This window comes from Vibrio sp. 1249-1, assembly GCF_033340495.1.
In genome coordinates this window covers 1-57671 of record NZ_JAWOWJ010000019.1, presented here as the reverse complement: position 1 = coordinate 57671, position 57671 = coordinate 1, and the positions used below count along the sequence as shown (strand labels likewise).

The window sequence follows — 57671 nt, the reverse complement described above, 5'->3', positions numbered from 1 at the left end:
CAAAAAACCGCCATGAGTGATGGCGGTTTTTAAAGTGCTTTTAAAACAGTTGGTTGAATTTATGCCAATTCTGCTTTCTCTGCGATAAGTTTATCTACAACGCTCGGATCGGCAAGCGTTGATGTGTCTCCGAGGTTGCTGGTATCACCCGTTGCAATTTTACGCAGGATTCGACGCATGATCTTACCAGAACGAGTCTTCGGTAAGGAATCCGTCCAGTGCAGTACATCTGGTGTTGCAATTGGACCAATCTCTTTACGCACCCAATCTTTCACTTCTTTGTGTAGCTCTGCTGACGGGAATTCACCATCGTTCAAGGTAATGTAAGCGTAGATAGCTTGGCCTTTGATATCATGCGGAATGCCCACAATAGCGGCCTCAGCAATTTTATGATGTGCGACAAGAGCCGATTCTATTTCAGCGGTACCCATGCGGTGACCCGACACGTTTAGTACGTCATCAACACGGCCCGTGATCCAGTAGTAACCGTCTTCGTCACGACGAGCCCCATCACTAGTAAAGTACATTCCCTTGAAGGTTGAGAAGTAGGTCTGTTCAAAGCGTTCGTGGTCGCCATAAACAGTACGCATCTGACCTGGCCATGAATCAAGGATCACCAAGTTACCTTCTGCTGCGGTTTCTTCAATGATGTTGCCCATGTTATCAACCAGTGCAGGTTGGACTCCGAAGAATGGTCGAGTTGCTGAGCCTGGTTTTAAGTCTGTTGCGCCTGGTAGTGGTGCAATTAAGATACCGCCGGTCTCTGTTTGCCACCAAGTATCAACGATAGGCGAGCTCTCGTTACCAATCGTTTTGTAGTACCACTCCCACGCTTCAGGGTTGATAGGCTCACCTACTGAACCCATCACACGTAAGCTTGAACGAGATGTCCCTGCTACCGCTTCGTTACCTTTTGCCATTAGTGCACGAATAGCGGTTGGCGCAGTGTAGAGAATGTTCACTTGGTGCTTATCAACCACTTCACTCATACGAGCCGTGCTTGGGTAGTTTGGAACACCTTCAAACAGAATGGTTTTGGCCCCGTTCGCTAGTGGACCATAAATTAGGTAAGTATGGCCTGTAATCCAGCCCACATCCGCGGTACACCAGAAGGTTTCACCTGGTTGATAATCGAAGACATATTTAAAGGTCATTGCCGCGTAGACGAGGTAACCGCCTGTAGTATGTAGTACGCCTTTAGGTTTACCTGTCGAGCCAGATGTGTAGAGGATGAACAGCGGGTCTTCGGCTTTCATCTCTTCTGGTGGGCAAACGTCAGAAACGTTGGCTGTTGCTTCGTGCCACCAAACATCACGGTGTTCATGCCATTCAACATCACCACCTGTACGTTTAAGCACGACGACTTTATTGATGGTTTTTACGTCTGGGTTGGTTAGTGCTTCATCCACGTTCTTTTTCAGTGGAACAGCGCGTCCGCCACGTACGCCTTCGTCTGCGGTTATCACGACTTTAGCGTCAGAGTCGATGATACGGCCGGATAGCGCTTCTGGTGAGAAACCGCCAAATACTACGGTGTGAACCGCACCAATACGGGTACAAGCGAGCATAGCCACAGCGGCTTCTGGCACCATTGGCATGTATAGACACACCACGTCGCCCTTGCGTACGCCTTGCTCTTTCAATGCGTTGGAGAATTTACACACTTCTTTGTGCAGTTCGTTGAAAGTGAGTGTTTTGTCGTCGGCTGGATCATCGCCTTCCCAAATGATGGCGACGTCATCCCCGTGTTCTGCAAGATGACGGTCAATACAGTTAGCCGAGACGTTCAGTGTGCCATCTTCAAACCAGCGAATATCAACATGGCCAGTGTCGAAAGAAGTGCTTTTTACTTTGGTGAAAGGTTTGATCCAATCAACGATTTTGCCGTGTTCGTTCCAGAAGCCCTCTGGATCGGTTACCGACTGCTGATACATGGCTAAGTAAGTATCATTATCCGCGTGTGTATGAGTTTTAATATTTTCTTTTACCGGATAAACGTGGGCTTCGCTCATGGCTTCTCTCCTTGTGCCTTATTTCTCGGCCTTACACCAATCTAGATAAGATTTTGAATATATTTTTGTAGGGCTGTTTTTTGGTTCTAAATAACTTGGTCGTGGTAATGACGACGTTGTGCTTATAACTGTCAGTCACCGCGCGCATTTCCACAATTAGACTTTAGGATGAGAGTGATGGAAGCGCCGGGAAATCGCTGAAACAAAAGCATTTCTGGGAGCTAGGTCAACTGATTTTTATGTATACGGCGCGGTTAGGTTGGGTAAATCGCCTTTCGTTAAGCGGACAAAGACCAAAGCGGCAGAAATCGCGTCTTGCAAGGCGTCGTGTTTGTCTTGGATAGGAAGTTCGAGGTGTTTACAAATGGCATCCAGACTTAAGTCGAAATAGGCATTCGGCAAATGTCGTTCCAACTTATCGTGGTAAATCTGACTGACTTCGATCAGTGGGTTAGGAAGTGGGAAGCCAAGTTGCCGCAGACAAGCAAGGTCTAAGATCTTTTTATCGTAACGAATGTGATAGCCCACAAGTGGTCGGTTGCCGATAAAGTCGAGCAGCTCGAGCAGCGCCTCTTTTTCACTGATGCCATCGACTAAGTCTTGGTGGCGAATTCGATGGATCTTGACCGAGCCTGAGTCGAGCGATTGCGGCGCGCGTAAGCGGACTTCAAATGGTTGACTGGTGATGATGCGGTTGTCGATGATCTTGGTGGCTGCAATAGTCACCAGCTCGGCGCGATTTGGGTCAAGGCTGGTGGTTTCGCAGTCAAGAGAGACGTATTCTGTTTTATCTGGCGTGCAAAACAGCGACTGATAAGGCGAACCTTTCAGTTTGTAGTGCCAGTATTTGCGTTGTAACCAGTTCATTGCCTACGCCTCTGTGATTTATGAAAATCAGGGTTAATCACGAATTTGATAATGGAAGCCTAAAAATTGCTTAAATTTCTTCACCACATGTAAGCTGTGGCGAAGCAAATCACGCTCAGTTCTATCCAGTTGTTTAATATCAATGTTATTCAACGCTTCTTGCTTTTTGAGTTGCTGGTTAAGGCGAAGTTTAAAGAACAATTTTAGTGCTTCGTTGAGATTATCTGCTGTTTCGGGTTCTAAGATGCGCTTATTTCTCAGAGCTTCAATGCGCTCAAACGTGTTCTTCTCCTCAATGGCATATTCCAAAGACAAGGTGCGAATGCCGTGTACAATTGGGAAAATACCGCCGCGTTTAATGTCCAATCCGTCTTTAGCACTTTTTACGTTGCCAAATAGAGTTAGGGGCACCGAAAACTGCAAGGCAGGGCGAGTAAAGTCAGACAATATCAACATGCGATCTTTCATTGTGTCACGAAGATGCGCCGCAATTGGAGCCAGCAGCTCGCAATTCCCAGCAACAGCATGGGCGTCACTGAAAATGGCTAAGTCCATGATTTGTTGTGGTTCAGCTTTAGCTATCCAGTGGTTTAGGGTGCTTATCCATTCTTGCTGTGTTTTGACCCATTTCGGGTTGTTAACCATCACTTTACCAGGGCAAAGTGGATAACCGAGCTGTTGTAGTGTGTGTGTGAAGGATTGCATCACTTGTTCGCAATGAGGCCATTCCAGACCATCTTGAATAATCAGGGCATTGTCTTGATCGGTTTTGAGAATTTGCTCTCCTCGGCCTTCAGAGCCGAGTACGATCAAGCAACAATGGTCGTGCAAGGCTGGTGGTATTACTAACTCGAACGCTTTCTCGATAATTTGCTCGTTTACGGCTGAGATCAGCTCCATGATGAAGCGAGTGCGGATGCCGTTTTTCAATAAGCTCTCGACCAATTGACGTTGGCGGTTTGAGGCCAAAGCGAGCTCTACCACGCTGCTTGCTCGAGCAATACTGAGCGTTAACACGTGAGAGTGGGTTGAGAACGCGCTAAGAATTTGGGTCATATCCAGCATGCCAACGGCTCTGTTACCTTCACATACCATGAGGCGTTTCATTCTGTTTCTGGTCATTGTGATCATGGCGTTGAATAGAAAGTCACCATCATCAACGTGATAAACAGGAAAGCTCGCGATCTCACCCACTGGTGTGTCGAGCGCGCAACCATCCAACATCACAGAATGCAGCATATTAGTACGAGTCACTATTGCGTACGGGTGGGCTGATGGCCATTTTTCCAATCGTGGATCATCGCCATGGAGTTGAACCAATGCAGCGTCAATCCCATTTTCTTTTAAGGAACGTGTTACCTCGTTAATTGGTGTATTTGGTTCGAGGATCATCGGTGGGTGATAAATGCTGCGGTCAACTTTAGTGAGAATAAACTCCGCTAAGTTTTGCTGTTGATGGGCCGCTTCGATGAGCTCTTGCCGTTTCGATAAATTGTTATCGAAATAGGCTGCAAACTGGCCATTTTCGTTGTAAAGGGCAAGGAAAATTTCTTTCGGCAGTAGGTAAGAGAGCGTGTCCTCAAGCGCGATGTAGTGATGACGTACCTTGTCTTCAAGTAACGAGCGTACATCGAACATATCGTCGTTGGCATAATGTGCGAACACTTCCTGTTGATCGTTGGAGCGCTCTTCTACCGCGCCTTTGATCAGAATATGTAAGTGGGGGTTCTTCTGTCCGCAGGATAAAATAACATCTCGAGCTCGATAGTAGGCGACGTCCAGAGACGATCGCAGTCGCGTTTGTTGTGCTTCAGTTAAGCGATCGAACGGTGGAGATTGCATGTTAAATTTGTCAGGCATGAGAACACCCAATAATGATGGAAGGAACACTCTCTAAGTCTGACAAATTTCTTACCGGAAGCCAGACGACTTTGGTCTAAATTACGATGTTTTTGCTTGAAGATGCCAAATGTCGCAAAGTTAGTATTCCATCGAGGAAACGATAAGTTTCTTATTCTTCCCTTTTTATAATACGCATGGCGATCCATAATTCCCGGCTCGAACGTTGGTGTTCCCGTTTTAGGATATTAGTAATGTTGAAACCTTCTCCGTATGGCTGGATTTCCCAGTACTTTCTCGGATTCTTCTTTGCGTATGGCGTGTATCTGCCATTTTGGTCACTTTGGTTTAAGGATCAGGGCGTATCTTCGACAGATATCGGTTTGCTGGTCGGGTTAGGCCTTGCGACACGTTGTGTTGCCAATATCGTGATCACCCCACGAGTACACAAAGTCGAACATCTTATGCCTGCTTTACGTTGGTTGAGTTTCGCTGCCCTCCTTTTTGTTGGATTTCACTTTTTTACGGGTGGTAGCTTTTGGTTAATGGCACTAGCGACAGTGTTGTTCAATCTTTGTTGTGGACCGATTATTCCGTTGTCGGACGCGATGGCAAATTACTACGCTCGCCTGAAAATGCTCGATTATGGCCGCACGCGGCTATGGGGTTCGATCGCCTTTATCGCAGGCTCGACGGCAGTGGGCTACCTGGTGGCTGAATTTGGCTCCGATATGATCTTGTACACTGCGATGTTCGGCGTGTTTATCTCGTTGCTGTTTGCTATGCGACCGACTAACCCAATGCCTGTAACGCATGGTGGGCAAAGCGCAGAACGTCCAAAGCTGACCGCTCTTTTGACTGACAAACCGATACTAAAATTCTTAGTGTTGGTGTCACTAATTCAGGGCAGTCATGCGGCTTACTACGGCTTTAGTGCGATTCACTGGAAGGCCGCTGGTCACTCGGAAGATGTCATTGGCTACTTGTGGAGCTTAGGAGTGGCCGCAGAAGTGGCAGTGTTTGCACTGAGTAAGCGCTTATTCGTAGGTTGGTCAATACGCGCGCTGTTTATTGCTGCTGCCGTTGGTGTAATGATGCGTTGGGGTATTACGGCGTCGACAACATCGATTATTGCTTTGGTGATTGTTCAACTACTACATGGTGTGACTTTCGCTACCGCACACATTGCCGCGATCCAATATATCCAAAACTCCGAAGAAAATAAGATCGTAGCGTTGCAAGCGTTGTATAACGCGATTCCGTTGGGCGCATTTATCGCGTTAATGACCGTATTGAGTGGTTGGGGTTATGAGCACTGGGGACCGCTTGTGTTCTGGGGCATGGCCGCGATGGGGTTATTGGCTCTGTTCATCAAGCTTGATTCGCAAGACCCACATCAGGTGGTTGATGTATCAGACAAGCCACTTGAAACTCAGAATTAGACTTATGTAACAAAGGTTAAAAACTAAGCTTTGTCTCCTTTATCAAAGCAGTGTTAAATAAACCTCTCCCTCATGGAGAGGTTTTTTATTCTCTTGCTTTAAAAGTAGCAAGAAAGGCAAGAAAGGATATCGGATGCAAGGATGGCTGGTGGTTCCCGTTTCTTTAGCGTATTTGGGAGCTTTATTTATCATCGCGTGGTACGGCGACATTCAGAAAAGGTGGCTAGCGCGCTGGCGGCCTTGGATTTATAGCCTTTCCATTGCGGTGTACTGTACATCGTGGACCTTCTACGGCACGGTCGGGCAGGCCAGCAGTAATCCTTGGTCTTTCTTGCCCATCTATATTGCTCCCATTTTAGTGTTTACCATCGGATGGCGCGTTTTAGCTCGGCTTATTTTGATTGCTAAACGGGAACACATCACGTCGATTGCTGACTTTATCGGAGCACGCTACGGTAAATCCCAAGGTTTGGCCGTGGTTGTTACGCTCATAGCGGTTGCGGGAATTTTGCCGTACATCGCTTTACAGCTGCGTGGTATCACTATGGGGCTTGAAATCATTGCTCCGGAGCTGGCTACTGATTTTGGTTATCAAAACGATAGCGTGTCGTGGTTTGTTGTGGTCGCATTGGCGATTTTTACGATGCTATTCGGTACCCGCCACATTGATAACACGGAACACCATCGTGGGATGATGATGGCAATTGCCTTCGAATCCATTATCAAACTGCTGGCTTTTTTAGTGGTTGGTGTCTTCATTGTTTGGTTGGCGATGAACTCCGAGAATTTGAGCTTAATTGATGTTGCCGCACAGACGTATCAGTCACCAAATATCCCGACTATATTGATTCATACTGTACTGACCATGCTGGCGATAGTTTGCCTTCCGCGACAATTCCATACGATGGTGGTGGAAAATGAACGTGCTCAAGATTTGCACGTGGCTCGTTGGTTGTTCCCCATTTATCTGATCTTAATGGGGATTTTTGTTTTACCTATTGCGTGGGTAGGGCAAGGTCTCTTGAGTGGCGCTTCGCCTGATACTTATGTCATCAGTGTGCCGATGTCGGTAGGGGCGAGTGAAATCGCCTTACTTGCGTTTCTAGGCGGTACTTCAGCGGCAAGTGGCATGGTTATCGTATCGACGATTGCCTTAGCGATCATGGTCTCGAATGACTTGGTTATGCCATTGCTATTGCGTCGCATGCGACTGACGCAGCGTAACCATCACCATTTTTCTGAATTATTACTGCGGATCCGCCGTGGTTTGATTTTAGTTTTGTTGATTGGCGCGTGGTGTTTCTATCAAGCGTTGGACACCATTCATTCACTGTCTGCTATCGGCTTTCTCTCGTTCGCGGCTATCACGCAATTCGCTCCTGCGCTGGTTGGCGGTATGTATTGGCGTCAAGGGAATAAGAAAGGCGTGTATGTTGGCCTCGCGGTGGGTTTTGCTACCTGGTTGATTACGTTAATGAGCCAAACAGACATGCTTGCCGGAGACGCCAGCAATAACTTCCTGATCTGGTTGATTACGCCACCAGAGGTATTGGCTAGTTTTGATATCGCGATTTCAGATTGGGGGATGATCCTCAGTGTGGTCGCTAATGCAGTGTGTTTTGTTGTGGTTTCTATGGCTACCCGACCAAGCCTAAGTGAGCGCTTACAATCGGCATCATTCGTTGGTACACCGCTGCCTGAAAGCGAAAATATGAGTCTGTACCAGAGCCGCGTTACGGTTGCAGAACTGGAAATGCTAGCGTCTAGATTTGTAGGACGAACGCGAGTTAAAGCGGCGTTTCAAGCCTACTGGAGCCAGCAACGAGAAGAGTTGATGCCGAATCAACAAGCGCCATCTTCTCTGATTCGGCATACGGAGCGTGTGCTAGCAGGGGTATTTGGAGCATCTTCTGCTAAGTTAGTACTTACTTCCGCTCTGCAAGGAAGAAACATGCAGCTTGAAGAGGTGGCGACTATCGTCGATGAAGCCTCTGAACTGTACGATTTTAGTCGGGGTTTACTCCAAGGCGCGATTGAGCATATTGGACAAGGTATTGCGGTCGTCGATAAGCAACTACGCTTGGTTGCGTGGAACCAACGCTATTTAGAACTCTTTGAATTTCCGCCAGGCCTGATTCAAGTAGGTCGACCGATTGCGGATGTGATTCGGCACAATGCAGAGCAGGGGTTGTGTGGCCCTGGTGACCCTGATGACCACGTCCGTCGCCGTGTTTATCACCTTGAGCAAGGGACTCGGCACACCTCTTCTCGGGTTCGTCCCGATGGTCGCGTGATAGAGGTGCAAGGTAACCCAATGCCAGGTGGTGGCTTTGTGATGAGCTTTACCGACATCACCGTATTCCGTGATGCAGAGCAAGCACTGAAAGACGCCAACGAGACATTGGAAGAAAGGGTACGTCTGCGGACTCGAGAATTAGAACAACTTAACAAGCAGCTGGTGGAAGCGACGCAGCGCTCGGATTTGGAATCGAAGTCCAAATCACGGTTCTTGGCGGCAGTAAGCCATGACTTGATGCAACCGCTCAACGCGGCGCGTCTATTCGCGTCTTCACTATCGGAAGTCGCCAAAGACAGCGAAGCCAAAAAGCTGTCAGCACACATTGAAAGTGCTTTAGAGGCTGCCGAAGACTTAATTGGAGATTTGCTGGATATCTCGCGTTTGGAATCGGGCAAGTTGGAAGTCAACGTGCACGGCTTTGCGTTAAATGATGTGTTGTCGAATTTGAATGCTGAGTTTAGTGCGTTAGCCAAACAGCAAGGCATAGAGTTCACCATGATTCCGTCCTCACTCATGGTTAAGTCGGATCCCAAACTGCTGCGCCGTGTGGTGCAAAACTTCCTGACCAATGCGTTTCGTTATAACCCGAATGGCAAAGTCGCACTCGGTGTTCGCCGCGTGAAAGGGCGAGTGCGTATTGATGTATGGGATAATGGAGTGGGGATTGAAGAAGAGAAGCAGCAAGAGATTTTTGAAGAGTTTAATCGCGGAACTCAAGTTCGTTCCGACCAAGGTCTCGGACTTGGTTTGGCGATTTCGAAAGGAATTGCTCAGGTACTTGGGCATGAAATTTCGATGCGCTCTTGGGTTGGAAAAGGCAGTGTTTTTTCCATCACCCTAGATAAAGCTGATCATGTTCAGCTTCATCCAGTTCACGTGGCAATGAGTAAGCAATCTGAACTTGGTCATCTGAGAATCCTTTGTGTCGATAATGAGCCTGACATTCTAGTCGGCATGGAAAACTTACTTTCCCGATGGGGTTGCGATACACGAGTTGCGATTGATTTAGTTGAAAGTCTACAAGCGCTTGAGGATGGTTGGATTCCGGATGTAATTTTCTCCGATTACCGACTTGATGATGGTCGTACTGGTTTAGAAGTGCTACAGCAATGCCGCCTGAGATTAGGCCACAGCTTTGAAGGCGTCATCATCAGTGCAGATCGTACCGATGATATGCTTGATGGCATCAAAGCAAATGGGTTCAGCTTTATTGCTAAGCCAGTTAAGCCGCTTAAGCTGCGTTCGGTGCTCAATCGAGTCGCTTAGGATTGGAGTGTTTGAAAAATAGCTATAAAAAGAGACCTCCGAATGAAGGTCTCGATGTTTGTAATCTTAGTTGATAGGCTGAGTTTGCCGTTTATTCTGCGACGCCGCCTTGGGTCAGTTTGGCTGGATTAAGCAATCGCTCTAGTGTGGCTCTATCCAAATCAGTTTCTTCTTCCGCGACATCAATAATCGCGCGTCCCTGTTTGTAGGCTTTTTTCGCGACTTCTGCCGCTTTTAGGTAACCAATGACCGGGTTGAGAGCCGTGACCAAAATTGGGTTTTTGGCGAGTGCAACATCCAAGTTATCTTGGCGAACTTCAAACGTCGCAATGGCTTTGTCAGCTAAAGCGGTTGCGCTGTTAGAGAGTAACTCGATGCTCTCCAATACGTTATGAGCAATAACTGGCAGCATGACGTTAAGCTGGAAGTTGCCCGCTTGGCCTGCGACGGTTATGGTGGTGTCATTACCAATGACTTGCGCTGATGCCATAGCTGCGGCTTCTGGGATCACAGGATTTACTTTGCCAGGCATGATGGAAGAACCCGGTTGCAAGCCTTGTAATTCAATCTCACCTAAACCAGCCAATGGGCCTGAATTCATCCAACGAAGATCATTTGCGATCTTCATGATCGCAACTGCTGCTGTTTTGAGCTGTCCCGACAGAGCGACGATCGCATCTTGACTGCTTAAATTGAAAAAGAAGTTATCACTGGCCGTGAACTGAATACGAGTTGACTGGGTTAGGTTGCTAGCGAATAAGTCTGCAAAGCGTGGATCGGCATTGATCCCCGTTCCAACCGCCGTACCACCTTGGGCTAAGGCTTTTACAGCAGGAAGAACTTGTTCAATCGCTTGTTTTGCATGCTCGATTTGGAACTGCCAACCGCCAAGTTCTTGAGCAAAGGTAATTGGCATCGCGTCCATTAAGTGGGTGCGACCGGTTTTTACAACATCTTTCAATGCTTGCTGTTTAGACTCTAGTGTTTGGCTGAGGTGTGACAGGGCCGGGAAGAGCTGTTTTTCGATGGCTAATGCTGCGCTAACTTGAATGGCCGTTGGTACCACATCGTTGCTGCTTTGCCCCATGTTGACGTGATCATTAGGGCTGACAGTGCCGCCTAGATGCTGGGAGGCCAGTGTTGCAATTACTTCATTCGCATTCATATTTGAGCTAGTGCCTGATCCCGTTTGGAACACGTCAATTGGGAATTGCTCAATATGATTGCCTTCGATAATTGCTTGAGCTGCGTCAGCAATCGCGTTGGCAATATCTCCCTCAAGCAGCCCTAGCTGTGCGTTGGTGAGTGCCGCAGTCTGCTTGATGTGTGCTAACGCTTTGATAAAACCAGATGGCATTTTATGTTGACTGAATGAGAAGTTATCGACGGCGCGTTGAGTCTGGGCTTGGTAGAGAGCATCTGCAGGGACCGTTACTTCGCCCATACTGTCAGTTTCTATGCGGAATTCGGTGCTCATGGTAGGGATCCTTTTGGTTAATCGAGTGAGATTTGAATCAGGCGTAATTGTTGTTGTAGTGCGAGAAATTTCACGTCGCCTTGTTCAAACTGGTAGTAATAGCGTTTGAGGCAAAATAATGGTGTATGGATAGAATCGAGACAGACACGACGGAAGATACGACTGCGAGTTGAGTCTTGAATTGCGTCTAGTAAATGGAAATAAACCTGACGTAAAAACAGCTCACACAACAATAGATTTTCTTCATCGGCATCGTGTTCATAACAGGAAGACAACACCATTCCCCAATGAATATAGTCATGAATCACGTCTGGCTCAAAGCCATGTGGTGCGGCGAGAAGGAATCTATCTTGGGCTTTAAAAAATGCGTTAAAGATGTCCCGTTTGTTGTCCATAACCACCTCTCATTAAATGTAATGATAATTATTATCAATTAACTTGTGAGTTGGCAACCCTTTTTAGAGTAAGAGGTTGTTGAAGAAAGACTTACGGAAACAAAAGCCGACGCAAAGGCGTCGGCTGAGTAGGAATTCATTTATGCTGAGTGAAACTAAGTCACTGTCGTTTGAATACCGGTGAATTAGCTTGTCGCCGTTATTCAGTAAATAAGGTTTCGTACTTCACAAATGCGGTTTGTGTTTCACCATAATATAGTGTGCCGCCTGATTGAATGACGACTCTTAACCAGCTTTCTGCAGATGCAGGCTTTGGTAAGGTGATGTACCAGCTTTGGCCTGCTTGATCGGCGGGCTTCATATCAATCGGTTGAGCGTTTTTCTCTTTGTCACTCACAATAGAAACTTTAACCCCTTCAAGTGGGTAAGCGGCTTTGAGTGACAATTCTAAGTTATTTTTAGTGAGTTTTTCAGAGCGAAATTTCACTTTAAAATCGCCATTTTCCATATCACACAGACCGCTGGTGTAACGACAATTAGACTTACTCGCGAGTTTGTAAGTTTCCCCTTCTTGCGCCGCGTGGGGCTTCTCGCTGAGGGCCATATCGGTACCGAAGTAAGCGATCAAAGAGAGAACTGGCGCAATCAGTAGAGCGAGAATAAAGTGCTTGTTTTTGAACATCTTGGCTTCCTTGCAACGACATACTGCGAATATGGTAACTGAAAAGTGAGAATAAAAAAGCCCCGGACGGCTGGTTCCAAACGGGGCTTTTGTGGTTTTGATTAGTTTTTAGTGATCCACTGCACTACCAGCACCTACTGGTACGCGAACGTGTTCGACTAGGTCTTTTACTTCTTGTGGCGTTTCTGCAGTTACTTTGGATACAGCGAATGCAACAATGAAGTTAAATAGTGCGCCGATAGCACCAAACGCGTTTGGCTCAATACCCAGGAACCAGTTTGTTCCCCAGCTTTCTAGATATTTCCAATCAGCGACGAAAAGAATGCCTTTGTGTTGGAATACGTAGAACAGCGTAATACTGATACCCGCAATCATACCGGCGATTGCGCCTTCTTTGTTGATGCTCTTGCTGAAGATGCCCATCATCAATGCAGGGAAGATGGATGAAGCGGCAAGACCAAAGGCGAGTGCTACCGTACCTGCGGCAAATCCAGGCGGATTTAAACCGAGATAGCCTGCGGCTGCTATCGCTACTGCCATTGATATTCGACTAGCAAGTAGCTCTTTTTTCTCGGATATGTTCGGATTGATAACCCCTTTGATTAAGTCATGGGAAATAGCTGAAGAAATGGCGAGTAGTAAACCTGCTGCGGTAGATAGTGCAGCTGCAAGACCACCTGCTGCCACAAGTGCAATCACCCAGTTTGGTAGTTTAGCGATCTCTGGGTTAGCCAATACCATGATGTCGTTATCAACGCGCAGTTCGTTGGTGGACGCATCTGAAGTGTATTGGATATTGCCATCGCCATTTTTATCGTCAAAACCGAGTAGTCCAGTTGTTTCCCAGTTTTTGAACCACGCAGGACGCTCGTCATACGCTAGGTGCTGACCCGGAGCTGGATTTACCGTATTCATTAGGTTGAGGCGAGCCATCGCTGATACCGCTGGTGCAGTAGTGTAAAGGATTGCGATGAAGATCAGAGCCCAGCCTGCTGATGTACGTGCGTCGCGAACCTTCGGCACGGTAAAGAAACGGATAATTACGTGTGGTAGACCGGCAGTACCAATCATCAGTGACATGGTGTAGACAAACATATTAAGTGTGTCGCCACGTACTTGGGTCGTGTATTCACTGAATCCGAGTTCGGTCACCACTTGGTCAAGCCGATCGAGTAGATAGACATCGGTACCAGCCATGGTACTCCCCAGACCAATTTGTGGGATTGGGTTACCAGTGAGTTGCAGAGAGATAAAGATTGCAGGGATAGTGTAAGCAAGAATGAGTACGCAATATTGAGCAATCTGCGTGTAAGTGATGCCTTTCATGCCGCCAAGAACCGCGTACATGAAAACGATACACATACCAATTAATAGGCCGGTGGAGTAATCCACTTCTAAGAAGCGACCAAACGCAACGCCCACGCCTTTCATCTGACCGATAACATAAGTCACTGATGCGATGATAAGACAAACAACCGCTACGATACGTGCTGTGTTGGAGTAAAAGCGTTCACCAACAAACTCTGGCACCGTAAACTTACCAAATTTGCGTAGGTAAGGTGCTAGCAACAGCGCAAGCAGAACGTAGCCACCAGTCCAACCCATTAGAAATACTGAGCCGCCATAGCCCATGAAGGCAATTAAGCCTGCCATTGAGATAAACGACGCTGCGGACATCCAATCGGCTGCGGTTGCCATACCGTTTGCAATCGGGTTTACACCGCCACCAGCAACATAAAACTCTTTGGTTGATCCGGCGCGAGCCCAAATAGCAATCCCGATGTACAGGATGAACGTGGCGCCAACGACCAGGTAGGTAATAGTTTTCAAATCCATCTGAGTGACTCCTTATTCGTCCACGCCGAATTCACGGTCAATTTGGCGCATCTTCCATGCGTAATAGAAAATAATTCCTAGGAAGGCATAGATGGAGCCTTGTTGAGCAAACCAGAAACCGAGTTTGTAACCGCCTAGTTGAAATTGATTTAGTACGTCGACAAATAAAATGCCGCAGCCGAAAGACACGACGAACCAGATGACCATTAGGCCGATCATGAGCTTCACGTTTTTGTCCCAATAGGCTTTGGCTCTTTCTTCGCTTTCAAATGCCATTGCCGTCTCCTTACGATTGGTATTGTTGTTAATGAAATGTTTCAATATGTACATTAGCAAGGTGTTGGCAATAACTCTTTTCAACTTTAGTCGGGGTGTTAAAAATGAAGAACCCCCATATTATGGGCTTTTGCAGCGAACAAAGGGGTAAAACGTTATGTTAATAAACTGTTAAGTTAGCCAAAGGTCTAAAGGTTGATTGGATAAACAGGCATGATTAAGACGGGCCATTAATCTTTTCTTCATTGAACTTGGAGATGCTGTGTAAGTATTGGTGGTGATCTTGTGGCTCTTAAAGAGAGAAGGCGTAGATAAGAAAGCTCACAAGTAATTTATTTACATAAAGTTTTCGCATCAAATCACCGTTTTAACGCACAATAAAGTAATATAACTGAGTCATTCTCGTACAACCTCGCATTTTGAGACGGTGTAAAGGGGAGGCAGATTAGGGCATTACCTCATTAACGAAGTAGCCTGCTCATCACAATTATTATCGTTTTTCATTAAGGGAGGGTGAGAATGGACGCAGACACCATTAACAGTTTTTTTCTAATAGGTGCGTTGTTAATCGCACTTAGCGTTCTTTTAAGCCCAGTGTCTTCTAAGTTGGGAATCCCAATTCTTTTGGTATTTTTAGCCGTTGGAATGCTAGCGGGGGAAGACGGCTTAGGCGGCATTTTATTCGATAACTTTTCGATCGCTTATTTGGTTAGTAACCTCGCATTAGCCATCATTTTGCTTGATGGTGGGATGAGAACGCGGGTCGCCAGCTTTAGGGTTGCGTTATGGCCCTCGGTCTCTTTGGCGACATTTGGCGTTGCGATCACCACCATTTTAACCGGGCTGATGGCAACGTGGTTATTCGACTTAGATTTATTGCAAGGCATATTGGTTGGTGCGATTGTTGGTTCCACCGATGCTGCCGCGGTCTTCTCTCTACTCAAAGGTCGTAGCCTGAACGAACGTGTTGGTTCAACGCTGGAAATTGAATCCGGCACCAATGACCCAATGGCGGTGTTTCTGACCGTAACTCTGATTGCTATTTTAGCGAACCCTGGCGCAGATTTAAGTGCGGGCTTTTTGGCGTTCAGTTTTCTTAAGCAGTTTGGTATTGGCGCGTTACTTGGCTTCGCTGGTGGCTGGCTCTTATGGAAAGTTATCAATCGCAATCAATTACCAGATGGGCTGTATTCTATTTTAACGGTCAGTGGTGGCTTGCTTATTTTCGCTTTATCTAACACTTTGGGTGGCAGTGGTATTTTGTCGATTTACCTTGTTGGTCTTTTATTAGGTAACCGTCCAACACGCAGCCGCCACTCTATTCTTCATGTTTTAGATGGTATGACGTGGCTAGCTCAAATTGGTATGTTCTTGGTGCTTGGTTTGTTGGTTACGCCATCCAATTTACTCTCTATTGCGTTGCCAGGTCTTGCGCTTGCTTTCGGGATGATTTTGTTTGCCCGACCAATCTCAGTTTGGATTGGTTTACTGCCATTCAAGAGTTTCACGCCACGTGAAAAGTGGTTTGTCTCTTGGGTAGGATTGCGTGGCGCTGTACCTATCATCCTCGCGGTATTTCCGATGATGGCAGGGTTGCCAGATGCTCAACTGTACTTCAATTTGGCATTCTTTGTAGTAATGGTGTCTTTGATAGTACAAGGGGGCACGTTGACTAAGGCGATGTCTCTTGCAAAGGTCGAGCTACCTTCTAAGCCTGAGCCAATTTCGCGTACGGGTGTAGAGATTTACCCGACCAGTGAGTGGGAGCTGTTTATCTATAGACTTAAAGCAGATAAATGGTGCATTGGTGAGCCATTACGTAGTCTTTCGATGCCGGAAGGAACGCGTATCGCCGCTGTATTTCGCAGTAAAGAGCTATTGCACCCATCCGGCAGTACGCGTCTTGAGGAAGATGATACCTTGTGTGTATTAGCACAAGAAAAGGATTTAGATGCACTGAGCTTACTGTTTAGTGAAGCCCCAGAGAAAGCGTCGCTAGCGCGATTCTTCGGTGACTTCTTCCTCGATATTGAAGTGAAGCTTGCCGATATTGCCGTGATGTATGGTTTGAATCTGGGGGATGAACCGCTGGATAAAAGTTTGAGAAACCTTGTCGAAGAGCAATTAGGTAGCACGCCAGTATTGGGAGACCATTTCGAGTGGCAAGGTTTGCATTGGATCGTCGCTGATGTTGTTGATCAGCAGGTCACTAAAGTCGGTATCCGATTGCCAAACGAAAAAAGTAAGTCTGACGATAAGACGTCAATCTAGTCGCTCATTTCCGTCAGCATAATCACGGCTTGCGTGCGGTTCTTTACACCGAGCTTACGGAAAATCGCTGTCATGTGCGCTTTTATGGTGGCTTCTGAAACATTCAATTCGTAAGCGATTTGCTTGTTCAGCAAGCCATCGGACAACATTCCCAACACTTTATATTGCTGCGGTGTTAGCGCAGCAATCTTTTCCGCTAAGTCATTACATGCCGCGTTATTGGTGATCAACCCTTCAGGGAAGTATGGGTCGCCATTCAGCACTTGATTGAGCGCGTTCACTAATTCGCGCATGTCGCTGGACTTGGGAATAAAACCAAATGCACCATGGCTTTTCACTTGCGTCACGATCGCCGGCTCTTCACTCGCTGAAACGACGACGATAGGTAAATCTGGATGCTCTGCTCGCAAATGAATCAAGCCAGACATACCATTTGCTCCTGGCATTTTGAGATCCAATAGCACTAAATCTGGCTCTTCCTCTCGCTCCAACAAAGCCAGAAGTGCGTCGAGTGAGTCCGCTTCCAGCAAATTTGCACCACTAATAGCCATGTGGATAGATTGAAACAAGGCATTCCGGAAGAGTGGGTGATCATCTGCAATAATGATGGTGTAGGTCGAATCCATGACGTTAAACACTTTTGACTATTTCGTTAAATTTATTATTGTCCAGCTTTGAGAGAGTGGACAATATTTATTCGCTAAAAGTCTGAACCAAATCGACTTTTATTAGGAAAATTGCATATAAACGCAATGTTCTTATTCAAATCTGAGCAATAAAAAACGCCAGTGGACATCACTGGCGTTTGAATATCTGGTTATCAGAACTGCTTGATATGCTCTAAGAAAGGCTCGGCTTGCATAAAGCCCGTCAAACGAGCGTTTGAAACGTGTTCGCCACTGGCATCCCAAAACTCAATTGTTGGTAAACCAAGTACATTCATGTGCTTCAGTAGTTCGATGTCTTGCACTTGGTTTTTGGTCACGTCCGCTTGCAGAAGAACGAAGTCTTGCAGTTTTGCTTCGACGCTTGGGTCATGGAAGGTGTACTTTTCAAACTCTTTACATGCTACACACCAATCGGCGTAGAAATCGAGCATGACGGGTTTACCTGCCGCTTTCGCAAGTGCCAGTTGTTCTTCAAGCTCCGCCACGTTAGCAATGCGAGTAAAGCTAACAGTGGCTTGCTGAGTTTGTGTTGTGTTGTTGCCAAACCAGTAATTTAAGATAGGTTGTGCTGAGGCTAGCAAACCTAAGACGGCGATTATGCCCACGGCACTTTGTTTCCAGCCACCAAACTCTAGACTGTTTTTGATGTGGTATAGCCAACCAAAAGCAGCAATACCCAGTGCTGACCACAGAATCGTTGACCACATTTCTGGCATGATGCGTTCTAGTAAGAAGATAGGTGCGGCAAGCAGAATAAAGCCGAAGAGTGTTTTCACACGGTCCATCCAACCACCTGCTTTTGGTAGCAGTTTGTTGCCGAAGACTGCAACAAGAATAAGCGGAATACCCATGCCCATCGCCAGCGCGTATAACGCGATACCACCCGTCAGCAAATCGCCGCTTTGTGCCACGTAAAGTAGCGCACCAGACAGAGGTGCCGTGGTACAAGGAGAACAAACCAGTCCAGAAATCGCCCCCATGGCGAATACGCCTGCACTGCTGCCACCCTGTTGCTTATTACTTAAGTTATTCAACCATGTTTGAACGCTGCTTGGTAGCTGTAATGAGTACAGACCAAACATAGACAAAGCGAGTGCGATGAACAGTACGCTCAAGCCAATCAGCACATAAGGGTGTTGCATTGCCGCTTGGAACTGCATACCTGCAGATGCCACCACAAGGCCGAGTAGGGTGTAAGTCAGCGCCATGCCTTGCACGTAGACGAATGACAAGCCTAGCGCACGGCGTTGGCTTAGTTTGCCACTGCCAAGCACTATGCTGGTCAGAATTGGGTACATCGGCAGCACACAAGGTGTAAACGCCAAGCCCACACCAAGCGCTAAGAACAGAAGTGGTGTCCACCAGTTATCAGCAAGGTTGGCTGCAAGGCTATCTTGCTGTGTTACTGGCGCCGATGATGTGTCACCAGACGTAGATGATTGCGCCGCTGGTGGCGTTGCTGTTGGTGCCTGTTCTGCTTTTGATGCAGTTGTCGCCGTTGTTGAATCTGAGTTCGACGAAGTAAACGCGCTGATAGGAATCACGCGAGTTTCTGGCGGGTAACAGAAGCCTGCTTTCGCACAACCTTGGTATTGCACCACCACGCGCGCACCGTCTTGCCAATCATGCATTGGTACATTAACGAAGAGAGGTTGAGTATAGATATGCACGTCACCAAAGAATTCATCTTTATGCGGTGTGCCGTCTTCCATTTGCAGTTCGCCTAGCGATACTTTCTCACCAGCTACAGACAAGCGCTCTTGATATAGGTAGTACCCGTCACGTACCTGCCAATCGAGCATCAATTTGTCATCTTGCTGGTAGAAGTTAAATGGAAACGCCTGATCAACCGGAACAAAGCTGTCGCTGCTGCTACCAAAACTGTTGTTCTGGCTATTGTTAAACTGGTCTTTGCCAAATAAAGCTAAAGACGGAGTGGAAAAGGTAATGAGCCCTAAGAGTAAAACGGAAAGTAATGCGCGCATAAAAGAGTCAATTCATCTTAGATAATTGCCGTTAGTGTAACTCAATCAGACCCGGAGGCGAGTCAATAAGTTTCATGAAAATGAAGATTTATTGAGCATAAATCAAGACAACAGGCAATAAAAAAGGGAGCCGAAGCTCCCCGAGTAAGACTCTGTTTCTACTAGATCAGTAGACCACCGAATGCGAAGCCAAGTGCTACCGCAGAAGCGATGGTTACCACACCAGGTACAAAGAATGGGTGGTTGAATACGTACTTACCGATACGAGTTGAACCCGTGTCGTCCATCTCAACCGCTGCTAGAAGCGTTGGGTAAGTTGGCAGCACGAATAGCGCACTTACTGCTGCGAAAGATGCAACTGCGGTAAGTGGTGCGACACCGATTGCTAGTGCTGCTGGCATCAGCGCAACAGTGGTTGCACCTTGTGAGTAAAGCAGCATTGAAGCGAAGAATAGAACGAGTGCTAGCATCCATGGGTAGTCTGCTAGTAGCGCACCAGCCACTTCTTTGATGCCGTCAACGTGCGCGTTAACGAACGTAGAACCTAGCCATGCCACACCAAGAACACACACACACGCTGTCATACCAGAGCGGAATGTTGCTGCTGCTGGGATTTTGCCAGCATCGATTTTACAGCTCATTACGATAGCTGCCGCAGCTGCTAGCATTACCGTCATGATAGCTTCGTTACGACCTAGAGCAGGGTTCTCGATAAGGCCAACAGAGCCAGAAATTGCTGCTGCGTAACACACGACAAATGCGATTGCGCCTAGGAAGATGAATGTTGCTTTCTTCGCTGTTGGTAGGATTTCGCGTTTTGCTTCTGTATTTAGCTTGATTAAGCCTTTTTCTAGACGCTCTTGGTATTCAGCATCGTCTTTTAGCTCACAGCCCATGAAGTTCGCCACGAACGCACCGATCATGCACGCGATGAACGTCGTTGGGATACAGATTGCTAGTAGTGTTAGGTAGTCAACGCCAAATGGGTGCAGCATTGCCGCGAACGCTACAACAGCCGCTGAGATTGGTGATGCGGTGATAGCGATTTGCGATGCTACGACCGCGATAGACAGTGGACGAGAAGGGCGCACGCCTTGGCCTTTCGCTACTTCTGCAATCACTGGCAAAGTAGAGAATGCCGTGTGGCCAGTACCCGCCATTAATGTCATTAGGTAAGTTACGATAGGCGCATAAAAGGTGATGCGCTCAGGATGCTTGAGCAAAAAGTTTTCAGCAACTTGCACCATCCAGTCTAAACCACCCGCTACCTGCATTGCTGCGATAGCGGTGATTACAGACATGATGATCAAAATTACGTCAACGGGAATGTAAGCTTGGCTTGTTGGTACGCCCAAGATCAAAGACAACGCAATGACCCCAGCACCACCGGCAAAACCAATGCCGATACCACCGATTCTTGCCCCCAAATAGATGAAGAGCAGAACCACGAAGAGTTCGACCATGACCATATTGATACCTCTTTAGTTTTTTATTTGATTCTGATTTTTTGAACACTCAGGAACAGGAGTAAATGCTCAGAGAATGAGAACCTAGTGGTTTAGCGGCAATAAAAGCATATAAAAAATGTGGTTAACCGTATGAGAGCCTAAAAAAGGGGCCTGAGTGGCCCCCTTCGGATTCGTTATTACTCGTAACGTTTTGCTTTGTAAGTAGGATGCATGAAGTTTTCTACTGACAAGATTTCATCAAGCTCCTCTGCTGTAAGCAGACCGCGCTCTAGCACGACTTCACGAACACTCTTACCAGTTTCTGCACAAATCTTACCTACGATGTCACCTTCGTGGTGGCCGATGTATGGGTTTAGGTAAGTGACGATACCGATAGAGTTGTAAACGTAGTTTTCGCAAACTTCTTTGTTCACAGTGATGCCGTCGATACATTTATCACGTAGGTTCACACACGCGTTGTGTAGTAGAGAGATAGACTCAAACACACTTTGTGCGATCACAGGTTCCATAACGTTTAGCTGTAGCTGACCGCCTTCTGCTGCGAAAGAAACCGTGTTGTCGTTACCGAGAACTTTGAAGCAAACTTGGTTTACTACTTCTGGGATAACTGGGTTTACTTTAGCTGGCATGATTGAAGAGCCTGCTTGCATTTCAGGTAGGTTCAATTCATTTAGACCCGCACGAGGACCAGAAGAAAGTAGACGAAGGTCGTTACAGATCTTCGATAGTTTCACTGCTAGGCGTTTTAGCGCGCCGTGAGTCATTACGTATGCACCACAGTCAGACGTTGCTTCGATAAGGTCTTCTGCTGCAACAACGTCAAGGCCTGTTACTTCCGCTAGGTGTTTTACTGCAAGCGCTTGGTAGCCAGTTGGTGTATTTAGACCAGTACCGATTGCGGTTGCGCCTAGGTTGATTTCTAGGAGGAGTTTAGATGTGTAATCTAGAGCACGAATCTCTTCGTTTAGTGTTACCGCCCACGCATGGAACTCTTGACCGACTGTCATTGGTACTGCGTCTTGAAGCTGAGTACGGCCCATTTTCAGTACATCTTTAAACTCAACGGCTTTAAGTTCGAATGCGCCTTTTAGGTACTCAATTGCTTCCATTAGCTTGTGTACGCTGTTGTATACCGCAATACGGAAACCTGTTGGGTACGCACAGTTGGTTGATTGGCTCTTGTTTACATGGTCATTTGGGTTAACAAATTCGTATTGGCCTTTCTCTTTACCCATCAACTCAAGCGCAACGTTTGCGATCACTTCGTTCGTGTTCATGTTAACTGAAGTGCCTGCACCGCCTTGGAATACGTCTGATGGGAACTGATCCATACACTTGCCAGTTTCTAGGATCAAATCACACGCTTCGATGATGTAGTTTGCAACGTCTTTTGGAATAGCGCCAAGTTCTTTGTTTGCTAACGCTGCTGCTTTTTTGGTCATTACCATGCCGCGTACAAATTCTGGTACGTCAGAGATGGTCATATTAGAGATGTTGAAGTTCTCGATCGCACGTAGCGTATGAATACCGTAGTACGCATCTGCAGGGACATGACGTTGACCTAATAGATCTTCTTCAATACGAGTGGCTGGGTTTGCTGTTTTTGGAGCATCAGATAGGGTAGCCATAGCAGGATCCTTAGATGATAATTCTGATAATAAAGTTATTTATTAGCCATTTCTGCAATCTAGAATCCATTCATCAGAATTTTTGGCTGGAAAATCCGTCCTGACTTATGTGGCACATGATACTGCACCTAGCGCATAAAAATAGTAACTAGATCACCTTTTTCGTTTTTCATGAGTCAATAATTTGCAAAGTATGAACGGGTTATTAATAACCCTTTATGGGTACTCGATTTTCCTCGACAAACATGAGTTTTTAGAGTTCGAAATTAGCACTTTAAAAGCACGAAAAAATCGGTATGCAATTGAATGAAACGCGCTCCCGCTACTTTGTCTAAAAGAGAAGGAGACCAGTATGAACACGCTTTTTTACAACGATTCGTTTGAGCTTAGTCTGCTTTTACCATTACACTGAATTAAACAAAGGAGGGCGTGTGTTTCCTATCTTATTATTAGCGTTTATTTTTGTTCCGATCATTGAAATCGGCTTATTTATTCAGGTGGGCGGCTTTTTAGGTTTATGGCCGACCATTGCACTAGTCTTAATCACGGCATTTGTTGGTGCATCGTTGGTTCGTAGCCAAGGTATACAAACACTGATGTCAGTACAGGGGCGTCTTGAACAAGGTGAAATTCCAGCCCAGCAAATTTTTGAAGGCGTAATGCTCGCGGTGGCTGGCGTGCTACTGTTAACCCCGGGCTTTATGACCGATGCCCTTGGTATGTTGGTGTTGCTTCCTGCGCCACGCGCCGCGATAGCTAAATACTTGATGAGCAAAATGGTGGTGAAAACCATGCATGGCGGTGGCTTCCAAGGTGGTTTCTCTAACCAGGGGCCATTTGAGCAAGACCCGTTCCGTCGTGACCCATTTGATTCCCAGTCAGATAATGGCAATACCTTCGAAGGGGAATACGAGCGTAAAGACGATGATGATCGCAACAAGCTCAACTGATTGAGTTAGACAGTAAAGAAAATAAAAGGGCGCACCAATCGCCCTTTTCTGTATTTGGAATTCGTGCTGCTTACAATGCGCCTTCAAAGCCCATTTGACGCCATGCTTCAAAAGCAATGATCGCAACGGCATTCGAAAGGTTTAGGCTGCGCGCATCTGGCATCATTGGAATGCGAATACGCTGCTCCATTGGCAAGCTATCGATGATTTCAGCAGGCAAACCACGAGTTTCTGGACCAAACATCAAAACATCACCCGTTTGGTATTGTGCATCAACGTGGTGACCTGTGGTTTTGGTGGTGCAGGCAAACAATCGGTAGTTACCTTGCTTCTCTTTCTCTAAATATTCTAAGAACGCTTGATAGTTTTTATGACGCGTTACGCGAGCTAAATCATGGTAATCCAAACCAGCGCGGCGGACTTTTTTCTCTTCAAGATCGAAACCCAGAGGTTCAATTAAGTGAAGGTTTGCACCGCAGTTGGCGCATAGTCGAATGATGTTGCCGGTGTTCGGCGCGATTTCTGGTTCGTATAAAGCGATATCAAACATGGTATTGAAATAGAGTTGGTCAAAGAGAGGGGCAGTATATACCCAAGTCACCGAAATATGCGAGATTCAGCAAGATTGACCTGGGTATGAAAGCAGGCATTAGCGCGGATGTTAATACCGTAAGTAGCGATGCTCTTTATAAGAGAGCGTGAGCATAGTTTTCTTCAACTGCTCGCCAGTTGACGACGTTCCACCACGCATCAATATATTCTGGGCGACGGTTTTGGTAGCTGATGTAATACGCGTGCTCCCACACGTCTAATGCGAGGATTGGTTCACCGCGCACATCCACTACATCCATCAGAGGGTTGTCTTGATTACTGGTGGACGTAATGTGAATCTCACCATCTTTTACGATCAGCCATGCAAAGCCAGACCCAAAGGTATTGATGGCAGCTTGGGCAAACGCCTCTTTAAATTGCGCAAAGCTACCAAATTTATCGTTAATTGCTTGAGCAAGCGCGCCTTGAGGCTCTCCGCCACCGTTTGGTGACATGCAATTCCAATAAATGATGTGGTTGTAATAGCCGCCACCATTATTACGTACTGCTGGACTGAGCTTAGAGATATTGTCAAAGATCTCGTCTAATGACTGAGTTTCGAGCTCGCTCCCTTCAACGGCATTTACAAACTTATCAAAGTACGTCTTGTGGTGTTTGCTGTAATGCACTTCCATGGTTTTCGCGTCGATGTACGGTTCTAGTGAATCGTACGGGTAAGGCAGAGCGGGAAATGTATGTGACATAGTAAATCCTCCTTAATTGGAAAATTCACTTTAATGCTAACGATAATTATTATCAACTTTGATCTTTGTAAGGGTATTCTAAGAAGCCTCACCAATTTCTAAAGTGAGGGTGGGGCTGTGAATCACTCACTCTAGAAATATGGTGCGAATTATTGTTAGTTCATCAAATTGAGACTAACAATTGATCGGTAAGGTGATACTCATACGCAATCCGCCTAACGGACTTCGGCTGGCTGCGATCGTGCCACTGTGCTGGCGAATGGCACTTTCGGTAATGGTTAGGCCGAGACCTGTGCCGCCAGAGTGGCGATCGCGTGCCGTGGAAACGCGATAGAACGGGCGAAAAATCGCGGCCAGTTCCTCTTCTGGTACACCTTCTCCATTATCGTCAACCGTGATACGAAGCGTATCGTCATCGGCTTTGATGTCGATTTGTACCTCGTCTTTTCCGTAGTAAATGGCGTTACGAACGATATTTCCCACCGCACTCATCAGCAGTTTAGGGTTACCGGAAATATTGCGCTTAGGTAATTCTGAATAGTGTAGCTGTTTGCCCATTTGCTCTGCTTCAAACTGCGCATCTTTAATGATCTCTTCCCATAAACTTTCTAATGGCTGTGTTTCGCGAGTCATATGACTGTTCGCCTGCATGCGAGAAAGCTCTAATAGTTCGCTGATCATCTGTTCCAAGCGCTGCGCTTCTGTATCGATACGAGTCAATTCTGGGCTTTCTCCTTGTTTACGCGTCGCTAATGCGCTTGCCATGCGTAGACGAGTTAAAGGTGAGCGCAGCTCGTGAGAGATATCGGATAGCAAACGTTGTTGTCCTGAAATCATTTGATTAACCGCTTCGACCATCTGGTTGAAGCTGCTGCCTGCTTGACGAAATTCCGCCGTGCCTTTTTCTAAATTTGGGTCTGTGACAAATTCACCTTTCGCTACACGTTGAGCAGCGGCTTCAAGACGACGTGCAGGCTGACTCAAAGCCCAAGCAAGCCATAACAGCAATGGTGTACTAACCAACATGACCGCAAGCAAGAGCTGGAATGGGTGATCAAACAGACGCAGGAGTAGAGGTGGTGGCTCATTCCACTTGAAGCCCACGTACATCAAGATATCGGAATCTGCCAAAGTGATAGGAATTGGGCCCGCAATCATGTATCGACCATACAGCTTCTGCTTTGGATTATTGTAATCTTCGATACTGGTGACAAAGTTTTGCATGGCACGCAATTGAAAATTGCTGCGTTTTTCTGTCGTAAGAACATTACCGCTGTAGTCAGAAAAAAACACTCGTGGGCGAGGGTCGTGCTTGCCGTGGCGGTTGCCCTCGATACGAAAAAGTATGCGGCCTAAATCAGTTTGCTGGCTGTATTTTTGTTGGATTGAGTCACGCGTTTCTACCATACGTTTGTAGTGTTCTTCTGGAATATCGCGAGCTTTGCGTGGGTCCAAATGTGGCAGTGATAGCACGGCTATCAATACTAATAACATGGTGAACCAAAAAATGGCAAAGATGCGTCCATACAGGCTATTGATGTTTGGCAGTTTGATGCGTGATAGGCGCATTAATCCTCCTCAAGCAGCATGTAGCCACGACCACGCAGGGTTTTAATTCGCGGCTTGCCATTGCTTTGATCTGGTAATTTTTTACGTAAGTTCGAGACATGCATATCGATAGCGCGATCAAAAGCAGCGAGTCGTTTACCAAGCACATCTAAGCTCAGTGTCTCTTTGGTCAGCACTTGTCCTGGGTTTTGTACGAAGTGGGTGAGTAGCGCAAACTCGGTTGCCGTGAGATCGAGTAGCTGTTGCTCACAGTACGCTTCTTGCTTACCGGGATAGAGGCGGATTTCTTGATACTCAATGCAATCGCTGTTTTTGGTATTTTTTTGTGTGCTGCTAGTGCGGCGTAAAATCGCGCGGATACGCGCTAACAGCTCTCGGTCACTAAAAGGTTTTGGTAAATAATCATCCGCGCCCAGTTCCAAGCCGATCACGCGATCAATTTCTTCCCCTTTAGCGGTCAGCATCAAGACGGGAGTTTCCCAATTTTCACGTAAGCGTTTCAGCGTTTCCATGCCATTGAGTTTTGGCATCATGACATCCAACAAAATCAAATCAATCTTATCATTGATCGCGGCTAAGCCGGCTTCACCGTCATTTGCTTCGCTGACGTCAAACCCTTCGAAACTGAGTACTTCTTTTAATAAGCTGGTTAGCTCGATATCGTCATCGATTAAAAGAATGTTTGCCATGGGGGCACCTATAGTAAGTTACCGATAGCCTAATATTACATTGGAATGATGCGCAACGAAGAGGAGAAAAATCACTCTTTACGATTCTTTACGCTCCCTATACGTCGCTTTACCTAGCGGGTCGTATTCTATACTCAAGCGCTGTGAGAACAGCTCAGAAGAACCACTCACCTGTGTAAGGAATCGTATTATGAAGTCTGCAAAAAAACTTGTGTTAGCTGCTGTTGTTCTACCTCTTACTCTTGGCGCCGCAAGCGCATTCGCTTACGGTGGTAAAAACCATCATAAAGGTCCTCGTGACGAATGCGGCATGGGTATGGACCGAGGTGTCATGCGTCAACTAGACCTGACTGATGCACAAAAAGATCAGCTAAAAAAAATGCGTGAAGCAAACAAAGCAGAAATGAAAGCAAAATTCGCTGATGGCAAAGAAGCACGTATGGCTGAGCGTCAAGCGCATCACGCAAAAGTACAATCGCTTTTGCTGGCGGATAATTTTGATGAAGCTCAAGCTACCGAGTTAGCAAAAGAGATGGTTGAGCGCCAAATGGAACGTCGCGTGCAAATGCTAGAAAGAAAGCACCAAATGCTTAGCGTATTAACACCTGAGCAGAAAGCGAAATTTGTTGAGCTACAAAATGAACGTATGCAAGAGTGTGGCGACAGAATGCACAAGCGCATGGAAAAGTCGCGCAATAATTAAGTCATGAATTGATGTTATATAAAGAGGCAGCCATTGGTTGCCTCTTTTTGATCTGGTTATTTCATGGTCATTCAATATACTCAACGTATGGTTTTAGTTAACTCTTTGATTATGAAACAGCAATACGCACGTTTAGTTACGACCGCCGCTTGGACTGCAACCATTGTGGCGACGCTTCTTCTGATAGTAAAAGTCATCACGTGGTGGGTAACCGGCTCAGTGAGCTTATTGGCGTCATTGATTGACTCCATGTTAGATATCGCGGCTTCAGTTGTGAATCTTGTGGTGGTTCGTTACGCCTTACAACCGGCAGACCGCGAACATACTTTTGGGCATGGTAAAGCTGAGTCCTTAGCGGCCCTAGCCCAAGCAATGTTTATTTCGGGCTCGGCAGTATTTTTGATTCTTAACGGGATTGACCGATTTTTCCGCCCGCATGCTTTACACGCACCGGAGTTAGGTGTGTATGTATCGCTGTTTGCGATTGTGGTCACACTTGGCTTGGTGATGTTCCAAAAACATGTGGTTCGCGTGACGGGGAGCCAAGCAATAGCGGCGGATTCTCTGCATTATCAGACTGACTTGTATATGAATGCTGCGATCATGGTGGCTCTGGGGCTCAGTTATTTTGGAGTGACTCAAGCGGATGCTGTGTTTGCGATTGGTATTGGTGTCTTCATTCTTTATAGCGCTTTCAAAATGGTCAGCGAAGCGATTCAAACCTTACTTGATAGAAAGTTGCCCGATGAAGAACTTGAGCAAATTAACCAAGCTTGTTTGAGCGTAAAAGGGGTATTGGGTGTGCATCAGTTACGCACACGAATGTCAGGACCGACGCGCTTTATACAGTTGCATTTAGAGCTAGACGATAACTTACGATTAATTGAGGCGCATTACATCGCTGATAAAGTGGAAGATAATTTATTGGCTCTGTTTCCTGATGCGGATGTATTGATCCATCAAGATCCATTGTCTGTCGTTTTCGGACCTGAGAAAGAGCAGAAAGCGCAAGATTGGTAGGCTTGAAAAATCCATCAGTGCCCGACGACAAACAGGTACTTATTGACTATCTTTCCATCAATACTTATTAAGATTCGTGATCCTGATATGAATCAACAAAGTTTCATAGAGAAACTGTAATACTCTTACATAAGTAGAAAAGTTACATAAAAAAGTGCGTTTTCATTGGTAATCCTGTAGAGGAAATGTAACATAACGCACAGTTCTGGATTATGCAGGTTGCTTGGTAACAAGGGGCCTAAAAGAAAATTAAATAATTGATTGCCAAAGATCGAGGGTGAGCATGATTAAGAAGATCGGTGTTTTAACAAGTGGCGGTGACGCACCTGGTATGAACGCTGCGATACGCGGCGTAGTACGTACAGCACTATCCGAAGGATTGGAAGTATTCGGTGTGTACGACGGCTACCTAGGCCTATACGAAGGCCGCATCGAGAAGCTAGATCGTTCTAGCGTTTCAGATGTGATCAACAAAGGTGGTACGTTCCTAGGTTCTGCACGTTTCCCTGAATTTAAACAAGTGGAAGTTCGTGAAAAAGCGATTGAGAACCTGAAAAAACATGGTATCGATGCACTAGTGGTAATCGGTGGTGATGGTTCGTACATGGGTGCGAAGAAACTGACTGAAATGGGTTACCCATGTATCGGTCTTCCGGGCACAATCGACAACGATATCGCAGGTACGGATTACACTGTGGGCTACCTAAGTGCACTAAACACCGTTATCGATGCAATCGACCGTCTACGTGATACTTCTTCATCTCACCAACGCATTTCAATTGTAGAAATCATGGGCCGTCACTGTGGTGATTTGACTCTGATGTCTGCAATTGCGGGCGGTTGTGAATACATCATCACTCCGGAAACTGGTCTAGACAAAGACAAGCTGATCAGCAACATCCAAGATGGTATCGCTAAAGGTAAGAAACACGCGATCATCGCGCTTACTGAGCTAATGATGGATGCTAATGAACTAGCACGTGACATCGAAGCCGCGACAGGTCGTGAAACTCGTGCAACAGTACTTGGTCACATCCAACGTGGTGGTCGTCCAACTGCATTTGACCGCGTACTAGCATCTCGTATGGGTAACTACGCTGTTCACCTATTGATCGAAGGTCATGGTGGTCGTTGTGTAGGTATCGTGAAAGAGCAACTTGTTCACCACGATATCATCGACGCAATCGAAAACATGAAGCGTCCAGTACGCAACGATCTATACAAAGTTGCTGAAGAGTTGTTCTAAGCAAGCTTGAAATAGATAAACAAAACCGCGGCTTTCCGCGGTTTTTTTGTATTTGAGAATCAACAAAAAGAAACTAGCGATAGACGAGTGTTAAGACACGCTGCTCTGCTCTATGAGCGTTAATTTTCGCTCGCGCAGCGCAAACAAGTAGCCCAGTAGCCCACCCAACGTATTCCCAACCGCGATACCGATAAACAAGCCTTCAATACTGTAGATTTGGCTCCCGATCCACGCCGATGGCAAGGTAAAAATGAACAGCCGCATAAAGCTCCACTGGAATGCACGCAATGGCTTGTGCATCGCATTCAAACCACTGACTAACATCATCACGATGCCTTGGAAGCCATAACTAAATGGCACCACCAGTAAATAATGCCAAAGCAGGTTTTTCACCGCATCTTCCTGAGAAAACAGCGCAGCCAGAGGAATGCTCAGTGGCACCATCATCAAGAAGATAAACCCTTGGAATACCACTGCAAAACGCATGCTAATAAATAAACCGGAAAAGGCTCGTTGCGGTTGTTTGGCTCCTAAATTTTGTGCCATAAACGGTGTGAGGGCAGAGGTCAGCGACATCAATACTAAAATCAATATAGACTCAATACGCTGCGCTGCGCCGTAAGCAGCAACCGCCGCTGTACCGTGGTTGGATAACAGCATCATCAGAATGGCACCGGACAACGGATTCATCGCGTTTGATAGCGCTGCAGGGGTACCAATTTTTAGTGTCTGTTGCCAGTCTTGTTTCAGCAAAGCCCATTGGGGTTGAGCAAGCAATTTTTCCCGTTTAATTAGCACATAGAATGAGCCACACAAAGCACCTAACCAGCTAAAGGCACTTGCTATGGCTGCGCCTTGAATGCCAAGTTCCGGAAAAGGGCCATAACCGAAAATCAACAATGGATCGAGCATGCCATTAATCAAACCAGCCAACATCATGACTTTTGCTGGTGTCTTTGTGTCGCCAGTAGCTCGGATAGCACTGTTGCCCGCCATTGGGATCACTAGCAGAGGAATGGTGAGATACCAGACCTGCATATACTGCTCAATAAGAGGGATGAGATCATCAGACGCGCCAAGAAAACGAAACAATGGCGCAATGGTGGTAAAGCCAATAGAAGACGCGATAGCCACAAGTAACACGGCTAACAACAAACCGTGGGTGGTGAACCGAGCAGCTTGTGGTGCATGACCTTGCCCAAGCAAGCGACCAATATTGGTCGATAGTCCCATCCCAATCCCCATCGTAATGCAGTTAACCGCAAAGGTGACAGGGAAGGTATAGCTGATAGCTGCTAGCGCTTGAGTGCCAAGCAACGAGATAAAAAACGTGTCCACCAAGTTAAACATCAAAATTGCGATCATGCCCATGGTCATGGGTACGGTCATTTTCCGCAGCGTTTCAGGAATGGGTGCGGTCAACAAACCATGCTTATCGGTCGCTTGGGGTTCCAGCTTGTTATTTTCCTGCATGTGTGACAACTATCTGGTGAGCAAACTGCAAGGATACAAGAAAGCGAGATGCCGAGCGAGTGAGCATTTCTAACGCAAACCGTTGCCTAGTTGTTCGTTATTTTAACTAAGTCACAAAAATTTTGTGCCACCCCCTTGGGATCGCTGCTTCGACCCCTTATATAGGGATCACGTGTCTGGGGCTACAGTCCCTAAGGACAATTATCAAATAAACATGGAAATTTTCAGGAGAGACGACCGATGAACATTCGTCCATTACATGACCGAGTTATCGTTGAACGTAAAGAAGTTGAATCTAAGTCTGCTGGTGGCATCGTTCTGACTGGTTCTGCTGCAGAAAAATCGACTCGCGGTGTTGTTCTAGCTGTGGGTAAAGGCCGCATCCTAGAAAACGGCACCGTACTGCCACTAGACGTTAAAGTCGGTGATACCGTTATCTTCGCTGAAGGTTACGGTACAAAAACTGAAAAAATCGACGGTAAAGAAGTGCTTGTCATGTCTGAAAACGACATCATGGCGATCGTTGAATAATAGCAATCATTGAGTAATTTTTTGCTCAGATTCAATTACGAAATTACACACAAAGAATTTTAGAAAGGAAATCAAAGATGGCTGCTAAAGACGTTAAATTTGGTAATGACGCACGAGTTAAAATGCTGGAAGGTGTAAACGTTCTGGCTGACGCAGTAAAAGTAACACTGGGTCCTAAAGGACGTAATGTCGTTCTAGACAAATCTTTTGGTGCACCAACTATCACTAAAGATGGTGTATCAGTAGCGCGTGAAATCGAGCTGGAAGATAAATTCCAGAACATGGGCGCACAAATGGTTAAAGAAGTTGCGTCTAAAGCAAACGACGCAGCGGGTGACGGTACAACAACAGCAACGGTACTAGCACAATCTATCGTTAACGAAGGTCTAAAAGCAGTCGCAGCGGGCATGAACCCAATGGATCTTAAGCGTGGTATCGACAAAGCTGTTGCCGCGGCAGTTGAGCAACTAAAAGAGCTTTCTGTTGAATGTAACGACACAAAAGCGATCGCGCAGGTTGGTACTATCTCTGCAAACTCAGACGCAAGCGTAGGTAATATCATTGCAGAAGCAATGGAGCGTGTGGGTCGTGATGGCGTTATCACGGTTGAAGAAGGTCAGGCGCTACAAGACGAGTTAGACGTAGTAGAAGGTATGCAGTTCGACCGCGGTTACCTGTCTCCTTACTTCATCAACAACCAAGAATCAGGCAGTGTTGATCTAGAAAACCCATTCATTCTTCTAGTAGACAAGAAGATCTCAAACATTCGTGAGCTTCTTCCAACGCTAGAAGCTGTCGCGAAAGCATCTCGTCCACTGCTTATCATTGCAGAAGATGTAGAAGGCGAAGCGCTAGCAACATTGGTTGTGAACAACATGCGTGGCATCGTAAAAGTTGCAGCTGTGAAAGCACCTGGTTTCGGTGACCGCCGTAAAGCAATGCTACAAGACATCGCTATCCTAACTGGCGGTACTGTGATTTCTGAAGAGATCGGTCTAGAGCTAGAAAAAGTTGCACTAGAAGATCTAGGTCAAGCGAAGCGTGTTTCTATCACGAAAGAAAACACGACTATCATCGATGGTATCGGTGAAGAAGAGATGATCTCTGGCCGTGTTGCTCAGATTCGTCAACAAATCGAAGACGCAACTTCAGACTACGACAAAGAGAAACTACAAGAGCGTGTTGCTAAACTGGCTGGCGGTGTTGCAGTAATCAAAGTTGGTGCTGCGACTGAAGTTGAAATGAAAGAGAAGAAAGACCGTGTAGAAGATGCGCTAGCCGCAACTCGCGCAGCGGTTGAAGAAGGTGTTGTTGCTGGTGGTGGTGTTGCACTTATCCGCGCGGCATCTAAGATTGCTCACCTAACGGGTGACAACGAAGAACAAAACGTTGGTATCCGCGTTGCACTACGTGCAATGGAAGCGCCAATCCGTCAAATCACGAAGAACGCAGGTGAGGAAGACTCAGTTGTTGCGAACAACGTGAAAGCGGGTGAAGGTAGCTACGGCTACAACGCGGCAACAGGCGAATACGGCGACATGCTAGAAATGGGTATCCTAGATCCAACTAAAGTTACTCGTTCTGCACTACAATTCGCAGCATCGGTTGCAGGTCTGATGATCACAACTGAAGCGATGGTTACTGACCTACCGCAAAAAGACGCGCCAGCGATGCCTGACATGGGCGGCATGGGTGGCATGGGCGGTATGGGCGGCATGATGTAAGCCAGCTTATCTCATCGCTCTAGGGAAACCTTATAGCGGAAAGATAACCGACCAAACCCTTAAAAGTCGAGGCAGATGCCTCGACTTTTTTATGCGTGTCACCTGAGAAACATGACGTTCTGGTGTGGCTTATCATGAAATTTTTGAGCGTAAAAAGCGCCATTTCAGAAGCAAAAAATCGAAGAGAAATATTTTTTCTTTTGAGTCAGATGGTTAAATCTGACCTATTGCTAACACTTTTTGAACGGGGACAGAGCAAAATCTGAACATTACACTATGTTGTAAATTGTTGCTTCCCATCATGGAGATGAAAATGAAAAAGCTTATGACGTCATTGGCGGTTGCAGCCGCTATCGCATCACCTGTTGCTTTTGCCGACAGTACACCTGTGATGTTCTCTACTATCGATAACACAAACGCACCTTCGAATTCTTCAGTTGGTGGTGTTCGTTTAGCTGTGTTGCATGGACAGGTAAATGAGGTTAAAGGTGTCGACTTTTCACTGCTTGGTATGTCAGAAACGGATCGTACGACAGGTGTGAACTTCGGTCTGTTTTTTGGCGCAGCAAAAGTAAATCAAGAAATGAAAGGCGCGTCTTTAGGCTTAGTTAACTGGAACCAAGGTCAGACGACGGGTGTTAACTTGGGTGCTGTTAACATTACGAACAACGTAAAAGGCTTGAACTGGAGCGCGGTGAACTATTCTGAAGGCTACACCATGGCGGATGTGGGCTTAGCGAGTATCTCTAAGAAGTCTAATTTCCAGTTTGGTTTCTTCAACATGACCGATCAAATCGATGGCGTGCAAATTGGTCTTTTGAACTGTGCGGATAACGGTTTCTTCAAGTGTTTCCCACTCATCAACTTTGCTAAGTAATCCCTGAGAAAGTCAGAATCTTTATATACAGAAAGCCCTCGATGTTCGTCGAGGGCTCTTTAATTACTGATGAGATGAAGTGAGTTTCTCGGAGCGTTAACTATTTAATTAATCGTGATGAAGTTTTGCGTTGTTGAATTCTTTGATGAACACCGCGGCGTAATGCTTTGATGTGGTTTTCTGCTTTATCCACACCTAACAACACGGTTAATGTCAGGAGAGTAATAACCACCGACTGCGTTAAATAACCCAAACCTATCATCAAACCTAAACCTGCTAGTACCCATATTACAGCCGCGGATGTTACGCCATGGATTTTTCCATCAAGTGTCATCATAACGCCAGCGCCTAAGAAGCCGACGCCAGTAATGATCTGACCAAGCACTCGTGCTTGATCAAGTGTATTTGGCGATAACGATACTGCCATCGACATAAACAGGTAGGTGCCTGAAATAATTAATATTGCTGTGCGAATGCCAACCGGTTTACCACGAGTTTGGCGCTCTATACCGATCATGAGCCCATTAATGGCGCAGCATAGTAGGGCAGGCCAACTGAATGGGCCAAGATCGAAAATTTGTTCGAATGCTGTATGCATCTTGACCTCCAAAAGTGCGGAGTATGCATAGACTTACCGTGCAAAGCGAACAAAAATAATCAATCTAGACGACAAATTTAATTGAGCGTCAGAGCTTACTCTAAATGCAAATCCAACGGCGTTTTACTTGGCCTGCCACCAATTTCTCGTGTGAGTTTTGGTACCAGATAACCCGATACACGCGTGATGAGTCCGCGCATAATAGCTTTCGCTTCTTCGTCCGAAATAAAATAGTGCGCTGCGCCTTGCACCTTATCAAGAACGTGGAGGTAATAAGGCAAGATACCCGCGTCAAATAAGGCCTCACTTAACGTCACTTGAGCTTCTACCGAATCATTCACGCCTTTCAGCAGAACGCCTTGATTTAGAAGCGTAACGCCCGCTCTTTTGAGCTTGAACATCTGTTCAGCAAATTCGTCATTGATTTCGTTGGCATGGTTGATGTGAGTGACGAGGATGATTTGTAACCTTGATGCTTGCAGAAGTTGGCATAGTTCATCAGTGACTCGAGCAGGAATCACCACAGGTAAACGGCTATGAATACGCAGACGTTTGATGTGAGGAATATGAGCAATGTGCTCTAAAAGCCAATGAATCTCATCGTCTTTTGCCATTAATGGATCACCACCTGAGAAGATGACTTCGTTCAACTCTGGTTGTTGTGCCATGTACTCTAAGCACTTGGTCCAGGCTTGTTTCCCGCTTTTGTTCTCTTGATAAGGGAAGTGACGACGAAAGCAGTAACGGCAATTTACCGCGCAGCCACCTTTGACAATCATCAGGGCGCGGTTGCGATACTTGTGTAGCAGGCCAGGGACTTCATTGTCCTGCTCTTCCAATGGATCATTGGAGTAACCCGGATGCACCTCAAATTCGTCGCTCAGTGGTAAAACCTGACGTAAAAGAGGGTCTTTAGGGTTGCCTTTCTCCATCCTATCGACAAAACTTTGCGGTACACGCTGTGCAAACAGCTTGCGCGCGGCAAACCCGTCTTGCCACGGTGAAGGATCAATTTCCAGTATTTCGAGCAATTTTGCAGGATCAGAGATCCCATTCGCCAACTGTTTGAGCCAGTTTTGCTCAACAGATTCGACTTTTCGGGTTATTATGTGCGGCATTGAATTTAGCTCTAAGAATGTAAGAGGAAAAAATGGCTACAGTTAGCACCAATGAATTTAAAGGCGGTCTTAAGTTAATGCTTGATAACGAGCCTTGTGTAATTCTGGAAAACGAATACGTTAAACCAGGTAAAGGCCAAGCGTTCAACCGTGTTAAAATTCGTAAACTTCTTTCTGGTAAAGTGCTAGAGAAAACATTCAAGTCTGGTGACACTTGTGAAGTGGCAGACGTAATGGATATCGACCTAGATTATCTATATTCAGACGGCGAATTCTACCACTTTATGAACAGTGAAACGTTTGAACAGATCGCAGCGGATGCAAAAGCGGTAGGTGAAAACGCTAAGTGGTTGGTAGAAAACAACACTTGTATGATCACTCTTTGGAACGGTAACCCAATTACTGTTACTCCACCAAATTTCGTTGAGCTAGAAGTTGTAGACACAGACCCAGGCCTGAAAGGTGATACTCAAGGTACTGGCGGTAAACCAGCGACGCTATCAACTGGCGCTGTTGTTCGTGTTCCTCTGTTCATCTCAATTGGTGAAGTGATTCGCGTAGATACTCGTACTGCTGAATACGTAGGTCGTGTGAAGTAAGCACTTTATATGATTGTTAGAAAGGTCGCTTCGGCGGCCTTTTTTATTGCCTGTGATTCTTCTCTTTTAATCCCTCTGCGTAAAACATCGATATCCTCCGCAAATTTTTGAGGATTTTGTATTATTCGTAAAAATCTTATTTATTCCATGAATCTGTCGATTATTCCTTAATGTAACATTTTGATACATTAGTACTTGTCGCTGAGTTGCATAGCAATCTGATTTTTATCGATTTAACTCAGTAACAATCCAAAAAGGAGAACAAAATGGAAAGCAGAGGTTTAGGAAGGGGTTTAAAGGTGGAAGAAAGACGTCAGTTACTACATAAAGGATTAAAAGCAGCCGTATTTGGCGTACCGCTGTTGGCAATAGGCTTAACGATTAATAGCTCGGTGCTGATGACCGATGCGGGTTACAGCTACGTGCATCAGAATAATATTACTGGTGAGTTGGATGTGTTTACTGAACCTGGCATTCATTTTCGCATGCCATTTCTGTCCAAAATCACCAAGTATGACCAAGTGATCACCGTGTCATTCGGTAACAGCAAGGGCGAAGATTTTTATCAACGCCTTGATGCGATTCAGGTTCGATTTGCCGACACCTATATTGGTCAGATCCCCGTAACATTCCGCTTTAAGCTCAGTAATGACCCTGAAGCGGTGAAGAAGATGCACAAAGAGTTCCGCAACAACAGTAACTTGATCGATGCGCTGCTTGTAAAGAACGCACGTAACGTAACGGTGATTACCGCAACCCAATACACGGGTGAAGAGTTTTTCCAAGGTGGTTTGAACCAATTCAAATCGAAACTTGGCGATCAGTTACGAGAGGGGATTTATCTAACAGAGCGACGTCAGGTCGAAGTGGAAGAGTTGGATCTTGCGCCTGTTGGGGCGAATCAAGCCAATCCGAACCAATTACAGCGCACCAATCAACTGGTATGGAAAACCGTGCCTGTCGTAGACAAAACCGGGCAACCAATTCGTCAAGACAATCCGTTACAACAATACGGTATTCAAGTGACGCAGGTGACCATTGGTGACCCGCAGCCAGAAAAGCAATTAGATCAGCTATTGGCAGATAAAAAACGTTTAGTGGCGGATCGTATTCGCGCGATTCAGGAACAAGAAACGTCGAAAGCACAGGCAGAGACCGAGCAGTTACGCAAAGAGATTCAACGAACACGTGAGGTGCAAGACGCCCAGCGTGGTAAAGAACTCGCAATTATTGCTCAGCAAAAAGAAGTGGAAGTTGCACGTCAGATTGCAGAGCGTGAAATCGTTGAAGTGGAAAAAACCAAACGACTTGCTGAAGTCGAGAAGGAGAAAGAGCTAGCTATCGCAGAGGCTAACTTAGCGATTCAAAAAGCGAACGCACTTTCTGCTGAGTTTGAAGCGAAAGCGATATTAGCGAAAGGTCGCGCAGAATCTGAAGTCCTAAAAGGTAAGTATGCGGCGTTAGGAGCAAACCGTGAAGTTTACTTGGCAGAATTGAATCGAGACGTAGCGAACTCGCTGTACAACAATTTGCAAAACTTCCAAGTTCAGATGCCACAAAATTACATTGGTGGAAGTGACGAAACGGGCTTGAAAACAAACCTAGATGTGATTACTGGCTTTGGTGCTCTGGGTCTTATGGACCAGACAAAGAAGGTCGCACAGCAATAAGATCATGGGTGGTCAAAAGCTTAAAAAGCAAAAAGATCATGGGTAACCCAAAGCAATAAAAAAGCTGGCATTTAGCCAGCTTTTTCTTTTTTGGTCAGTCTCTTAAATCATGAAGATAAAGATAACTGCTAGTGCAGTGATGAGGCCTGCAAATGCATAGCATGCAATTTTACCAATCACACCAGTGTGGAACTTAAGGTCGTGCATGCCGTGGTGTACACGGTGCATTGCATGCCACATTGGCAATGCTAGCGTGCCAATGATGAATAGCGCACCGATGATGCTGGTTGCGAATGCAGAGACACGCTCGTAGCTCATCGCTTCTGCATCAATCACGCCTAGTGGGACCAAGATACCTAGCACAAGAACAGTGATTGGCGTGATCATCGCGAACCAAGTACCACCTGCGCCAAACAGACCCCACCAGATTGGCTCATCAGAACGTTTTGGTGATGTGTTTACACTATAATTCGGTTTCATTGCTCAGCTCCTTACACCACGATGAGAACGATCAGTGAGATGAACGCAACCGCGGCCCACTGAGTCAATACGATGATCTTCTTGTCCACGGGTTTGCCTTTCAAACGAATTGGCATTACTTGTGGCATCATGCTGAAGAAAGTTTGAGCGTGGAATAGGCTACCGAGTAGTGCAACGATGTTGATTGCGACGACGATTGGGTTCGCCATGAACGCTAACCAACCTTGCCATGCTTCAGGACCTTTCACCAAGCAACCTAAACCGAAAGTTAGGAACAGAGTGAATAGGATTAATGGAAGCACCGTCGCTTCACGTAGCATGTAGAAGCGGTAGAAAGGATGGTTCTTCCACCAAGTGCGTTTTACTTCACGAACGTAAGGTTTACGATTGCTCATCCTTATGCCTCCACTTTCTTTGGTGAACCATCAGGTTTCAACATAGCAATCACGAAGTCCATAGAAGACTCCACTTTGCCTTGGTTTACTGCCGCTGCTGGGTCAACGTTCTTCGGACAAACTTCAGAACAGTAACCAACAAACGTACAACCCCAAGCACCGTTTTCACCGTTGATAAGCTTCATGCGCTCATCTTTACCGTTGTCACGGCTGTCTAGGTTGTAGCGGTGGGCTAGCGTTAGTGCAGCAGGACCGATGAACTCTGGGTTAAGACCAAACTGAGGACATGCGGCATAGCACAGACCACAGTTGATACAGCCAGCGAACTGCTTGTATTTCGCCATCTGTTCTGGCGTTTGCAAGTTCGTACCGTCTTCTGGTTTACGATCGTTACCAATGATGTATGGTTTGATTGCTTCTAGGCGCTCGATGAATGGCGTCATATCAACAATCAAGTCTTTCTCGATTGGGAAGTTCGCTAGAGGCTCGATAGTCACGCCGTCTGGGTAGTCACGTAGGAAGCTCTTACAAGCAAGTTTCGGTACGTTGTTCACCATGATGCCGCAAGAACCACAGATCGCCATACGGCAAGACCAACGGTAAGACAGATCTTTGTCTAGGTGATCTTTGATGTAGCCAAGTGCGTCAAGCACAGACATGGTTTCATCGAATGGTACTTCGAATGTTTGCTTGTATGGTTCTGCATCTTTTTCTGGGTCGTAACGCAGGATGTCTACTTTTTGAATGCGATTTGCTGACATTATGCTTGCTCCTCTGCGTTCTTCTCTTCAGCCGCGGCTTTTTCTGCTGCTTCACCGTATAGACGAGCTTTTGGTTGTGACTTAGTGATGGTCACATTGCTGTAATCGATACTTGGTGCTGACTCTGGCTTGTAGAAAGCAAGTGAGTGTTTTAGGAAGTTTACGTCATCACGTTCTGTACAACCGTCGTCTAGACGCTGGTGCGCGCCGCGCGATTCTTTACGTAGAATCGCAGAGTGAACCATCGCTTCTGCGACTTCTAGGCCGTAACCCACTTCGATTGCGTATAGAAGGTCTGTGTTGAACACTTTACCTTTGTCTTTGATGCTGATGCGTTTGTAGCGTTCTTTCAACTCAGTGATTTTGTCGATAGTCGCTTGCATCAAATCTTCTTGGCGGTAGATACCACAGCCTGCTTCCATGGTGTGGCCCATTTCTGTGCGGATTTCTGCCCAGTTTTCGTCGCCTTCTTGGTTCATCAGTTTCGCGATGCGCTCTTCAACGGCTTTGACTTGCGCGTCAATTGCCGCGTCGTTCCAACCTTTGAATTCTGCCGCGCGTTTCACTGCGTTTTCACCCGCTACGCGCCCAAATACCACGAACTCAGCCAGTGAGTTTGAACCTAGACGGTTCGCACCGTGAAGGCCAACAGATGCACATTCACCTACCGCGAATAGGCCTTTAATGCGAGTTTCACAACCGCCGTCCGTTTCAATACCACCCATGGTGTAGTGAACGGTTGGACGAATTGGAATTGGCTCTTTTGCAGGGTCCACGTTTACATAAGCTTTTGCTAGCTCACAGATGAACGGCAGACGTTCTTGTAGGTACTCTTCACCAAGGTGGCGAAGGTCTAGGTGCACCACGTCACCCAGTGGGTGTTTGATGGTGTTGCCTTTCTGTTGTTCGTGCCAGAAAGCTTGAGAAACTTTGTCACGAGGACCCAGTTCCATGTATTTGTTCTTCGGTTGGCCAACTGGAGTTTCAGGGCCCATACCGTAATCTTGTAGGTAACGGTAGCCATTCTTGTTAACGATGATACCGCCTTCACCACGACAACCTTCCGTCATCAGGATACCTGTACCAGGAAGACCGGTTGGGTGGTATTGAACGAATTCCATATCACGTAGAGGAACGCCGTGACGGTAAGCCATTGCCATACCATCGCCCGTTACGATACCGCCGTTGGTGTTACAGTGGTAAACACGGCCCGCGCCACCTGTTGCTAGAACAACAGATTTTGCTTTGATAGTAACAAGCTCGCCTTCAGACATGTGAATAGCAATCAGACCTTGAACTTCGCCTTCATCAACAAGCAGATCCACCACAAAGTACTCATCAAAACGTTTGATGTTGCTGTACTTCATTGATGTCTGGAATAGCGTATGAAGCATGTGGAAGCCAGTTTTGTCTGCAGCGAACCAAGTACGTTCAACCTTCATACCACCAAAGCGGCGTACGTTGACTTCACCGTTCTCTTTACGACTCCATGGGCAACCCCATTGCTCCATTTGGATCATTTCGCGAGTCGCGTTCTCTACAAAGTATTCAACAACATCCTGTTCACATAGCCAGTCACCACCGCCAACAGTGTCGTTGAAGTGGTTGTCTAAGCTATCTTCATCCTTGATAACTGCTGCTGAGCCACCCTCTGCAGCGACCGTGTGGGAGCGCATTGGATAAACTTTAGAAATCAGAGCGACTTCTAAGTCTGGGTTTGCTTCAGCCGCTGCAATAGCAGTACGAAGACCAGCGCCGCCTGCGCCGATGACTGCGATATCTGTGGTGATAATTTGCACAGTTATCCTCCAGTGTGTGATTGCGGAAATCCGCTTGTTATTGTCATTACGAGGCGCTCTTTAAAAAGAACTCCCCAAAAGTAGTAGGGTTAGTGTAGATGAGCCACATGGTAGAAAAATTGATGTAATTGGGTTTTTGCTTCGGTAATGCACTTAAGGGCATAGAATTTATAGGTTATGTGACTGCTATCACGGCATCGAGGTTTTGGCCCTCAAGCATTAACATTAAGGATGTTAAACCTGTGTTGCGCGACATTAACCGCATGGATAATAGGATTTTAACTGAGTGTTTTTTGTTCTGCGGCACGAGTAATGCTTGCCTCAAATTGGCGAGCACATTAGTAAAAAGAAGAAGGGATATTCCTCTCTTCTTGAAGAGTAAAAAGCATGTAGAATGAGACTTTCCTCGCTGAATTAAAGTTTGAGAGACTTGTTATGCAAACCAACTGGCAACCTACTGCTTCCATTGACCAACTTCGTCAACGTGCGACGTTAATCGCGTCGATTCGACAATTCTTCGCTGACCGACAGGTGATGGAAGTCGATACGCCAGCCATGAGTCACGCAACCGTGACTGACATTCATTTGCATACTTTCCAAACCGAGTTTGTTGGCCCAGGCTATGCCGATGGCAGTAAGCTGTTTTTTATGACCAGCCCAGAGTTCCATATGAAGCGCCTTTTGGCTGCGGGCAGCGGTTGTATTTATCAAATCAACAAAGCATTTCGTAATGAAGAGAATGGTCGCTACCACAACCCTGAATTCACGATGTTGGAGTGGTATCGCGTTGGCTTTGACCATCATAAATTGATGGATGAAATGGATGACCTGTTGCAGCTGGTATTGAAGTGTGGCGCAGCGCAGCGCATGACGTATCAGCAAGCCTTCATTGATGTATTGGGTGTGTGTCCACTGGAAGGCTCGATGACTGAGCTGAAAGCGGCGGCAAGCAAGCTGGGTTTGAGTGACATCGCTGAGCCAGAAGAAGATCGCGATACGCTGCTGCAACTACTATTTAGCGTGGGAGTAGAAAACAAAATTGGTCAGGACGTGCCGGCTTTTGTGTACGACTTCCCTGCATCACAGGCGGCGCTTGCGAAAATCAATCCTCAAGATCATCGCGTCGCGGATCGTTTTGAAGTGTACTTTAAGGGGATAGAGCTGGCGAACGGATTTCATGAACTGGATAACCCGAAAGAGCAATTAGCGCGCTTTGAACAAGATAACGCAAAGCGTATCGAAATGGGTTTAAAACCACAGCCGATCGATTATCATCTGATCTCTGCACTGGAAGCAGGGTTGCCAGATTGTGCAGGGGTCGCGTTGGGTATCGATCGTTTGATCATGCTGGCGCTAGGCTGTGACCACATTGATCAAGTGACGGCCTTTCCATTTCCAATTGCATAAGGACGTCCAATGAACCTGACGGCTGCACGTTTCGTCATCTTTAGCTACGCCATATTGATCGCTTTTTTATCTCTGAGTTCAGGTAAACTGCAAGACTGGGGCAATATCGCGTATCTCGACAAAATGCAGCACGCTATGGCGTACAGCGGCTTTGCGTTTTTAGGTTGTTTTTGTGTGTGGCGTTGGCGTCAACGTTGGGCGGTGGCGATTAGTATTTTGCTATTCAGCGCCGTTATTGAGTGGTTGCAAGGGTATGTAGGGCGACAAACTTCTTGGTTAGACCTTGTCGCCAACTCAACTGGCATCTTAACTGGTCTGTTATGTTACCGTATTTGGAGCCTCTATCGACCTAGGTTGGTGAAGTCGCTATACTCGATTCGTTAATGAAGAGGGAACACGATAACAATGAAAACGCGCGACAAAATCGTCTACGCGGCACTGGAGTTGTTCAACCAACATGGTGAGCGCAACATCACCACCAATCACATTGCCGATCACATCGAAATTAGCCCTGGTAATCTGTATTACCACTTCCGCAATAAGCAAGAAATCGTTCGTGAGATCTTTGCGCTTTATTCAGCAGAACTTTTAGAAAGATTTACCCCTATTCAAGGTTCGCAAGAGAGCCTGACTATGCTGAAGAGCTACCTAGACTCTATTTTTACCTTGATGTGGAAATACCGCTTTTTCTACGCAAACTTACCAGAAATCTTGTCACGAGATGAACAGCTACACGAACAGTACATCGATGTGCAAGAGAAGCTGCAAGCGAACCTCATTGCTATTATGCAAGAGTTCGTAACGATGAAGCTGTTGAATGTCGATCAACAACAGTTGAAGTCATTGGTATGTACATTGCACTTGATTGCGTGTAGTTGGTTGGCGTATCAATCCGCGATGGCTTCAAAAACCAACATTACCGAACAAATGGTGAAGCAAGGGATGTTGCAGATGCTTAATGTCGTTAAGCCATTAGCAACTGAGCAGGGCTTAGAGCAGCTACTGTTATTAGAAGATGCGGTTAGCAATCTACACAGTTAAACGTCAAACTGCTTAATATTTCGAGAGTCACTCTCATTTTCGAGTCGTGGCTCGAGTTGACTTGTCAAATATGCCACGCACAATAGTCCCATACGCTAAAAACCCTTGCAGGGATAAGATTCTCGATAAAGGAACTATCGCCCCATGAATTACGACATTTTTAATGGTGATGCTGATGGCATCATTGCTCTTCTGCAATTACGTTTGGCTGATCCTGTCGATGCCCAGTTAATAACCGGTGTAAAGCGCGACATCAAACTGGTGGAAAAAGTAGACGTGCAAGCGGGTGATGAGCTGACTGTGTTAGACATTTCGATGGAAAAGAACATGGCAGGTCTAGAGCAAGCTTTGGCTCAAGGCGCGCACGTCTTTTACGCCGACCATCACAAAGCTGGTGACATTCCTCAGCATGGTAATTTGGATGCGCACATCGATCTCGATGCCAACATGTGCACGGCGTTGATTGTCGATAAGTTGCTTGATGGGCGTTTTCATGACTGGGCGATTACGGCGGCTTATGGCGATAACATGATTGCTAAAGCCAATGAGTTAGCGAATAACGCGGGCTTGTCGCAGCAACAGAAAGAGCAGCTAAAAGAGCTGGGTACTTTAATTAACTACAACGGCTACGGCTCGAAAGTCGAAGATTTACACTTTCATCCTGCGGAGCTGTACCGAGCTTTGCTGAAGTACATGTCACCATTTGAAGCTATTGAAGATACGGCCTCGCCATACTACCAATTGCAATCGGCTTACCAACAAGACATGGAGGCGGCTCTCGCAGTGCCTGCCATGCATGAGAGCGGTAAGCTGAAGTTGTTTGAGTTACCAAACACGGCGGCATCACGCCGAATCAGTGGTGTTTATGGCAACTGGCTAGCAAACCAAACCCCTGACTCTGCGCATGCGGTACTTACTGAAAATGCAGATGGTACTTATACGGTTTCACTCCGTGCCCCGTTAAACAATAAACAAGGTGCCGTGGCCGTGTGTGGTCAGTTCCCGACAGGTGGGGGGCGAGAGGCGGCGGCAGGAATCAACGCGTTAAGCAAAGATGATGTGAATGCTTTTATTGATGCGGTAGAAACCTACTACGCATAGCATTTTCCAAAACATGAATACAACAAAGGAGCCGAGTGGCTCCTTTTTTATGACAAGTCAATAAGTCAGATAATCAGCGCTTTAACCAAGATTTCGGATTCTGCGCTTCACTATTACGACGAATTTCAAAGTACAGCGATGGCCTGTCTTGACCACCTGTATCACCCGCGAGAGCAATCACTTCGCCGGCGGTGACTCGGTCGCCTTCTTTTTTAGTTAAGGCTTGGTTGTAACCATAGAGGGTCATGTCACCTTTGCCGTGGTCGAGCAGTACCACTAAACCGTATCCGCGCAGATACTCAGCAAATACGACAGTACCAGGATAAACGGCTTTCACTTGTTGACCATAGTTGGCAGACAACACCATACCCTTCCAGTTTACCTGCCCAGTTTGTCGCGTACCAAAGTTGTGTAACACACTGCCTTTGAGTGGCCAAGGCAACTTACCGCGCTGTTTGCCGAGTCCGTCCATTGGCACCGCATTACGCTTCGCTGCTTTGGCGATCTCTGCTTTTAAACGGGTTTCGTTGCGTTGCAGCTCGGCTAAGTAGCGTTTGTCATTCTTGATACTGCTCTGAATTTTATTCAGGGTTTGCTTACGCTTGGATTGTGTACTCGCTAGCGCTGTACGTTTTTCGGATTGCTGCTTGAGCAGAGTCTCGATTTGCTCTTTTTCTAGCTCGAGCTGGTTTTTGTTGTGCGCTAATTCTTGGGTTATTTTGGTGATCGCATCAATCACTTCAGCACGTGCTTTAGCTAAATGCTGGAAGTATTGGCTCATGCGGTCTTCTTCCACACCTTGATTTAACAAGTGACCATTGGCCTTCGCTCGCTCGGTTACGTAATACGTTTGCAGCAGCTGTTTGAGTTCTTCTTCTTGCTCTTGACGCTGTGCTTCTTGCAAGGCAATTTTCTCTTCCAGGTTTTCTATGTTTTTGTCTGCTTGTGCGAGGTTAGACTTGGTTTGTCGTATTTCACGCTCAAGCTTAGAAATACCAAGCTCTTGATCTTTTAGTGATTTCTGTAACTCATTGAGCTGCTTTTCTTGGGAAGAGAGCGATTTGCGCTGACGGCTTATCTCACTGGATACGCCTTTGAGCTCTTGCTGACTCACAGCAGAGGAGGTAATGGGATAAGTGGCAGATAAAGCACAAGTTAATAAAATAGCCGAGCGTAGAACAGGGTGATTTTTTTTTCGCACTTGAGAGTTACCTACCACGTTGTTGTCAAAAAGGTTTGTTGACGATTAAATACCATCTCCATGGATAAAGCTTTGCGACTTGCCGTTAAAGCCTTGATCCATATCGAGAGAGGGTTTGTCCGTTTTTGGACGTCCGACGATTTTTGCAGGCACGCCAGCCACCGTTGTGTGAGGAGGCACGGCTTGCAATACCACAGAGCAAGATCCGATTTTCGCGCCTTCACCGACTTCGATATTGCCAAGAATCTTTGCACCAGCTCCGATCATCACACCCTCGCGAATTTTCGGGTGACGATCACCGCATTCTTTACCAGTACCACCAAGGGTGACATCTTGCAGTATAGACACGTCGTTTTCGACCACGGCAGTTTCACCAATCACGATGCCTGTTGCATGGTCGAGCATGATGCCACTACCAATGCGCGCTGCAGGGTGGATATCGACCTGACATGCTACCGAAATCTGATTTTGTAGGTAAGTCGCAAGAGCGTGACGACCTTGCTTCCATAGCCAGTTTGCTACTCGGTAGCCTTGCAGTGCGTGATAGCCTTTTAGGTACAGCAATGGCATTGAGTACATTGAAACAGCAGGGTCGCGATTGACCGTGGCACAAATATCACAAGCCGCGCCGTCAGTGATGGTTGGATCAGCTGCAAAGGCTTCTTCAACCACTTCACGTACAGCCATCGCTGGCATGGAAGCGGTGTTCAATTTATTAGCCAGAATATAACTCAGAGCGGCACACAAACTTTCATGCTTGATAATGGTGGCATGATAGAAGCTCGCCAGCATAGGCTCTTGTTCTGACATTTCACGGGCTTCTGAGACAATTTTGTTCCAGACTTTTTGTTTTTCGCAGTGTTTCATTCTCAATATCCAGAGTGGTTCTTCCGTGACCCGACAACTTCAATTTTTCTCAGATGAGCTGCAAAGGGCGGTAGATTGCTACTTTCCTTCGGCTTTTTTGTCACGAGCAAGTAAATCTTGCGCTGCTAAGCGCGCATCTTTTCCTTGATACAATACTTGATAAATTTGATCAACTATCGGCATCTCAACACCCATACGTTGAGAAAGTAGCCATACTTCTTTTGTATTGCGGTAACCTTCAACCACTTGACCAATTTCTTCTTGAGCCGTATCAACGTCTTTACCTTGGCCTAATGCCAAGCCAAAGCGTCGGTTACGTGATTGGTTATCGGTACATGTCAGGACAAGATCGCCTAAACCCGCCATGCCCATAAAGGTTTCTGGCTGTGCACCCAGCGCAGAACCAAGGCGACTCATTTCAGCTAAGCCACGAGTAATTAATGCGGTACGAGCATTGGCGCCAAAACCGATACCATCAGACATACCCGCACCAATCGCAATAACGTTTTTCACAGCGCCGCCCAATTGCATACCAATAAAGTCACTATTGGCGTATACGCGGAAGGTTTTGCTACAGTGGATTTTTTCTTGTAGATCCGCAACAAATTCAGAATCTGGAGACGCAACAGAGATTGCAGTCGGCATACCCATTGCGAGCTCTTTCGCAAACGTTGGGCCAGACAATACTGCTAGTGAGTAGTTTTCACCGATAATGTCATAAGCGACGTCTTTCAGCAGGCGCCCCGTTTCAGGTTCAAGCCCTTTGGTTGCCCAACAGATGCGAGAGTCTTCGCGCAAGAATGGTTTACAGCTGTTTAGCACGATGCCAAAGACATGGCTTGGAACCACAACCAACAAATCTCGGCTTGCTTGAACGGCTTTTTCTAAATCCGATTCAATGATCAAGCTTTCAGGGAAATCAACACCTGGTAAGAAGGCATGGTTAGCTCGGTCTGCTTCTAGGCGAGCCATGTGCTCTGGCTCGTGTCCCCAAAGGACAACGTTCGCGCCGTTACGAGCGAGTGAGATTGCCAAAGAGGTGCCGTATGAGCCTGCGCCAATCACAGTCATTGCGATGTCTTTACCGTAAGCATTGTTTGTATTTGCTTGTGTCATGCTACCGCCTAATTGTCTTGCTACTAGTAGAATCTAGTTCCTAATCGTCAAATTTTACGCCTTCTGGCGATTAGGAACTAGGAACTTTTGTCAGAAATAAAAAATGCACATTGCATCGGATGGTAGACGCTCTGTGCATTTTATTTGAGTCGGTGACGTCAGCACTGTAGCTATTCGTCACTTATAAAACGTGAATTACGCTTCAGCTTCGCCTTGTTGAGCTTGCTGTTGTAGGTAGTTCATGAATAGCGCGTCAAAGTTTACTGGCGCTAGGTTCAGTTGAGGGAACGTACCTTTAACGACTAGGCTTGAGATAGTTTCACGAGCGTATGGGAATAGGATGTTCGGGCAGAATGCGCCTAGGCAATGTGCAAGTTGACCAGCTTCCATTTGTTCAGCAGTGAAGATACCACCTTGTTGAACTTCACATAGGAACGCAGTCTCTTCTTCGTTCTTCACAGTAACGGTTAGACGTAGAACAACTTCGTAAACGCCTTCACCAAGCTCACGGCTTTGAGTGTCTAGGTCTAGTTTAACGTCTGGGTTCCACTCTTTCTGGAAAATTACTGGAGAGTTCGGCGCTTCAAAAGAAACGTCTTTTAGGAAGATGCGTTGAATTGCGAAGTTTTGTTGTGCGTCTTGAGGTGCTGCTTCAGCCATTTTTTAATCCTTAAATCAATATTTGTTGAGCCTAGAAACGTCTAAGCTCAGAAAACTGGTATGTCCTGAGACTAACTGAGCCAATCTACCTTGACTAGATGAAGCGTGTATTACGTGCAAAGCGTCACAACTTAGTGCTCCAACTGCTTTCAATTTGCTCAGTTTTTTGTCCGCGAGGCTTGGTAAAAGCGCGTTTAAACGCGAACTTTCGTTCTTGCCACGTTCCTACTTTTTACCGCGAACTAACGGCAGGTTCGCTTCGTTCCACGCAATCAAACCATTTTTTAGTAGGCTCACGTTTTCGAAGCCAGCTTTTACTAATAGGTTTGCGCTTTCTTGAGCGGTCTGTCCTGTCTTGCATACCACAATGATTGGGTCTGATTTGTGGTTTTCAAGGCTACCCAAGTTACCCGCTTTGATGTCTGACGGTAAAATGTGAAGTGAGTCGGTGATATGACCTTTTTTGAACTCGTCCTTGGTACGGATATCCACTACAACGCCGTTTTCACGGTTCATAAGATGAGTCAGTTGGTTTACGTTGATTTCTTTGTATGCGGCTGTCGCTGACTTCACGATGTTCATGATAAAGGCGACAAGAAGACCTACCCAAACCAAAGATAGAATCATGTTCTGTTGGAAAAATTCAATGTACTCTTGCATGTCTTGAGCTCTTACGCTGTTGGCGGAAAAATAAAGCAGGAGTATAGCGAGGTTACGGCTCTTAGGCGAGAGGGTTAAAATTTTCTAACGAATAATTGAGATCTCTATAAACCCTTTATGCCCTTACTATCCGTACATTTCGCTCTGGTAGCTTGATTGCTTTTGCCTATTGGACTTATCGGTTTAAGTGACTTCTGTTTTACTGAGAAAAGAGAACAATAGGTATTAACCCATCTTGTTTGATGTTGCTTTAAATTAGCGCTGTTTCAAGTGCAAAAATAAGAATGAGAAGCGTAAGAAAACCGAACTTAGACTGGGGTGTACAAAGCGTATTAGAAATGACTATGCTTGTGGAACACGATTGTCGGCACTGACTCGTTGTTCGCTTAACTTGTAAGATAGCAACAATAAATCGCAAACATTATTTGATCTTAACCTACAGTTTTGGTTAAAAAGTGTAGTAAAATTACGCTAGTTTTGTTTCAAGGTTAGATAGGGCAGCGAGGCCCTACGCCAAAAGTTACTTAAATTTGATGAGGTCATCACTATGTCAGCTAAGAAGCCACTGGCTCTAGTTATCCTTGACGGTTACGGTTACCGTGAAGACACAGCAAGTAACGCAATTGCGAATGCGAAAACACCAGTAATGGATGCTCTGATTGCGAATAACCCACACACATTAATCTCTGCTTCAGGCATGGATGTTGGCCTTCCTGATGGTCAAATGGGTAACTCTGAAGTTGGTCACACTAACATTGGTGCAGGCCGCGTTGTATACCAAGACCTGACTCGTATCACTAAATCAATTGCTGATGGTGAGTTCGAACAAACGCCTGCGCTAGTTGAAGCAATCGACTCTGCTGTGAAAGCTGAAAAAGCAGTACACATCATGGGCCTGATGTCTCCAGGCGGTGTTCACTCTCACGAAGACCACATTTACGCTGCAGTTGAAATGGCAGCGGCGCGTGGCGCAGAGAAAATCTACCTACACTGCTTCCTAGACGGCCGTGACACACCACCACGTAGTGCTGAAAACTCACTACAACGTTTCCAAGACCTATTTGCGAAACTAGGTAAAGGCCGCGTTGCTTCTCTAGTAGGTCGTTACTACGCAATGGACCGTGACAACAACTGGGATCGCGTCCAAGTTGCTTACGATCTTCTAACTCAAGCTAAAGCTGAGTTCACAGCAGAAACGGCAGTTGCAGGTCTAGAAGCGGCTTACGCTCGTGAAGAAAACGACGAATTCGTTAAAGCAACAGCTATCAAAGCGGAAGGTCAAGAAGACGCAATCATGCAAGATGGTGATGCGGTTATCTTCATGAACTACCGTGCTGACCGTGCACGTCAAATCACTCGTGCATTCGTTCCTGCGTTTGACGGCTTTGAGCGTGCAGTATTCCCAGCAATCAACTTTGTGATGCTGACTCAATACGCGGCTGATATCCCTCTAGCTATCGCATTCCCACCTGCGTCTCTAGAAAACACTTACGGTGAGTGGCTATCTAAACAAGGTCAAACTCAGCTACGTATCTCTGAAACAGAGAAATACGCACACGTGACTTTCTTCTTCAACGGTGGTGTTGAGAACGAATTTGAAGGCGAAGAGCGTCAATTGGTTGCTTCACCAAAAGTTGCAACGTACGACATGCAGCCTGAAATGAGCTCTCCAGAACTAACAGATAAGATGGTTGCGGCTATCAAGTCTGGTAAGTTCGATACCATCATCTGTAACTACCCGAACGCAGATATGGTTGGTCACACTGGCGTTTATGAAGCGGCTGAGAAAGCAATCGAAGCTCTAGATGAAAGTGTGGGTAAAGTGGTTGAAGCAATCAAAGAAGTTGGCGGTCAACTATTGATCACTGCGGACCACGGTAACGCAGAAATGATGCTCGACCCTGAAACTGGCGGCATCCACACTGCTCATACTAACCTACCAGTACCTCTAATCTATGTAGGTGACAAAGCGGTTGAATTCAAAGAAGGCGGTAAACTGTCTGACCTTGCACCAACCATGCTTTCTCTAGCTGGTCTAGAAATCCCAGCAGAAATGACGGGTGAAGTACTAGTTAAATAATTAACTAACGGCTCCGAATGACAAAAGCCCGAGTTTAAACTCGGGCTTTTTTGTATCTGGCAGTAAGGGCTGGTCTGTAAGGTTACTGAACCAAAATGCCAGCACCAATCACAGCTAGGGCTGCGCCCAACCATGCAAATCGGTTTGGTCGGCGTTTAGTGTAAATCCAGAGCAGTGGTAGCAACATAATTGGCGTGGTTGAAGATAGAAGTGCAACCATACCTACATTTCCTTCTTGCAGTGCGTATAAGATTAGCGTCATGCCGACGGCCATCGCCAAGAAACCATTAAGGGCAGTAATACCAAATACGCGCCAAGTAATGTGTTGCGTCGAGCGAGCGACTTTGACCCCTAGAACTAACAACATGCTGTGGGCGAAAAAGGCACTGATCATTCGAATAGCAGAAGCCGCAACTGGGTCAATACTGGTTTGCATTACTGGCTTGGCGATAATGCCTCCCAATGCTTGGCACATTGCTGCGGTTAAGCCAAGTCCAATACCTACCCAGATGTTACCTTTAATGTCTTCCAAGACGTTATTCACTTGACCTCTTCGGCCAAAGAATATCGCCATCACCACGCCGCTAAATACCAATGATGCGCCCAGTAGTTCTATTGTGGTCATGACTTCGCTAAATAAGAAGTAGCCCAAGATGGCAGAGAACACGGCGTGGCAAGAGAAGAGTAACCCGGCTTGTCTTGGCCCCATACGATTCAAACACGCGAATAGAGCGGTATCGCCAATAAAAATACCAATCAGTCCTGAGGCCATCATTGGCGTTACATGTTCCCAAGAAACCGTTAACCAGCCGCCAGTTATCCAGGCCATTGTTGATAAGATCACGGCCGTACAGCCCATGCGCCAGCGGCTGTAAGAAAAAGCGCCTAGGTGTTGTGCAGGAATGACCGAAATTAGGCTAGAAACTGCCCACAGAAAAGCGGCGCATAAAGCAAGCCATTCGTAACCCATGATGTGTCGACGTCCTTGTAGAGTAGAGGAGTCTTAATATGCACGAAATTTATGGGATGTAAAAGCCGCTCTGTAAGGGCAGTAGCTGGAGAGCAGCTCCATGACAACACGCTTTTTCATGGAGCTCTTCGATTAAAACAGTACCAAAACTGCGCCATACACGATAAGTAGACCAATCAAACCGAGAATCAGGCCTACTTTCGTCATGTCTTTGCTCTCGATGAGGCCTGTTGAATAAGCCAAAGAGTTTGGTGGTGTGGAAACCGGTAAGATCATGCCAAGTGATGCGGAGAAGGCGACGACAACCAGTAAACCTTGTAGGCCACCAACCGCAATAAGGCTTGGCATTGATGTACCAATAGCGGCAGCAATAGGCATCAATAAGTTTGCTGTTGCGGTATTAGACATAAAGTTCGCCATTAACCAACACACTACCGATAGGGCTAAAACAACGGCAAATGGTGATAGCAGGCTGTAATCAATGGCGTGCGCTAATGCTTCGGCTAAGCCCGTTTTGTCTAAGGCAATACCAATTGCTATACCACCGGCAACCAGCCATAAAACATCCCAGTTAATCAGCTTGAGCTCTTCTTTTCCCATAATGCCCGTTAACGTGAACACTGCTAGTGGGATAATCGCGACAACGTATGTATTCATGCCATGCACTTTCGTTGTCATCCAAAGCACAATGGTTAGTGCAAAAGTGATGTAGACGACGATCGCACGCCAGCTCCTTTTGAATGTACCATCTAGCTTTAGTTTCATTTCTGGTTCGCTAGACGGAAACAGCTTTTGCAACAAGAACCAAGCTACAGTGAGTTGTACCAACACAAAGGGTAGACCCATTGTCATCCACGATAGGAAGTCTATCGCGTTTTCTCCAGTGAGATATTGAAGCGCTATCGCATTAGGTGGCGTGCCTATCGGAGTCGCAATGCCGCCTGTATTCGCGGCAATTGGAATACACAACACCAGTGCTTTAATGCCTAAATCCCCTTTAGGTGCTGAAGCGACGATGGGGCCAAGCAGGGCTAGCATCATCACGGTCGTGGCAGTATTGGACATAAACATTGAAAAAACGGCGGTAATTAACATCAAGCCCAGCATTATGAACTTAGGTTGTGTGCCGAATGGTTTTAATAGCACTCGGGCGAGGTTGTTGTCGAGCTCGTATTTGGAAGCCGCAATCGCGAGAGCAAAACCACCCATAAAAAGAATAATGATCGGTGAAGAGAAGGCCGAGAAAATATCGGTGTAAGCAATTAACTCTCCTAAATCATGCCCCGCTGGTGGATTGCGAAATAGATGCAAACCTTTATCCGATATCATGATCAGTTCAAGAGCGATAATAAGAATGGACGTAGCAAAAACGGGAACCGGCTCGAGAACCCAAAGTAGGGCAGCAAGAAGAAAAATAGCCAACAGGCGATGCTGAATTAAAGTGAGATCGTCAATAGGAATAGCATCGATCGGCATCATCAAAACACCGAGCGGAATTAAAAAGCACACCAGCAATTTCGCCAACGTGTTTACACTCATCTTTGGCATTGGCTGCCCCTCTAAATATTCATTCTAAGCGCAGGATAATTGATTGTGGAATGAGGGTCTTAGAGGCAGGTATGAGTTTGAGAAATAGAGGCTAAATTTCGAACGGAGTTTTGCTTTTTATCAATAAAAAGAGCCCTTAATAAAGGGCTCTTTAACGTTGTTTTACTTATTTTTTCAAGGCGTAAGGTGTGCCCATAACGGTTGGCTTACCGTTTTCCATGCTTGCGTCAAACTCAATCGCGTCTTTGGCAAACAGGTTAATAACAGTAGAACCCAGTTTGAAGCGGCCCATCTCTTCGCCTTTTTTCAAGATCACGGCCTTGTCACCCTCTGCTGGGTAATCCCATTTGTAGACAGTGTTTCCACGAGGCGGAGTGATCGTGCCAGCCCATACTTGCTCAATGCTACCAACAATTGTCGCACCAACAAGCACCTGTGCCATTGGACCAAACTCAGTATCGAAGATACACACCACACGCTCGTTACGTGCAAATAGGTTTGGTACGTTTTCTGCTGTCAGAGGGTTTACTGAGAACAGGTCACCTGGTACGTAAATCATTTGGCGCAGAGTGCCGTCACATGGCATGTGTACACGGTGGTAATCGCGCGGAGATAGGTACAATGTCGCAAAAGAACCATCTTTAAATTCGTCAGCTAAATTCGCGTCACCGCCCAGCAATTCTTGTGCTGAGAAGTGATGACCTTTTGCTTGGATAAGTTGACCATCTTCAATAGGGCCAAACTGGCTAACACAAGCGTCGGCTGGATGAGTGATGACGTTTTCGCCTTCAGAAATTGGGCGTGCGCCTTCTTTTAGCTCACGAACGAAAAACTCGTTGAACGTTTTAAAATGCTTAGGATCTGAGTGCTTTGCCTCATCCATATTCACATTGTATTGTTTGATAAACCAACGAATAACTGCTGTTGTTAGACCGCCAGCTTTTGCTGAAGCCAGTTTACCCATTAGGCGAGTGAGGCCGTGTTGTGGGATCCAGTACTGCAGTCCAACTTTAAACTTGTCCATCTTTAATTCCGATACTTCTGTTAGATTCGCGCTTTAGGGCGCGTGATGTTACTGAAATTTAATTTGCTTGTCAGTATTAGGTGAAGACTTTTTACACAGTTACAGCCTTAACTCAATTACAGATCGGCTTTTTTATTACGTGAATACTGACGATTTGCTTTGTTTTCAACCATGCTTTCCAAAATACGATGATAATTTTCAAAGCGAGTTTCGTTAATTTCCCCGTTCTCGACAGCTTCACGTAGAAGGCAGCCTGGGTCATCATTGTGTTTACAATCTCGGAACTTGCAACCGCCTAAATATGGTCGAAATTCAACGAATGCTTTTGTTACTTCTTCTGCTTCCAAATGCCAAAGACCAAATTCACGTACTCCAGGTGAGTCGATCAAATCGCCACCCGTTGGAATGTGGTATAAACGTGCAGCCGTCGTGGTGTGTTGGCCCAAGCCAGAGTTCTCAGAGACTTCGCCTTCTTCCACTTCGCTCTCTAGTTCCGGCATTAACGCGTTGACTAAGCTGGATTTCCCTACGCCTGATTGACCAACAAAGATATTAATTCGATCACGCAGCAGGGTTTCTAGTTCAGCAATGCCTTCTCCAGACTTCTTGCTGACCAGAAGCACTTTATAGCCAATACGTTCATATTCTTTGAGCCATTCTTCATACATTGCACGGTCATCGGCTTCTAGAAGGTCGACCTTATTTAAGACCAACAATGGCGCAATATTCAGTGTTTCTGATGCAACGAGATAGCGGTCAATAATATTTAGCGATAGCTCTGGTAATACCGAAGAGACAATGACCATTTGATCAATATTGGCTGCAACGGGTTTTAGGCCATCGTAATAATCTGGACGAGTGAGCACTGAAGAGCGAGGTTCTACCGCTTCAACAACACCAGAGATGCCCGCCATAGACTCCAATCCTTCGCGCCATAAAACACGATCGCCAGATACTAGAGACTCAATACCACGGCGGAGGTTACAGCGTTGAATTTCGCCTGTTTCAAGGTCTTCAATGTCCGCGTGCTGACCAAAACGAGTGATCACGAGACCTTGCTTGCTGGCGCCTAGCATGTTTTCATCCCACTGAATGGAATCTTCTTGCTTCTTCAAACGCTTTTGTTGGTTGCTACGTACGCGTCGCACCTGACCTTTGGTTAACTTTTTCTTCTTTGCCACAATTCTGTACTTTATGTGAATTTACTCAAATGGTTGAGCCGTACTCTTGGCTCCGTGTATGAGTATCGTGTTTCTCGTATTTTGAGGTATAGTACCTCTTTTATCGATAAACAAATAGGCGGCGTAACCATGTCCTTTAGCGATCAAAACCTAATTTGGGTTGATTTAGAGATGACAGGGCTTGATCCTGAAACGCACAAAATCATCGAAATTGCTTCTATTGTCACGGATAGCGAACTAAATATTTTGGCTGAAGGTCCAGTGTTAGCGATTCATCAGCCGGAAGAAGAACTGGCGAAAATGGACGACTGGTGTACTAATACGCATACGGCAAGCGGTTTGGTGGAGCGCGTTCGAAACAGTCAAATCTCAGAACAAGACGCAGTCGCACAAACCATTGAATTTTTAGAAAAATGGGTGCCAAAAGGGGCGTCGCCAATATGTGGTAACAGCATTGGGCAGGATCGTCGCTTTTTATACAAGCATATGCCTGAGTTGGAAGAGTTCTTCCATTACCGATATGTTGACGTTAGTACTCTTAAAGAACTAGCACGTCGCTGGCAACCTGAGGTGCTAAATGGGTTCACAAAACAGGGAACACATTTGGCCTTGGACGACATTCGTGAGTCCATCGCAGAACTTAAGTACTATCGAGGTACTATTTTCAAGATTTAACTGTTAAAGTTGCGATCCAAATTGTTGTAATTTATATCGCTTTTGATTGCTTTTTCGTCGTTCAGTAAAAAAATAAAGTTTTTTTGAAGGAAGGACTTGCATCACAAAAAAATGCTCTTATAATTCGCAGCCCTAAACAGCGGAAACGTTGTTGATGCGACACTAGCTCAGTTGGTAGAGCGCAACCTTGCCAAGGTTGAGGTCACGAGTTCGAACCTCGTGTGTCGCTCC

The 57671-nt window shown here is 46.2% G+C and carries 50 protein-coding genes and 1 tRNA gene; 19 read left to right on the top strand and 32 right to left on the bottom strand.

Translation table 11 applies throughout. The features are described 5' to 3' along the window. Positions 1-59: 59 nt before the first annotated feature. The 3 genes from acs to R7Z50_RS21845 all read right to left on the bottom strand — a co-directional run bounded on the left by acs (position 60) and on the right by R7Z50_RS21845 (position 4739). On the bottom strand, positions 60-2012 hold the full coding sequence (gene acs, locus R7Z50_RS21855; protein ID WP_005386359.1) for an acetate--CoA ligase: 1953 nt from the start codon (positions 2010-2012) through the stop codon (positions 60-62). Positions 2013-2249: 237 nt separating this feature from the next. Continuing rightward, positions 2250-2879 (bottom strand): 3'-5' exonuclease, encoded by a 630-nt coding sequence (locus R7Z50_RS21850; protein WP_005382363.1) that lies wholly within the window; start codon positions 2877-2879, stop codon positions 2250-2252. Between the two features lie 33 nt (positions 2880-2912). Continuing rightward, positions 2913-4739: a DUF294 nucleotidyltransferase-like domain-containing protein gene (locus tag R7Z50_RS21845; protein ID WP_158156983.1), complete on the bottom strand. Its 1827-nt coding sequence runs from the start codon at positions 4737-4739 to the stop codon at positions 2913-2915. A 233-nt stretch (positions 4740-4972) separates the two neighbouring features. On the opposite strand from R7Z50_RS21845, the gene R7Z50_RS21840 reads away from it, so the two are divergent. Together R7Z50_RS21840 and R7Z50_RS21835 are read left to right on the top strand one after the other, a co-directional pair. Next, a complete protein-coding gene (locus R7Z50_RS21840) occupies positions 4973-6160 on the top strand; it encodes a 3-phenylpropionate MFS transporter (protein ID WP_005382367.1) in 1188 nt (395 codons plus the stop codon). A 133-nt stretch (positions 6161-6293) separates the two neighbouring features. After that, the gene (locus R7Z50_RS21835; protein ID WP_206971021.1) at positions 6294-9725 is read left to right on the top strand and encodes a PAS-domain containing protein; all 3432 of its coding nucleotides are present in this window, start codon (positions 6294-6296) and stop codon (positions 9723-9725) included. Positions 9726-9816: 91 nt separating this feature from the next. Here R7Z50_RS21835 and R7Z50_RS21830 read toward each other — a convergent pair whose 3' ends face one another. From R7Z50_RS21830 to R7Z50_RS21810, 5 genes are all read right to left on the bottom strand, one after another. Continuing rightward, entirely contained in the window at positions 9817-11202 is a 1386-nt protein-coding gene (locus tag R7Z50_RS21830; protein ID WP_206971022.1) for a class II fumarate hydratase, read from the bottom strand. Positions 11203-11219: 17 nt separating this feature from the next. After that, entirely contained in the window at positions 11220-11597 is a 378-nt protein-coding gene (locus R7Z50_RS21825; RefSeq protein WP_005382370.1) for a hypothetical protein, read from the bottom strand. A gap of 199 nt (positions 11598-11796) precedes the next feature. Beyond that, positions 11797-12279 (bottom strand): hypothetical protein, encoded by a 483-nt coding sequence (locus tag R7Z50_RS21820; protein ID WP_206971023.1) that lies wholly within the window; start codon positions 12277-12279, stop codon positions 11797-11799. Positions 12280-12387: 108 nt separating this feature from the next. Then, positions 12388-14115, bottom strand: coding sequence for a sodium:solute symporter family protein (locus R7Z50_RS21815; protein WP_005382372.1), 1728 nt, complete (start codon positions 14113-14115; stop codon positions 12388-12390). Between the two features lie 12 nt (positions 14116-14127). Then, positions 14128-14391, bottom strand: a complete 264-nt coding sequence (locus R7Z50_RS21810; protein ID WP_005382373.1) for a DUF4212 domain-containing protein — start codon at positions 14389-14391, stop codon at positions 14128-14130. Positions 14392-14910: 519 nt separating this feature from the next. Here R7Z50_RS21810 and R7Z50_RS21805 point away from each other — a divergent pair. Next, positions 14911-16662, top strand: coding sequence for a potassium/proton antiporter (locus R7Z50_RS21805; RefSeq protein ID WP_017821771.1), 1752 nt, complete (start codon positions 14911-14913; stop codon positions 16660-16662). On the opposite strand, the gene R7Z50_RS21800 is transcribed toward R7Z50_RS21805, so the two are convergent. From R7Z50_RS21800 to aspA, 4 genes are all read right to left on the bottom strand, one after another. Beyond that, positions 16659-17288, bottom strand: a complete 630-nt coding sequence (locus R7Z50_RS21800; protein WP_005382375.1) for a response regulator — start codon at positions 17286-17288, stop codon at positions 16659-16661. The two genes, R7Z50_RS21805 and R7Z50_RS21800, sit on opposite strands and share 4 nt — an antisense overlap. 194 nt (positions 17289-17482) lie before the next feature. Next, the gene (locus R7Z50_RS21795) at positions 17483-19315 is read right to left on the bottom strand and encodes a protein-disulfide reductase DsbD (RefSeq protein WP_138940505.1); all 1833 of its coding nucleotides are present in this window, start codon (positions 19313-19315) and stop codon (positions 17483-17485) included. Positions 19316-19476: 161 nt separating this feature from the next. Continuing rightward, the gene (locus tag R7Z50_RS21790) at positions 19477-20784 is read right to left on the bottom strand and encodes an anaerobic C4-dicarboxylate transporter (RefSeq protein WP_318149257.1); all 1308 of its coding nucleotides are present in this window, start codon (positions 20782-20784) and stop codon (positions 19477-19479) included. Positions 20785-20960: 176 nt separating this feature from the next. Further along, the gene (gene aspA, locus R7Z50_RS21785; RefSeq protein WP_005382379.1) at positions 20961-22412 is read right to left on the bottom strand and encodes an aspartate ammonia-lyase; all 1452 of its coding nucleotides are present in this window, start codon (positions 22410-22412) and stop codon (positions 20961-20963) included. 431 nt (positions 22413-22843) lie between these two features. Between aspA and R7Z50_RS21780 the strand changes: the two genes are divergently transcribed. Next, the gene (locus R7Z50_RS21780; RefSeq protein ID WP_033907286.1) at positions 22844-23362 is read left to right on the top strand and encodes an FxsA family protein; all 519 of its coding nucleotides are present in this window, start codon (positions 22844-22846) and stop codon (positions 23360-23362) included. Between the two features lie 70 nt (positions 23363-23432). Here the strand turns inward: R7Z50_RS21780 and trmL are convergent, their stop codons facing one another. The 4 genes from trmL to R7Z50_RS21760 all read right to left on the bottom strand — a co-directional run bounded on the left by trmL (position 23433) and on the right by R7Z50_RS21760 (position 26915). After that, positions 23433-23912: a tRNA (uridine(34)/cytosine(34)/5-carboxymethylaminomethyluridine(34)-2'-O)-methyltransferase TrmL gene (gene trmL, locus R7Z50_RS21775; protein ID WP_025768811.1), complete on the bottom strand. Its 480-nt coding sequence runs from the start codon at positions 23910-23912 to the stop codon at positions 23433-23435. Positions 23913-24048: 136 nt separating this feature from the next. Next, complete coding sequence (locus R7Z50_RS21770; RefSeq protein WP_005382382.1) at positions 24049-24657, bottom strand: superoxide dismutase; 609 nt, start codon at positions 24655-24657, stop codon at positions 24049-24051. A 174-nt stretch (positions 24658-24831) separates the two neighbouring features. Continuing rightward, complete coding sequence (gene cpxA / locus R7Z50_RS21765; RefSeq protein WP_318149256.1) at positions 24832-26226, bottom strand: envelope stress sensor histidine kinase CpxA; 1395 nt, start codon at positions 26224-26226, stop codon at positions 24832-24834. Further along, positions 26226-26915 carry a response regulator gene (locus tag R7Z50_RS21760; RefSeq protein ID WP_005382384.1) on the bottom strand — a complete coding sequence of 230 codons (690 nt, stop codon included), beginning with the start codon at positions 26913-26915 and terminating at the stop codon, positions 26226-26228. The genes cpxA and R7Z50_RS21760 overlap by 1 nt, the downstream gene beginning before the upstream one ends. 190 nt (positions 26916-27105) lie before the next feature. Between R7Z50_RS21760 and R7Z50_RS21755 the strand changes: the two genes are divergently transcribed. The 3 genes from R7Z50_RS21755 (at position 27106) to pfkA (ending at position 29884) form a co-directional block, all read left to right on the top strand. Then, positions 27106-27618, top strand: coding sequence for a CpxP family protein (locus tag R7Z50_RS21755; protein WP_318149255.1), 513 nt, complete (start codon positions 27106-27108; stop codon positions 27616-27618). Positions 27619-27729: 111 nt separating this feature from the next. Continuing rightward, complete coding sequence (fieF, locus tag R7Z50_RS21750; protein WP_025768809.1) at positions 27730-28638, top strand: CDF family cation-efflux transporter FieF; 909 nt, start codon at positions 27730-27732, stop codon at positions 28636-28638. A 283-nt stretch (positions 28639-28921) separates the two neighbouring features. Then, positions 28922-29884 (top strand): 6-phosphofructokinase, encoded by a 963-nt coding sequence (gene pfkA, locus R7Z50_RS21745; protein WP_005381521.1) that lies wholly within the window; start codon positions 28922-28924, stop codon positions 29882-29884. 90 nt (positions 29885-29974) lie between these two features. Here the strand turns inward: pfkA and R7Z50_RS21740 are convergent, their stop codons facing one another. Beyond that, positions 29975-31357, bottom strand: coding sequence for an MATE family efflux transporter (locus R7Z50_RS21740; RefSeq protein WP_017821828.1), 1383 nt, complete (start codon positions 31355-31357; stop codon positions 29975-29977). Between the two features lie 240 nt (positions 31358-31597). Between R7Z50_RS21740 and R7Z50_RS21735 the strand changes: the two genes are divergently transcribed. From R7Z50_RS21735 to R7Z50_RS21725, 3 genes are all read left to right on the top strand, one after another. Continuing rightward, complete coding sequence (locus R7Z50_RS21735; RefSeq protein WP_005381516.1) at positions 31598-31888, top strand: co-chaperone GroES; 291 nt, start codon at positions 31598-31600, stop codon at positions 31886-31888. 77 nt (positions 31889-31965) lie between these two features. After that, on the top strand, positions 31966-33612 hold the full coding sequence (groL, locus tag R7Z50_RS21730; RefSeq protein ID WP_005381509.1) for a chaperonin GroEL: 1647 nt from the start codon (positions 31966-31968) through the stop codon (positions 33610-33612). Positions 33613-33925: 313 nt separating this feature from the next. After that, positions 33926-34489 (top strand): VC2662 family protein, encoded by a 564-nt coding sequence (locus tag R7Z50_RS21725; protein ID WP_005381507.1) that lies wholly within the window; start codon positions 33926-33928, stop codon positions 34487-34489. A gap of 100 nt (positions 34490-34589) precedes the next feature. On the opposite strand, the gene R7Z50_RS21720 is transcribed toward R7Z50_RS21725, so the two are convergent. After that, positions 34590-35087 carry an MgtC/SapB family protein gene (locus R7Z50_RS21720; protein WP_005381504.1) on the bottom strand — a complete coding sequence of 166 codons (498 nt, stop codon included), beginning with the start codon at positions 35085-35087 and terminating at the stop codon, positions 34590-34592. A 95-nt stretch (positions 35088-35182) separates the two neighbouring features. Next, a complete protein-coding gene (gene epmB, locus R7Z50_RS21715; protein WP_033907283.1) occupies positions 35183-36205 on the bottom strand; it encodes an EF-P beta-lysylation protein EpmB in 1023 nt (340 codons plus the stop codon). A gap of 32 nt (positions 36206-36237) precedes the next feature. On the opposite strand from epmB, the gene efp reads away from it, so the two are divergent. Together efp and R7Z50_RS21705 are read left to right on the top strand one after the other, a co-directional pair. After that, on the top strand, positions 36238-36804 hold the full coding sequence (gene efp, locus R7Z50_RS21710; protein ID WP_005381500.1) for an elongation factor P: 567 nt from the start codon (positions 36238-36240) through the stop codon (positions 36802-36804). Between the two features lie 266 nt (positions 36805-37070). Continuing rightward, complete coding sequence (locus tag R7Z50_RS21705; RefSeq protein ID WP_005386397.1) at positions 37071-38474, top strand: SPFH domain-containing protein; 1404 nt, start codon at positions 37071-37073, stop codon at positions 38472-38474. 102 nt (positions 38475-38576) lie between these two features. Here the strand turns inward: R7Z50_RS21705 and frdD are convergent, their stop codons facing one another. Genes frdD through frdA form a run of 4 tightly spaced genes read right to left on the bottom strand, consistent with a single transcriptional unit; the run spans position 38577 to position 41909 of the window. Continuing rightward, positions 38577-38954 carry a fumarate reductase subunit FrdD gene (gene frdD, locus R7Z50_RS21700; RefSeq protein ID WP_005381493.1) on the bottom strand — a complete coding sequence of 126 codons (378 nt, stop codon included), beginning with the start codon at positions 38952-38954 and terminating at the stop codon, positions 38577-38579. A gap of 11 nt (positions 38955-38965) precedes the next feature. Further along, the gene (frdC, locus tag R7Z50_RS21695; protein ID WP_005381491.1) at positions 38966-39349 is read right to left on the bottom strand and encodes a fumarate reductase subunit FrdC; all 384 of its coding nucleotides are present in this window, start codon (positions 39347-39349) and stop codon (positions 38966-38968) included. Positions 39350-39351: 2 nt separating this feature from the next. Next, complete coding sequence (locus tag R7Z50_RS21690) at positions 39352-40110, bottom strand: succinate dehydrogenase/fumarate reductase iron-sulfur subunit (protein WP_005381489.1); 759 nt, start codon at positions 40108-40110, stop codon at positions 39352-39354. Beyond that, a complete protein-coding gene (gene frdA / locus R7Z50_RS21685; protein WP_005381487.1) occupies positions 40110-41909 on the bottom strand; it encodes a fumarate reductase (quinol) flavoprotein subunit in 1800 nt (599 codons plus the stop codon). The genes R7Z50_RS21690 and frdA overlap by 1 nt, the downstream gene beginning before the upstream one ends. A 435-nt stretch (positions 41910-42344) precedes the next feature. Here frdA and epmA point away from each other — a divergent pair, with 435 nt between their 5' ends. From epmA to R7Z50_RS21665, 4 genes are all read left to right on the top strand, one after another. Further along, positions 42345-43316, top strand: coding sequence for an elongation factor P--(R)-beta-lysine ligase (gene epmA, locus R7Z50_RS21680; protein WP_005381485.1), 972 nt, complete (start codon positions 42345-42347; stop codon positions 43314-43316). Between the two features lie 9 nt (positions 43317-43325). Next, positions 43326-43700, top strand: coding sequence for a VanZ family protein (locus R7Z50_RS21675; protein ID WP_213896509.1), 375 nt, complete (start codon positions 43326-43328; stop codon positions 43698-43700). A gap of 21 nt (positions 43701-43721) precedes the next feature. Further along, positions 43722-44357, top strand: coding sequence for a TetR/AcrR family transcriptional regulator (locus R7Z50_RS21670; protein ID WP_005381480.1), 636 nt, complete (start codon positions 43722-43724; stop codon positions 44355-44357). Positions 44358-44501: 144 nt separating this feature from the next. Beyond that, positions 44502-45458: an acetyltransferase gene (locus tag R7Z50_RS21665; protein WP_065274935.1), complete on the top strand. Its 957-nt coding sequence runs from the start codon at positions 44502-44504 to the stop codon at positions 45456-45458. A 73-nt stretch (positions 45459-45531) separates the two neighbouring features. Here R7Z50_RS21665 and R7Z50_RS21660 read toward each other — a convergent pair whose 3' ends face one another. The 5 genes from R7Z50_RS21660 to R7Z50_RS21640 form a co-directional block, all read right to left on the bottom strand. Further along, complete coding sequence (locus R7Z50_RS21660; protein ID WP_165935397.1) at positions 45532-46677, bottom strand: murein hydrolase activator EnvC family protein; 1146 nt, start codon at positions 46675-46677, stop codon at positions 45532-45534. 27 nt (positions 46678-46704) lie between these two features. After that, positions 46705-47526 (bottom strand): serine O-acetyltransferase, encoded by an 822-nt coding sequence (cysE, locus tag R7Z50_RS21655; RefSeq protein WP_005381475.1) that lies wholly within the window; start codon positions 47524-47526, stop codon positions 46705-46707. Between the two features lie 78 nt (positions 47527-47604). Further along, the gene (gene gpsA, locus R7Z50_RS21650) at positions 47605-48642 is read right to left on the bottom strand and encodes an NAD(P)H-dependent glycerol-3-phosphate dehydrogenase (RefSeq protein WP_054577183.1); all 1038 of its coding nucleotides are present in this window, start codon (positions 48640-48642) and stop codon (positions 47605-47607) included. 195 nt (positions 48643-48837) lie between these two features. Continuing rightward, positions 48838-49302, bottom strand: a complete 465-nt coding sequence (gene secB / locus R7Z50_RS21645; RefSeq protein ID WP_005386410.1) for a protein-export chaperone SecB — start codon at positions 49300-49302, stop codon at positions 48838-48840. Positions 49303-49527: 225 nt separating this feature from the next. Next, complete coding sequence (locus tag R7Z50_RS21640) at positions 49528-49962, bottom strand: rhodanese-like domain-containing protein (protein ID WP_005386415.1); 435 nt, start codon at positions 49960-49962, stop codon at positions 49528-49530. Positions 49963-50509: 547 nt separating this feature from the next. Between R7Z50_RS21640 and gpmM the strand changes: the two genes are divergently transcribed. Continuing rightward, positions 50510-52042 carry a 2,3-bisphosphoglycerate-independent phosphoglycerate mutase gene (gene gpmM / locus R7Z50_RS21635; RefSeq protein ID WP_318149254.1) on the top strand — a complete coding sequence of 511 codons (1533 nt, stop codon included), beginning with the start codon at positions 50510-50512 and terminating at the stop codon, positions 52040-52042. Between the two features lie 82 nt (positions 52043-52124). Here gpmM and R7Z50_RS21630 read toward each other — a convergent pair whose 3' ends face one another. From R7Z50_RS21630 to rsgA, 4 genes are all read right to left on the bottom strand, one after another. Continuing rightward, the gene (locus R7Z50_RS21630; protein WP_005381469.1) at positions 52125-53012 is read right to left on the bottom strand and encodes a DMT family transporter; all 888 of its coding nucleotides are present in this window, start codon (positions 53010-53012) and stop codon (positions 52125-52127) included. Between the two features lie 132 nt (positions 53013-53144). Next, positions 53145-54560: an SLC13 family permease gene (locus R7Z50_RS21625; protein ID WP_318077773.1), complete on the bottom strand. Its 1416-nt coding sequence runs from the start codon at positions 54558-54560 to the stop codon at positions 53145-53147. Positions 54561-54726: 166 nt separating this feature from the next. Beyond that, positions 54727-55584, bottom strand: a complete 858-nt coding sequence (gene asd / locus R7Z50_RS21620; protein ID WP_005381465.1) for an archaetidylserine decarboxylase — start codon at positions 55582-55584, stop codon at positions 54727-54729. A gap of 116 nt (positions 55585-55700) precedes the next feature. Next, a complete protein-coding gene (rsgA, locus tag R7Z50_RS21615) occupies positions 55701-56765 on the bottom strand; it encodes a small ribosomal subunit biogenesis GTPase RsgA (protein ID WP_005386419.1) in 1065 nt (354 codons plus the stop codon). Positions 56766-56894: 129 nt separating this feature from the next. Here rsgA and orn point away from each other — a divergent pair, with 129 nt between their 5' ends. Further along, on the top strand, positions 56895-57440 hold the full coding sequence (gene orn / locus R7Z50_RS21610; protein WP_017635574.1) for an oligoribonuclease: 546 nt from the start codon (positions 56895-56897) through the stop codon (positions 57438-57440). Positions 57441-57596: 156 nt separating this feature from the next. Beyond that, positions 57597-57669: transfer RNA gene (locus tag R7Z50_RS21605), tRNA-Gly, on the top strand. The last annotated feature ends 2 nt before the right edge of the window (positions 57670-57671 follow it).

Bases quoted from the DNA above. Each gene is read 5' to 3' on its own strand.
- acs (WP_005386359.1), bottom strand. From the start codon at position 2,012: ATGAGCGAAGCCCACGTTTATCCGGTAAAAGAAAATATTAAAACTCAT.
- R7Z50_RS21850 (WP_005382363.1), bottom strand. From the start codon at position 2,879: ATGAACTGGTTACAACGCAAATACTGGCACTACAAACTGAAAGGTTCG.
- R7Z50_RS21845 (WP_158156983.1), bottom strand. From the start codon at position 4,739: ATGCCTGACAAATTTAACATGCAATCTCCACCGTTCGATCGCTTAACT.
- R7Z50_RS21840 (WP_005382367.1), top strand. From the start codon at position 4,973: ATGTTGAAACCTTCTCCGTATGGCTGGATTTCCCAGTACTTTCTCGGA.
- R7Z50_RS21835 (WP_206971021.1), top strand. From the start codon at position 6,294: ATGCAAGGATGGCTGGTGGTTCCCGTTTCTTTAGCGTATTTGGGAGCT.
- R7Z50_RS21830 (WP_206971022.1), bottom strand. From the start codon at position 11,202: ATGAGCACCGAATTCCGCATAGAAACTGACAGTATGGGCGAAGTAACG.
- R7Z50_RS21825 (WP_005382370.1), bottom strand. From the start codon at position 11,597: ATGGACAACAAACGGGACATCTTTAACGCATTTTTTAAAGCCCAAGAT.
- R7Z50_RS21820 (WP_206971023.1), bottom strand. From the start codon at position 12,279: ATGTTCAAAAACAAGCACTTTATTCTCGCTCTACTGATTGCGCCAGTT.
- R7Z50_RS21815 (WP_005382372.1), bottom strand. From the start codon at position 14,115: ATGGATTTGAAAACTATTACCTACCTGGTCGTTGGCGCCACGTTCATC.
- R7Z50_RS21810 (WP_005382373.1), bottom strand. From the start codon at position 14,391: ATGGCATTTGAAAGCGAAGAAAGAGCCAAAGCCTATTGGGACAAAAAC.
- R7Z50_RS21805 (WP_017821771.1), top strand. From the start codon at position 14,911: ATGGACGCAGACACCATTAACAGTTTTTTTCTAATAGGTGCGTTGTTA.
- R7Z50_RS21800 (WP_005382375.1), bottom strand. From the start codon at position 17,288: ATGGATTCGACCTACACCATCATTATTGCAGATGATCACCCACTCTTC.
- R7Z50_RS21795 (WP_138940505.1), bottom strand. From the start codon at position 19,315: ATGCGCGCATTACTTTCCGTTTTACTCTTAGGGCTCATTACCTTTTCC.
- R7Z50_RS21790 (WP_318149257.1), bottom strand. From the start codon at position 20,784: ATGGTCATGGTCGAACTCTTCGTGGTTCTGCTCTTCATCTATTTGGGG.
- aspA (WP_005382379.1), bottom strand. From the start codon at position 22,412: ATGGCTACCCTATCTGATGCTCCAAAAACAGCAAACCCAGCCACTCGT.
- trmL (WP_025768811.1), bottom strand. From the start codon at position 23,912: ATGTTTGATATCGCTTTATACGAACCAGAAATCGCGCCGAACACCGGC.
- R7Z50_RS21770 (WP_005382382.1), bottom strand. From the start codon at position 24,657: ATGTCACATACATTTCCCGCTCTGCCTTACCCGTACGATTCACTAGAA.
- cpxA (WP_318149256.1), bottom strand. From the start codon at position 26,226: ATGCGCCTATCACGCATCAAACTGCCAAACATCAATAGCCTGTATGGA.
- R7Z50_RS21760 (WP_005382384.1), bottom strand. From the start codon at position 26,915: ATGGCAAACATTCTTTTAATCGATGACGATATCGAGCTAACCAGCTTA.
- R7Z50_RS21755 (WP_318149255.1), top strand. From the start codon at position 27,106: ATGAAGTCTGCAAAAAAACTTGTGTTAGCTGCTGTTGTTCTACCTCTT.
- fieF (WP_025768809.1), top strand. From the start codon at position 27,730: ATGAAACAGCAATACGCACGTTTAGTTACGACCGCCGCTTGGACTGCA.
- pfkA (WP_005381521.1), top strand. From the start codon at position 28,922: ATGATTAAGAAGATCGGTGTTTTAACAAGTGGCGGTGACGCACCTGGT.
- R7Z50_RS21740 (WP_017821828.1), bottom strand. From the start codon at position 31,357: ATGCAGGAAAATAACAAGCTGGAACCCCAAGCGACCGATAAGCATGGT.
- R7Z50_RS21735 (WP_005381516.1), top strand. From the start codon at position 31,598: ATGAACATTCGTCCATTACATGACCGAGTTATCGTTGAACGTAAAGAA.
- groL (WP_005381509.1), top strand. From the start codon at position 31,966: ATGGCTGCTAAAGACGTTAAATTTGGTAATGACGCACGAGTTAAAATG.
- R7Z50_RS21725 (WP_005381507.1), top strand. From the start codon at position 33,926: ATGAAAAAGCTTATGACGTCATTGGCGGTTGCAGCCGCTATCGCATCA.
- R7Z50_RS21720 (WP_005381504.1), bottom strand. From the start codon at position 35,087: ATGCATACAGCATTCGAACAAATTTTCGATCTTGGCCCATTCAGTTGG.
- epmB (WP_033907283.1), bottom strand. From the start codon at position 36,205: ATGCCGCACATAATAACCCGAAAAGTCGAATCTGTTGAGCAAAACTGG.
- efp (WP_005381500.1), top strand. From the start codon at position 36,238: ATGGCTACAGTTAGCACCAATGAATTTAAAGGCGGTCTTAAGTTAATG.
- R7Z50_RS21705 (WP_005386397.1), top strand. From the start codon at position 37,071: ATGGAAAGCAGAGGTTTAGGAAGGGGTTTAAAGGTGGAAGAAAGACGT.
- frdD (WP_005381493.1), bottom strand. From the start codon at position 38,954: ATGAAACCGAATTATAGTGTAAACACATCACCAAAACGTTCTGATGAG.
- frdC (WP_005381491.1), bottom strand. From the start codon at position 39,349: ATGAGCAATCGTAAACCTTACGTTCGTGAAGTAAAACGCACTTGGTGG.
- R7Z50_RS21690 (WP_005381489.1), bottom strand. From the start codon at position 40,110: ATGTCAGCAAATCGCATTCAAAAAGTAGACATCCTGCGTTACGACCCA.
- epmA (WP_005381485.1), top strand. From the start codon at position 42,345: ATGCAAACCAACTGGCAACCTACTGCTTCCATTGACCAACTTCGTCAA.
- R7Z50_RS21675 (WP_213896509.1), top strand. From the start codon at position 43,326: ATGAACCTGACGGCTGCACGTTTCGTCATCTTTAGCTACGCCATATTG.
- R7Z50_RS21670 (WP_005381480.1), top strand. From the start codon at position 43,722: ATGAAAACGCGCGACAAAATCGTCTACGCGGCACTGGAGTTGTTCAAC.
- R7Z50_RS21665 (WP_065274935.1), top strand. From the start codon at position 44,502: ATGAATTACGACATTTTTAATGGTGATGCTGATGGCATCATTGCTCTT.
- cysE (WP_005381475.1), bottom strand. From the start codon at position 47,526: ATGAAACACTGCGAAAAACAAAAAGTCTGGAACAAAATTGTCTCAGAA.
- gpsA (WP_054577183.1), bottom strand. From the start codon at position 48,642: ATGACACAAGCAAATACAAACAATGCTTACGGTAAAGACATCGCAATG.
- secB (WP_005386410.1), bottom strand. From the start codon at position 49,302: ATGGCTGAAGCAGCACCTCAAGACGCACAACAAAACTTCGCAATTCAA.
- R7Z50_RS21640 (WP_005386415.1), bottom strand. From the start codon at position 49,962: ATGCAAGAGTACATTGAATTTTTCCAACAGAACATGATTCTATCTTTG.
- gpmM (WP_318149254.1), top strand. From the start codon at position 50,510: ATGTCAGCTAAGAAGCCACTGGCTCTAGTTATCCTTGACGGTTACGGT.
- R7Z50_RS21630 (WP_005381469.1), bottom strand. From the start codon at position 53,012: ATGGGTTACGAATGGCTTGCTTTATGCGCCGCTTTTCTGTGGGCAGTT.
- R7Z50_RS21625 (WP_318077773.1), bottom strand. From the start codon at position 54,560: ATGCCAAAGATGAGTGTAAACACGTTGGCGAAATTGCTGGTGTGCTTT.
- asd (WP_005381465.1), bottom strand. From the start codon at position 55,584: ATGGACAAGTTTAAAGTTGGACTGCAGTACTGGATCCCACAACACGGC.
- orn (WP_017635574.1), top strand. From the start codon at position 56,895: ATGTCCTTTAGCGATCAAAACCTAATTTGGGTTGATTTAGAGATGACA.